Annotated in this window: 40 protein-coding genes, 2 pseudogenes and 1 riboswitch (2 of these 43 running past the window's edge); of the genes and pseudogenes, 32 read left to right on the forward strand and 10 right to left on the reverse strand. The window is 67.4% G+C overall.

What is annotated here, in order from left to right:
- From ACR65J_RS01695 to ACR65J_RS01715, 5 genes are all read right to left on the reverse strand, one after another.
- Positions 1-765, reverse strand: partial view of a dicarboxylate/amino acid:cation symporter gene (locus tag ACR65J_RS01695; RefSeq protein WP_440165497.1) — the 5' portion only. It extends 687 nt beyond the left edge of the window; 765 of the gene's 1,452 nt are visible here — the first part of the coding sequence; it begins with the start codon at positions 763-765; the stop codon falls past the left edge of the window.
- Between the two features lie 118 nt (positions 766-883).
- Positions 884-1,753, reverse strand: coding sequence for a phosphatase PAP2 family protein (locus ACR65J_RS01700; protein ID WP_440165499.1), 870 nt, complete (start codon positions 1,751-1,753; stop codon positions 884-886).
- 117 nt (positions 1,754-1,870) lie between these two features.
- The gene (locus tag ACR65J_RS01705; RefSeq protein WP_440165501.1) at positions 1,871-3,556 is read right to left on the reverse strand and encodes a DUF885 domain-containing protein; all 1,686 of its coding nucleotides are present in this window, start codon (positions 3,554-3,556) and stop codon (positions 1,871-1,873) included.
- A 42-nt stretch (positions 3,557-3,598) separates the two neighbouring features.
- Positions 3,599-3,856, reverse strand: coding sequence for an acyl-CoA carboxylase subunit epsilon (locus ACR65J_RS01710; protein ID WP_440165503.1), 258 nt, complete (start codon positions 3,854-3,856; stop codon positions 3,599-3,601).
- On the reverse strand, positions 3,853-5,436 hold the full coding sequence (locus ACR65J_RS01715; RefSeq protein ID WP_440165505.1) for an acyl-CoA carboxylase subunit beta: 1,584 nt from the start codon (positions 5,434-5,436) through the stop codon (positions 3,853-3,855). Before ACR65J_RS01715 ends, ACR65J_RS01710 begins: the two co-directional genes overlap by 4 nt.
- A gap of 215 nt (positions 5,437-5,651) precedes the next feature.
- Between ACR65J_RS01715 and ACR65J_RS01720 the strand changes: the two genes are divergently transcribed.
- From ACR65J_RS01720 to ACR65J_RS01815, 20 genes and pseudogenes are all read left to right on the forward strand, one after another.
- Positions 5,652-6,539 (forward strand): SDR family oxidoreductase, encoded by an 888-nt coding sequence (locus ACR65J_RS01720; RefSeq protein ID WP_440165507.1) that lies wholly within the window; start codon positions 5,652-5,654, stop codon positions 6,537-6,539.
- 86 nt (positions 6,540-6,625) lie between these two features.
- Complete coding sequence (locus ACR65J_RS01725; protein ID WP_440165509.1) at positions 6,626-7,534, forward strand: biotin--[acetyl-CoA-carboxylase] ligase; 909 nt, start codon at positions 6,626-6,628, stop codon at positions 7,532-7,534.
- Complete coding sequence (locus ACR65J_RS01730; RefSeq protein ID WP_440165510.1) at positions 7,527-8,126, forward strand: PH domain-containing protein; 600 nt, start codon at positions 7,527-7,529, stop codon at positions 8,124-8,126. Before ACR65J_RS01725 ends, ACR65J_RS01730 begins: the two co-directional genes overlap by 8 nt.
- The gene (locus ACR65J_RS01735; protein ID WP_440165512.1) at positions 8,116-9,318 is read left to right on the forward strand and encodes an adenylate/guanylate cyclase domain-containing protein; all 1,203 of its coding nucleotides are present in this window, start codon (positions 8,116-8,118) and stop codon (positions 9,316-9,318) included. The genes ACR65J_RS01730 and ACR65J_RS01735 overlap by 11 nt, the downstream gene beginning before the upstream one ends.
- Positions 9,319-9,634: 316 nt before the next feature.
- Positions 9,635-15,757: an Ig-like domain-containing protein gene (locus ACR65J_RS01740; protein ID WP_440165514.1), complete on the forward strand. Its 6,123-nt coding sequence runs from the start codon at positions 9,635-9,637 to the stop codon at positions 15,755-15,757.
- A gap of 54 nt (positions 15,758-15,811) precedes the next feature.
- Positions 15,812-16,783: an AAA family ATPase gene (locus ACR65J_RS01745; protein ID WP_440165516.1), complete on the forward strand. Its 972-nt coding sequence runs from the start codon at positions 15,812-15,814 to the stop codon at positions 16,781-16,783.
- A gap of 71 nt (positions 16,784-16,854) precedes the next feature.
- Entirely contained in the window at positions 16,855-18,198 is a 1,344-nt protein-coding gene (locus tag ACR65J_RS01750) for a DUF58 domain-containing protein (RefSeq protein WP_440165517.1), read from the forward strand.
- Complete coding sequence (locus tag ACR65J_RS01755) at positions 18,195-20,822, forward strand: transglutaminase-like domain-containing protein (RefSeq protein ID WP_440165518.1); 2,628 nt, start codon at positions 18,195-18,197, stop codon at positions 20,820-20,822. Before ACR65J_RS01750 ends, ACR65J_RS01755 begins: the two co-directional genes overlap by 4 nt.
- Positions 20,822-20,899, forward strand: a pseudogene (locus ACR65J_RS01760) (zinc-ribbon domain-containing protein); the annotation flags it as partial. The gene ACR65J_RS01755 and the pseudogene ACR65J_RS01760, both read left to right, overlap by 1 nt.
- A gap of 264 nt (positions 20,900-21,163) precedes the next feature.
- Positions 21,164-22,390, forward strand: a complete 1,227-nt coding sequence (locus ACR65J_RS01765; protein ID WP_440165844.1) for an RDD family protein — start codon at positions 21,164-21,166, stop codon at positions 22,388-22,390.
- A complete protein-coding gene (locus ACR65J_RS01770; RefSeq protein WP_440165520.1) occupies positions 22,387-23,313 on the forward strand; it encodes a PP2C family protein-serine/threonine phosphatase in 927 nt (308 codons plus the stop codon). Before ACR65J_RS01765 ends, ACR65J_RS01770 begins: the two co-directional genes overlap by 4 nt.
- On the forward strand, positions 23,310-25,295 hold the full coding sequence (locus tag ACR65J_RS01775; RefSeq protein WP_440165522.1) for an FHA domain-containing protein: 1,986 nt from the start codon (positions 23,310-23,312) through the stop codon (positions 25,293-25,295). The genes ACR65J_RS01770 and ACR65J_RS01775 overlap by 4 nt, the downstream gene beginning before the upstream one ends.
- Positions 25,292-27,058 carry a serine/threonine-protein kinase gene (locus tag ACR65J_RS01780; RefSeq protein WP_440165524.1) on the forward strand — a complete coding sequence of 589 codons (1,767 nt, stop codon included), beginning with the start codon at positions 25,292-25,294 and terminating at the stop codon, positions 27,056-27,058. The genes ACR65J_RS01775 and ACR65J_RS01780 overlap by 4 nt, the downstream gene beginning before the upstream one ends.
- Positions 27,059-27,103: 45 nt before the next feature.
- Positions 27,104-27,808 carry a hypothetical protein gene (locus ACR65J_RS01785; RefSeq protein ID WP_440165526.1) on the forward strand — a complete coding sequence of 235 codons (705 nt, stop codon included), beginning with the start codon at positions 27,104-27,106 and terminating at the stop codon, positions 27,806-27,808.
- A complete protein-coding gene (locus ACR65J_RS01790) occupies positions 27,805-32,250 on the forward strand; it encodes a type VII secretion EssC family protein (RefSeq protein ID WP_440165527.1) in 4,446 nt (1,481 codons plus the stop codon). Before ACR65J_RS01785 ends, ACR65J_RS01790 begins: the two co-directional genes overlap by 4 nt.
- A gap of 121 nt (positions 32,251-32,371) precedes the next feature.
- On the forward strand, positions 32,372-33,010 hold the full coding sequence (locus ACR65J_RS01795; RefSeq protein WP_440165529.1) for a hypothetical protein: 639 nt from the start codon (positions 32,372-32,374) through the stop codon (positions 33,008-33,010).
- A gap of 63 nt (positions 33,011-33,073) precedes the next feature.
- Positions 33,074-35,297: pseudogene (gene ligA / locus ACR65J_RS01800) on the forward strand (NAD-dependent DNA ligase LigA); the annotation flags it as partial.
- A gap of 178 nt (positions 35,298-35,475) precedes the next feature.
- Positions 35,476-36,285 (forward strand): inositol monophosphatase family protein, encoded by an 810-nt coding sequence (locus ACR65J_RS01805; protein ID WP_440165531.1) that lies wholly within the window; start codon positions 35,476-35,478, stop codon positions 36,283-36,285.
- Positions 36,286-36,445: 160 nt separating this feature from the next.
- Complete coding sequence (locus ACR65J_RS01810) at positions 36,446-36,949, forward strand: GNAT family N-acetyltransferase (protein ID WP_387560042.1); 504 nt, start codon at positions 36,446-36,448, stop codon at positions 36,947-36,949.
- 47 nt (positions 36,950-36,996) lie between these two features.
- Entirely contained in the window at positions 36,997-37,377 is a 381-nt protein-coding gene (locus ACR65J_RS01815) for a RidA family protein (protein WP_440165532.1), read from the forward strand.
- Positions 37,378-37,387: 10 nt separating this feature from the next.
- On the opposite strand, the gene ACR65J_RS01820 is transcribed toward ACR65J_RS01815, so the two are convergent.
- Both ACR65J_RS01820 and ACR65J_RS01825 read right to left on the reverse strand, forming a co-directional pair.
- Complete coding sequence (locus ACR65J_RS01820; protein WP_440165533.1) at positions 37,388-38,050, reverse strand: response regulator; 663 nt, start codon at positions 38,048-38,050, stop codon at positions 37,388-37,390.
- Positions 38,043-39,797, reverse strand: a complete 1,755-nt coding sequence (locus ACR65J_RS01825; protein WP_440165535.1) for a sensor histidine kinase — start codon at positions 39,795-39,797, stop codon at positions 38,043-38,045. The genes ACR65J_RS01820 and ACR65J_RS01825 overlap by 8 nt, the downstream gene beginning before the upstream one ends.
- A gap of 189 nt (positions 39,798-39,986) precedes the next feature.
- Between ACR65J_RS01825 and ACR65J_RS01830 the strand changes: the two genes are divergently transcribed.
- From ACR65J_RS01830 to ACR65J_RS01850, 5 genes are all read left to right on the forward strand, one after another.
- On the forward strand, positions 39,987-41,456 hold the full coding sequence (locus tag ACR65J_RS01830) for a CitMHS family transporter (protein ID WP_440165537.1): 1,470 nt from the start codon (positions 39,987-39,989) through the stop codon (positions 41,454-41,456).
- Between the two features lie 145 nt (positions 41,457-41,601).
- Complete coding sequence (gatC, locus tag ACR65J_RS01835) at positions 41,602-41,898, forward strand: Asp-tRNA(Asn)/Glu-tRNA(Gln) amidotransferase subunit GatC (RefSeq protein ID WP_043455998.1); 297 nt, start codon at positions 41,602-41,604, stop codon at positions 41,896-41,898.
- Between the two features lie 2 nt (positions 41,899-41,900).
- The gene (gene gatA, locus ACR65J_RS01840) at positions 41,901-43,466 is read left to right on the forward strand and encodes an Asp-tRNA(Asn)/Glu-tRNA(Gln) amidotransferase subunit GatA (protein WP_440165539.1); all 1,566 of its coding nucleotides are present in this window, start codon (positions 41,901-41,903) and stop codon (positions 43,464-43,466) included.
- The gene (gene gatB, locus ACR65J_RS01845) at positions 43,466-44,974 is read left to right on the forward strand and encodes an Asp-tRNA(Asn)/Glu-tRNA(Gln) amidotransferase subunit GatB (RefSeq protein WP_255174957.1); all 1,509 of its coding nucleotides are present in this window, start codon (positions 43,466-43,468) and stop codon (positions 44,972-44,974) included. The genes gatA and gatB overlap by 1 nt, the downstream gene beginning before the upstream one ends.
- Positions 44,975-45,161: 187 nt before the next feature.
- Positions 45,162-45,857 carry a hypothetical protein gene (locus ACR65J_RS01850; RefSeq protein WP_440165540.1) on the forward strand — a complete coding sequence of 232 codons (696 nt, stop codon included), beginning with the start codon at positions 45,162-45,164 and terminating at the stop codon, positions 45,855-45,857.
- Positions 45,858-45,878: 21 nt separating this feature from the next.
- Here ACR65J_RS01850 and ACR65J_RS01855 read toward each other — a convergent pair whose 3' ends face one another.
- A complete protein-coding gene (locus ACR65J_RS01855) occupies positions 45,879-46,790 on the reverse strand; it encodes a LysR family transcriptional regulator (RefSeq protein ID WP_440165542.1) in 912 nt (303 codons plus the stop codon).
- Positions 46,791-46,916: 126 nt separating this feature from the next.
- On the opposite strand from ACR65J_RS01855, the gene tdh reads away from it, so the two are divergent.
- The 6 genes from tdh to ACR65J_RS01885 all read left to right on the forward strand — a co-directional run bounded on the left by tdh (position 46,917) and on the right by ACR65J_RS01885 (position 53,321).
- Positions 46,917-47,963: an L-threonine 3-dehydrogenase gene (gene tdh / locus ACR65J_RS01860; protein ID WP_440165544.1), complete on the forward strand. Its 1,047-nt coding sequence runs from the start codon at positions 46,917-46,919 to the stop codon at positions 47,961-47,963.
- An 8-nt stretch (positions 47,964-47,971) separates the two neighbouring features.
- On the forward strand, positions 47,972-49,168 hold the full coding sequence (locus ACR65J_RS01865) for a glycine C-acetyltransferase (protein ID WP_440165546.1): 1,197 nt from the start codon (positions 47,972-47,974) through the stop codon (positions 49,166-49,168).
- A gap of 55 nt (positions 49,169-49,223) precedes the next feature.
- Positions 49,224-50,336, forward strand: coding sequence for an NAD(P)/FAD-dependent oxidoreductase (locus ACR65J_RS01870; RefSeq protein WP_440165548.1), 1,113 nt, complete (start codon positions 49,224-49,226; stop codon positions 50,334-50,336).
- A gap of 11 nt (positions 50,337-50,347) precedes the next feature.
- On the forward strand, positions 50,348-51,559 hold the full coding sequence (hutI, locus tag ACR65J_RS01875) for an imidazolonepropionase (protein WP_440165550.1): 1,212 nt from the start codon (positions 50,348-50,350) through the stop codon (positions 51,557-51,559).
- Between the two features lie 99 nt (positions 51,560-51,658).
- A complete protein-coding gene (locus tag ACR65J_RS01880) occupies positions 51,659-52,447 on the forward strand; it encodes a DeoR/GlpR family DNA-binding transcription regulator (RefSeq protein ID WP_440165552.1) in 789 nt (262 codons plus the stop codon).
- Between the two features lie 94 nt (positions 52,448-52,541).
- Positions 52,542-53,321 carry a CPBP family intramembrane glutamic endopeptidase gene (locus tag ACR65J_RS01885; RefSeq protein WP_440165554.1) on the forward strand — a complete coding sequence of 260 codons (780 nt, stop codon included), beginning with the start codon at positions 52,542-52,544 and terminating at the stop codon, positions 53,319-53,321.
- Positions 53,322-53,395: 74 nt separating this feature from the next.
- Here the strand turns inward: ACR65J_RS01885 and ACR65J_RS01890 are convergent, their stop codons facing one another.
- Positions 53,396-55,234, reverse strand: a complete 1,839-nt coding sequence (locus tag ACR65J_RS01890; RefSeq protein WP_440165556.1) for an HNH endonuclease signature motif containing protein — start codon at positions 55,232-55,234, stop codon at positions 53,396-53,398.
- Between the two features lie 326 nt (positions 55,235-55,560).
- The gene (locus ACR65J_RS01895; RefSeq protein ID WP_175318149.1) at positions 55,561-56,199 is read right to left on the reverse strand and encodes a VOC family protein; all 639 of its coding nucleotides are present in this window, start codon (positions 56,197-56,199) and stop codon (positions 55,561-55,563) included.
- Positions 56,200-56,360: 161 nt separating this feature from the next.
- Positions 56,361-56,475: riboswitch (SAM riboswitch) on the forward strand.
- Positions 56,476-56,519: 44 nt separating this feature from the next.
- Between ACR65J_RS01895 and ACR65J_RS01900 the strand changes: the two genes are divergently transcribed.
- Positions 56,520-57,671 carry the 5' portion of a bifunctional o-acetylhomoserine/o-acetylserine sulfhydrylase gene (locus ACR65J_RS01900; protein WP_440165558.1) on the forward strand. Its footprint extends 171 nt past the window's final position, so 1,152 of the gene's 1,323 nt are visible here — the first part of the coding sequence; the start codon lies at positions 56,520-56,522; its stop codon lies off the right edge, out of view.

Consider the following 57,671-nt stretch of genomic DNA (forward strand, 5'->3'; position numbering starts at 1 on the left):
TACGGTGAACTTGCCCAGCGAGCCGATGGTGTCCCAGCCGTAGACGGCAACTGCGTTTCCGATCAGGCCGATGGTGCCCAGCGGCGCGATGCGGATGATCCACCACAGCACCTTCTGGATGACGGCGAGGGCTGAGGCGTTGAGGCTGAGGAACGGTTCGGCGGCTTTGCCCACCTTGAGTGCGGCGACGCCCACGGCGATGGCGATGACCAGGATCTGCAGGACGTTGAAGCTGACCGAGGTGGTGACGGCGCCGGACTCGGCAACGGTGGAGCTGGCGCCCAGGCCCAGGAAGTTCTTGGGGAAGAGGCCCACCAGGAAGGCCCACCAGTCACCGGACTTGCCGGTGTACTTGGCGTCCCCGGTGATGCCGGTGTTGGCGCCGGGCTGCAGCAGCACGCCCAGGCCCATGCCGATCAGCACGGCGATCAGGGACGTGATGGCGAACCACAGGAGGGTGTTCCATGCCAGCCTGGCGGCGTTGGATACCTGGCGCAGGTTGGAGATGGAGCTGACGACGGCGGTGAAGATCAGCGGAACAACGGCCGTCTGCAACAGGGACACATAGCTCGAGCCGATGGTCTGCAGGGTGGCGCCGAGCGCATTGGGGTTGGCCTTGGTGCTGCCGGTGTACTTTGCCAGCAGGCCGAGGCCAAGACCCACAATGAGGGCGGCGATGATCTGGAAGCCGAACGAACCCGCCCATTTGGGGAGCTGGAATCCGGTCTTCCCTGCGGGGGAGGGGGTGCTTGTCTGAGTGCTCACCAGAACAAGCTAGACCTCCGCCAATATCACGTCGAACCAACATTGAGAAATATTACGCGGCCATAATGCACTCCGGAGCGTGAAAAGCCCGGAGAATCAGGGCCCATGACGGCATTTGTTACTTATTCCCGGCAGGGGTGTGCTTAACATCTCGTGTTTCATGGTGCTTCCGGACCGTTAGGTAGAGCCGGTGCGCGGTGATCACCAGTGCCAGCCAGGCCGCGCCAAGCGCCCATGCGGCCAGGACGTCCGTGAGCCAGTGGTGTCCCAGGAAGATCCTGCTCAGGCCAATCGCCACAGCGAAGAGGGCTGCTGCCGCCGCCGTGAGGATGCGGGCGCGGTTCGAGTGGAGCCGCAGGATGATGAGGTAAGCCACGATGCCGGCGATCACCACGGCGTTAAGCGAGTGTCCACTCGGAAACGATGCCGAGTGCTCGTAGGGCGGCACCGCATCGCTGAGGTCCGGCCGGGTGCGTCCCACGAGGCGCTTGCCGGCGATGGTCATCAGCAGCGAACCCAGACCGGCGGTGACGATCAGGATGACCGGGGTCCAGGAGCGGCGCCGGAGAGCCAGGCCCGCCATGATGGCAACGGCCAGGACCGGCATGCCGATGGTCCCGCCAACGTCCGTGAAGGCCGTGACGACCACGTCAAGCGTGGGGGTGCGGAGGTCCTTGCTGGCCGCCAGGACCGGATGGTCGAGTCCCGCCACCCCATCGGCGGCCACTACCGCTTCATAGACTTCGCTGAAGGCAGCGGTCAATACCGCGGAAATGACGGCCCCCACCAGCAGGGTGAGGATCAACGCGCCGTGCGGGCCCAGTACCTGGCTGATGCGGTGGACCACTCCCACCAGGCGCCGGCCTGTCCGGGTGTCCCATCTGGTGAGGTCCTTGGCACCCACGGACGTGTCCTGGCGCAGTTCGCCACGCACCCCTGTCTCGGCCGGCGTCCCTTGGAGGTTCGTCAACATCGTCTCCCTGCTCATTCGGCAATGCGCACCACAGCAATTTAGTAAGCAAGCTTATTGATTGCTGTGCGCGCTGTCCACCAACTGCCGTGGGCACGGTCCACCCGCCAGGGATCCGCCAGGAGGATGGGCCGGCTAGGTGAGGAGTGCCCGGCGCAGGGTATCGAGTCCGACAGAGCCGATGTTGAGGGCCTTGGTGTGGAACTCCCTGAGGTTGAACCCGGGCCGTGCTTCGAGTTCCGCACGGATTTGTTCCCAGAGGCGCTGGCCCACCTTGTAGGAGGGAGCCTGGCCCGGCCAGCCAAGGTAGCGGGTGAACTCGAAGTTGAGCTGGCCTTCGCTGATGGGGAGGTTCTCCTTGAGGAAGCTGTATCCCTTGTCGGCGGTCCAGGTGCCGGTTCCCCAGCGTTCGGGCATCTCGAGTTCCAGGTGCACGCCGATATCGAAGACCACCCGGGCCGCCCGCATGCGCTGCATGTCCAGCATGCCCATGTGGTCGCCGGGATCGTTCAGGTAGCCCAGTTCCTGCATGAGTTTTTCGGCGTAGAGGGCCCAGCCTTCGCCGTGGCCGGAGGTCCAGCAGACGTTCCGGCGCCACTTGTTGAGCAGCTCGCGCCGGTAGGTTGCGGTGGCCACCTGGAGGTGGTGGCCCGGAACGCCCTCGTGGTACACAGTGGTGGTTTCCGCCCAGGTGGTGAAGGTATCCTCGCCGGCGGGGACGGACCACCACATGCGGCCGGGGCGGCTGAAATCGTCGGACGGGCCGGTGTAGTAGATGCCGCCCTCGTCGGTGGGGGCGATCCGGCACTCCAGTTTCTTCATTACATCGGGGATGTCGAAGTGGATCCCGGCGAGTTCGGCCACGGCCTTGTCGGAGAGGCGCTGCATCCATTCCCGGAGCGCATCGGTGCCCTTCAACTGCCGTGCCGGATCGTTGTTGAGGATGTCCTTCGCTTCGGCAATGGTGGCGCCCGCCTTGATGGTGGCCGCCACCTGTTCCTGCTCCGCGATGAGGCGGTCCAGCTCCCGGACGCCCCACGCGTAGGTTTCCTCCAGGTCCACCTCTGCACCCAGGAAGGAGCGGGAGGCCAGTGCGTAGCGGGCCCTGCCCACCGCGTCCTTTTCGGGTGCCGCGGGGAGCAGCTCGGTGCGCAGGAATTCCGCCAGGCCGGTGTAGGCGCGGCGGGCGGCGTCAGCGCCGGCGTCGAGCTTTTCCTGCAGCGCCGCCGGCAATGGCCCGGCGGAGGTGGAGGCATCCGCCGCCAGGTTGGCGAAGAAACCGTCCGCGGCGGCGTACTTGGCCACCTGTTCGATGACGATCCGCACCTGGCGGGCAGCGGCCACTTTGCCGGCGTCCTTGGCCAGGCGCAGTGACTCGGTGTAGCCGCTGATGGCAGCCGGCACATTGTGGGCGCGCCCGGCGATGTGCTCCCAGTCCTGTTCGGTGTCGGTGGGCATGAGGTCGAAGATGGCGCGGATGTCCTGGGCCGGGGAGGCGATGTTGTTCAGCTCCGCGTATTCCCAGCCGGAGGCGTGGATCAGCAGCTGCAGGCCCAGCCGCTCCTGCATGGCGTCCAGGGTGACGGCGTCCACGTCGTCCTCAGGCTCCAGGCCCTCCAGTGCCATGAGGGCTTCCCGGGCTGCCTCGGCGAAACCGGCGATGCCGGCAGGGGAGAAGTCCTGGTATTCCGTCTCGTGTCCCGGCAGGCCAAGGGTGGTGGCGAAGGTCGGGTTGAGCCTGATCAGGGTGTCAGTGTAGGTGTCCGCGACGGCGTCGATCCGGGTGTGCGGGCGCGCGGCGGGGGAGGTGTCTGTAGTCACACCCCGAGACTACCCGGCCACGCGACGGGGCAGTGAGCGGCGTCAGCCGTGGCTGCGTTTCCACGCTCCCGGGCCGGGCGTGGGGGCGAGCCGCAGTTGCTGCCTGCGGACCCAGTGCCGCACGCTGGCGGTCCTGGCGGGTGCCGGGCTTTCCCCGCTGAGGGAAAGCACGACGGCGGTCAGTGCGGCCAGCTCCTCGGCGCTCGGCTGTCCTTTGACAACAGAGAGCAGGGGAGCAGCGGATGCTTGCGCGCTGTCCGGGGTTTCGTCGGGCTCAGGCGCCCCTGGGGTGGAGGTCACAGCGGGATGTTCCCATGCTTCTTGGCGGGGAGGCTGGCGCGCTTGTCACGCAGCGCGCGCAGGCCCTTGATGATCTGGATGCGGGTGTCCGAGGGGGCGATGACGGCGTCCACGTAGCCCAGTTCGGCGGCCTGGTAGGGGTTGAGGAGTTCTTCCTCGTACTGCTGGATCACCTGGGCGCGGCGGGCCTCGACGTTGCCGCCGTCCTCGGCGACGGCTGCGAGGTCGCGGCGGTAGAGGATGTTGACAGCACCCTGGGCACCCATCACGCCGATCTGCGCCGTGGGCCAGGCCAGGTTCAGGTCGGCGCCGAGCTTCTTGGAGCCCATGACGATGTAGGCGCCGCCGTAGGCCTTGCGGGTGATGACGGTGAGTTTGGGGACGGTGGCCTCGGCGTAGGCGTACAGAAGCTTGGCGCCGCGGCGGATGATGCCCTGGAACTCCTGGTCCTTGCCGGGAAGGAAGCCGGGAACATCCACCAGGGTGATGATGGGGATGTTGAAGGCGTCGCAGTGGCGCACGAAGCGGGCTGCCTTTTCTGATGCGGCGATATCCAGGGTGCCGGCGAACTGGAGGGGCTGGTTGGCCACGATGCCGACAGTGTGGCCCTCCACCCGGCCGTAGCCGATCATCACGTTGGGGGCGTACAGGGCCTGCATTTCCAGGAAGTGCCCGTCGTCCACGATTTGCTCCACCACGGCGCGCATGTCGTAGGGCTGGTTGGCTGAGTCCGGAACCAGCGCGTCCAGGGCGAGGTCGTCGTCGTCGATCTCCAGCTCCTGCTGGTGTCCCAGGACGGGTGCCTCGGACAGGTTGTTGGACGGCAGGAAATCCAGCAGTTCGCGCACGAACTCGATGGCATCGGTTTCGTCCGAGGCCAGGTAGGTGGACGTCCCGGTGGTGGCGTTGTGCTGCCGCGCGCCGCCGAGGGTTTCCATGTCCACGTCCTCGCCGGTGACGGTCTTGATGACGTCCGGGCCGGTGATGAACATGTGCGAGGTCTTGTCCACCATCACCACGTAGTCGGTGAGCGCGGGGGAGTAGGCGGCGCCGCCTGCGGACGGGCCCATGATGAGCGAGATCTGCGGCACCACGCCGCTGGCGTGGACGTTGTTGCGGAAGATGTCAGCGAACATGGCCAGGGAGGCCACGCCTTCCTGGATGCGGGCGCCGCCGCCGTCCAGGATGCCGACGACGGGGCAGCCGTTGCGGAGCGCGAACTCCTGGACCTTGACGATCTTTTCGCCGTTGACCTGGCTCAGCGATCCGCCGTAGACGGTGAAGTCCTGGCTGTAGACCGCCACCAAGCGGCCGTCCACGGTGCCGTAGCCGGAGACCAGGCCGTCGCCCAGCGGCTTCTTCTTTTCCATGCCGAACGCGGTGGAGCGGTGGACGGCCAGGGCGTCGAACTCAACAAATGAGTCCTCGTCCAGCAGCAGGGCGATGCGCTCGCGGGCCGTGTTCTTGCCGCGGGCATGCTGCTTTTCGATGGCTTCGGGGCCGGATGGCTGTTCGGCGCGCGCCTGGCGGTCGCGGAAATCGGCAATCTTTCCCGCTGTCGTTGTCAGATCGTGGCTCATCAAGTGTCTCCGGCTCTGTAGCAGGTCAGTTCTGTCGGCTGGCGGCCCGTGTTGTCCGGAGCGTTAAGTAGCATCCACACAAAAGACCAACCCTGCTGGCAAGTCTAGTGACGGTTTGGGCGCCAACAGCTGTAGGGAACCTACAATTTTCTGCGTTTCCTGCACCCCCTTCGCAATGTTACTCGCGAGTAACTTAGTTGGGTTACAGTGTTCCCATGACTTCAAGCAACGATGCTTTGCATGCCTCCGAAAGCCCCTACCGGGCAGCAGGTTCCTTGGCGGGCCGGACCATCCTGCTGTCCGGCGGAAGCCGCGGGATCGGCCTGGCCATCGCGCTGAGGGCGGCCCGGGACGGCGCCAACATCGTGCTCCTTGCCAAGACGGGGGAGCCGCACCCCAAGCTGGCGGGCACCGTGTTCACCGCGGCGGAGGAACTCGTGAAGGCAGGCGGCCAGGCGCTGCCCCTGGTGGGCGACGTGCGCCGGGATGAAGACGTGGCCGGTGCCGTGGCCGCAGCCGTGGAACGGTTCGGCGGCATCGACGTCGTCATCAACAACGCCTCCGCCATCGACCTCTCCACCACGGATGCCGTGGACATGAAGAAGTACGACCTCATGCAGGACATCAACGTTCGAGGCACCTTCCTGCTTTCCAAGTTGGCGCTGCCGGCGCTCCGCTCTTCTGGACAGGGGCAGATCCTGACGCTTTCGCCGCCGCTGAACCTCGACCCCTCCTGGGCGGGAAAGCACCTTGCCTACACCATGGCCAAGTACGGGATGAGCCTGACCACCCTGGGCCTGGCAGAGGAACTGGAGGCGGACGGGATCAGGGTCAACTCGCTGTGGCCGTGCACGCTGATCGACACGGCGGCCATCCGCAACATGCCCCACGGCGAAACCATGGTGCTGGCCGCCCGCGGCCCGCAGATCATGGCCGACGCCGCCCACGCCGTCCTGACCGGAAGCAACCTCGGGGCGGGCGCGCCGCCGTCGGGCAACTTCTACACGGATGAGCAAGTCCTCGCCGCCGCGGGCGTGACGGACTTCCGCCCCTACAGCCTGGGGGCGCCCGAAGACCGGCTGGTCCCGGACATCTTCCTCTAGCGGGCCTTCTCGCCGCCCCCCGGACGGTCGGTTCCAGGACTGCAGTTGGCTGGGTGGGACCCCGCCCGGCTCGGTAGGATCTAGCTATGGATGACGCACACGCACCGGGTATCCCCCTGAACCGATCGGACCTGGCCGACCAGCGTTTCCTCTCAGCCACGGGGATACCCCGGATCGATGTCGTGGACTCCACCGGCTCCACCAACGCCGACCTCCTGCGGGGCGTCACCGTGGAACCTGCGGCCTGGCCGGATCTCTCCGTCCTGACCGCGGAGTACCAGACCGCTGCAAGGGGACGGCTGGACAGGCACTGGGAGGCGCCGCCGCTGAGCTCGGTGTCTGTCTCCGTGGTACTGCGTCCGGTCAACGCGGACGGCAGGCCCCTTCCTACCCAGAGCTACTCCTGGCTGTCCCTCATCGCAGCCCTGGCCCTGCGCCAAACCCTCCTGGACACGGCGGGCCTCCCGGCCGAACTCAAATGGCCCAACGACGTCCTGGTGCGCGGCAGGAAGATCGCCGGCATCCTCGCCCAGCTCGGGCCCATGGTGGATGGCAACGTTCCCCCGGTCATCCTGGGCACCGGGCTGAACGTCACCCTGCGCGAAGATGAACTTCCAGTTCCCACCGCCACCTCCGTGGCCATCGAAGGTGCCACCACCACGGACCGCACCGCCCTGCTGAAAAGCTACCTGTCCCACTTCGCCGTCCTGTACCGCAGTTTCTGCAATGCCGACGGCGACCCCACGGCAGGGATGGCCGGCGGACCATCGCTGCACAAAAGGGTTGAGGCCGTGATGGTCACCTTGGGAAAGCAGGTGCGCGCCCAGTTGCCCGGCGACCACGAAATCATTGGCCATGCGTCCCGGCTGGATGACTACGGCTCCCTGCTGGTGGTGGACCGCGACTCGCGCGAGCACGTGGTGACTGCCGGTGACGTGGTGCACCTGCGGCCCTGGACATCGCCGGACGCACCAAACCAGGGTGGTTATGCGTAGAACCCTCGTTCCAGGGGAGCAGGTGATCGTCACTACCCGTCCGCAGCCGCGGAAGCTCGCCGGGGCCGCCGTGGCCTTTGTCCTGGCGCCGGCGTTTGCCGCCTTCGCCAGTGCCTGGATCCTCCGGGGCGGCGCGGCCCGCGTGGCGCCTGCCCTTGGCCGCCAATGGACGCCCTGGCTCGTGACCGCGTGCGTCCTCGCGGCCGCAGCTGTCTGGCTGGGCTACTGCCTGCCCCGCCTGCTGCGCTGGCAGGGCACCCGCTACACCCTGACCAGCCAGCGGATGGTGGCCCGGTATGGTCTGTTGAACCGGCGGGACCAGCAGGTCAACCTGGTGTCAGTGCGTAACCTCACGGTCCACGAATCGCTGCTGCAGCGACTGGTGCGCTCAGGGAATATATCCTTGGAAACCGGGCACCAAGGCATGGTGACCTTTCGCGACGTGCCCGAGGTTGCCAGGTTCCGCGACTTTATCCTCGACGCCATCGGGGAACTGCCGGACGAGAGCGGGGCCCAGCCGGGTGGCGCGACGCATTACCCCGCCGGTGCTTTTCCGGAGGACATGAGAGAAGGTGGACGGGATGACCGATGAGGCCCAGCAGGAACGCGTCGAGCGCATCCCAACCGGAACCACCGCCTTCGAGCCTTCTTCCGGCGACTACGACGCCGCCCAGCCGGAAGCCGAAACCGGCCCTCCCGCGGAGAAGCCCGCCGTCGAGCGGCATCCGCCAACAGGCGCCATGTCCGCGGAACGCCTTGCCATGAAGGCGCTTGAAGCCCGCCTGCTGGGTGGGGAACGCAAGCTCCGCCGTCGTGAAGTTGCCGCCGGTGCCGGCCTCTCACTGCTTTCAGCCCGCAAACTATGGCGCGCCCTGGGTTTCCCCAACTTCGGCGACGAGGATGTCGCCTTCACCGAACGCGACCAGGCGGCCCTGTCCACCGTGGTGGACCTGGTCCGTGCCGGGAAGCTCACGGAAGAAGCAGCCATCTCGGTCACGCGTTCCATCGGGCAAATGACCGACCGCATGGTGGTCTGGCAGATCGAAGCGCTGGTGGAGGACATGGTCCACGAGCAGGGCGTTACGGATGCCGTGGCCCGCAAGCGCCTGGTCAACGAACTTCCCGCGCTGGTGGATGCGCTCGAAGAAGTGCTGGTCTACTCCTGGCGCCGCCAGCTCAACGCCGGTGTCCAGCGGCTCGCGGTCCGCGCCGAAGCCGGGCTGCAGGCCAGTGAGGAGGGCCGCGAAGGCGACGAGGATGACGCGCCCCTGCCCCTTGCCCGCGCAGTGGGTTTCGCGGACCTGGTCTCCTACACCAGCCTGTCCCGCCGGATGAACGAAAAGACGCTCGCCCGGCTGGTCCAGCGCTTTGAAAACAAGTGCGCCGAGATCATCTCCGTGGGCGGCGGCAGGCTGGTCAAGACGGTCGGCGATGAAGTCCTTTACATCGCCGAAACTCCGGCCGCCGGGGCCGAGATCTCCCTGGCGCTCGCCGAAGCCTTCACCGAAGACGAGATCCTTCCCGAAGCCCGGGTGGCCATGGTGTGGGGGAGGATCCTCTCCCGACTCGGCGACATCTACGGGCCCACGGTCAACCTCGCGGCACGCCTGACCACCCTCGCGGACCCGGGCACGGTGCTGGTGGACTCCATGACCGCCTCCGCCCTGGAACACGACGAGCGGTTCGTCCTGATCCCCCAGGAACCGGAAAACGTGCGCGGCTTTGGCGAGATCAACCCCGTCCGCCTCACCCGCGGCCGGGGCAAGGGCCTGGTCCTGGACTGACGGGCACTTTTGCTTCCCTGCAGCGGGTGAGCAAAAGAGTTTGTCCATTCGGTGGTTAATCGCGCTATAGTCGGTTCGTTCACTGATGCCGAAGCCCTGGGCGGGGAGGCCTCCCCATCGCGGCCATTGAGGGGCATGGGTAAAGTGGCCGGCAGGGAAACGGCGGCATTGTTCCCTCAGGGCCCGTCCATTGCGGCCCTCCGCCAGGTCTCGGTCACCCCTGCATCACGGGTGCCATCAAAGTAAAAGGGTGGGGCAGTTTTGCTCCGCCTGCGATGCTGCCACGCGGCAGCGCTATAACAGGGGAAACATCGCTGTGACATCACTGCTGGGGAAGCTTGGGCTGAAAAGGCGACATAGGAAACTGGTCTCCGGCACTCCGTTTGGTGCTGTGGTGGCGGTTCTGGTGACAGGTGCAGTGTTGTATCCGGGGTTCAAGACCACTGAGGTGGAGTTGAACGATGGCGGCGTGTGGGTGGTGTCCAAGACCAAGAACGCCGTGGGCCGGCTCAACTACCCTTCCCGCGTGCTCGATGGCGCTGTGACGCCGGCGTCGACGACCTTTGATGTGTTGCAGCATGCCGGTGAGGTGTTTGTTGATGATGAGACTGGTTCGACGTTGAACCAGGTGTCGCCGGCGAATATGCGCTTGGGTGGGGATAAGCAGTTGCCGGGGGCGGCTGATGTCAGTTTTGGGGCGCGGACGATTTCGGTGACGGATGCTGCGTCGGGGAAGGTGTGGGCGGTGTCGCCGTCCACCGTGAACAGCTTTGATAAGGAAGCCTCGGAACCTGTCATGGTCGGCTCTGAGGGCACCGTCTCGACGGTTGGTTCTGATGACCGGATCTATTCCGCCGATCCCAAGACCGGAACGGTGACAGTGACGGGGGTGGATGCCAACGGTGAGGTGACGTCGTCGGAGTCCACTGCCTGGGATGGCCTTAAGGGCGCCGGGAATTTGCAGATGACGGTGGTGGGGGACCAGCCGGTGGTGCTGGACGCTGCTGCCGGGAACCTGTTTTTGCCCGGTGGTAAGCGGCTGGCGCTGGAGAACGCGCGGGATGCGAAGCTGCAGCAGGCCGGGCCGGGCAGTGATGTTGTGGCAGTGGCCACCAGGAAGGCGTTGGTGAAGCAGCCGCTGGACGGGGGTACGGCGAAGACGGTGTCGTTCGACGGCGAGGGCGTCCCGGCTGCACCGGTGCAGTTGGGTGGGTGCGTGCATGCGGCGTGGTCGGGTGCGAACAAGTACGTCCGCGATTGCACCAATGATGGTGACGATAAGAAGGTGGACGTGCCCAAGGCGAGTGCGTCGCCGTCGTATGTTTTCCGTGTGAACCGGGAGCTGGTGGTCCTCAATGATGTGAACTCGGGCAATGTGTGGTTGGTGAACCAGAACATGCAGCTGGTGAACAACTGGGACGACGTGATCCCACCCAAGAACCAGTCCGACGACCAGGACCAGGAATCGGCAGACAACAACACCATCAACATCCTGCCGGACCGCACTAAACCGAACCGTCCGCCGGAAACCAAGCCCGACGCCGTCGGAGTCCGGCCGGGCCGTACCACCGTCCTCAGCGTCCTGGACAACGACAGCGACCCCGACGGCGACGTGCTCACCGCAGCGGTGGGGGACGCCGGACCCAAAGCGGGCACGCTGGAAAGCATCTACGGCGGCACCGCCTTCCAGATCACCGTCCCCGCAGACGCCAAGCCGGGCACGGAAACCTTCAACTACAGTGCCTCGGACGGCCGCGGCCTGTCCGCCACCGGCCAGGTCATGCTCAGCGTGGTGGGACCCGACGAAAACAAACCGCCCAAGTTCAAGCGCGGAGAAGACACCACCATGCTGGTGGAACAGGGCAAGACCGTCAGCCAGAACATCCTCACCGACTGGATCGACCCCGACGGCGACGACATGGTCCTGCTGGACGCCAAGGCCGACAACGACCAGGACCAGGTCAAAGTCCGGCGCGACGGGCTGCTCACCTTCCAGGATTCCGGCGCCACCGCCGGCAAGAAAAACGTCCAGGTCACCATCTGGGACGGCCGCGCCACCGTCACGGGCAAGGTGGTGGTCAACGTCCAGCCGCCCGGGGCACTGGCACCCGTGGTCAACGCCGACCACGTCACCGCCGTAGTGGGCCAGGACCTGGTCATCTCCCCGTTGAAGAACGACGTCGACCCCAACGGTGGTGCCCTCCGCCTGGCCCAGGTGGAAGCCAGCGGCCCTGCCGAACTTGGCCCCGTCACCGACGGCGGCACGTTCACTTTCCGCAGCAGCACCCCCGGCCCGGTCTACCTGACCTACATCGCCAGCAACGGCCCGCAAAGCAGCCAGGGCCTCATCCGGGTGGACGTGGAATCAGGCAACGACGGGGGCGACCCCGTGGCCGTCCATGACGTAGCCCTGATGCCCGCCGGCGGAAGCGTGCTGCTGGACCCCCTGGCCAACGACTCCGACCCCTCCGGCGGTGTCCTGGTGCTGCAGTCCGTGAAACTCCCGGACAATGCGACAGTATCCGTCAGCGTGATCAACCACAGCGTCCTGCGGATCACGGACATCCTGGGGACCAAGGACCCCATCCTGTTCGAATACACCATGTCAAACGGGAAGAAGTCGGCCACGGGCAGTGTTTCCGTGGTGCCCGTCCCCGCACCCGCCGTGGTGGAAGCCCCGCAGCCCAAGCCGGACGAAGTGAATGTCCGCGCCAATGATGTGGTCACCATCCCCGTCCTGGACAACGACACCCACCCGCAGGGGCAGGAACTGACCGTGGACCCCGTCCTGCCGCAGTCGGTTGACCCGGCCGACGGCAAGAGCTTCGTCTCCGAAAACACGCTCCGTTTCATCGCGGGCAGCCAGCCCAAGACAGTGCGCGCCATCTACAACGCGATGGATCCGCAGGGCCAGAAGAGCGCCGCCGCCGTGACCATCCACATCCTTCCGCTCGAAGGCGCGGAGAACTCCCGGCCGCAGCCGCGGAACCTCACTGCCCGCGTGGTGGCTGCGGGCACCGTCCGGATCCCGGTTTCCCTGGACGGCATCGATCCCGATGGCGACTCCGTGCAGCTGACCGGCATCGACAGCACCCCTGCCATGGGAACTGCCACCGTGGGCAGCAACTTCATCGACTTCACGGCTGCAGGGGACGGTGCCGGTACCGATACGTTCCGCTACAAGGTGGTGGACCGCCAGGGCGCCGTGAATACGGGAACCGTGACCGTCGGCATCGCGCCCCGCGGTGACATGAACCAAAAGCCCACCCCGGTGGACGACGAGGTCCGGGTGCGCCCGGGCCGGCAGATCGCCGTCGACGCCACCGCCAACGACACCGATCCCGACGGCGACCGCATCCGCATCCTGACCGACGGCATCGAGGCCGACCCGGCCCTGCAGGCCACCGTCAGCAAGAACAGCGGACGCATCATCCTCCTGGCCCCCAACGAGGCCGGAACCGTCAATGTGCGCTACACCATCGCCGACGACCGGGACGCTGCCGCCCAGGCCACCATCCGCCTGGTGGTCGATAACGACGTGCCGCTGAAGGCACCGATTGCCCGTGATGACCGGGTGACGTCCGCCCAGGCCATGGGGAAGACCGCCGTCGACGTTCCTGTCCTCAAAAATGACGAGGACCCCGACGGTGTGGGCGAGAACCTGAAGATCAGCACGGAAGCCACCACGGCGCGGCCCGGCGGCAGCGGCAATGTCCTGGTGGACCTCACCGAGCAGCCCCAGCTCATTCCGTACACCGTGGAAGACGTGGACGGCCAGCAGTCCACGGCCATCATCTGGGTGCCCGGCCTGGGCCAGCAGGTGCCCACCCTGGCCAAGGACGAGGTCATTGAGGTGGTGGCCGGGCAGTCCGTCGACGTTGATCTGAAGGAATGGGTCAAGGTACGGGACGGACGGTCGCCCAGGCTGACCCAGGCGGACCGGATCAAGCTTATTGGGGCCGACGGCGGCGATCCGGTGACGCGCGACGGCGCCGGCCTGAAATACGCTGCAGGTGCGGACTATGTGGGTCCCGGCTCGCTGACCTTCGAGGTGACCGATGGCACCGGACCGGATGATCCTGCCGGCCTGAAGTCCACCCTCAGTATCCGCACCAAGGTCCTGCCGGACCCGAACAAGAACAACCCGCCGGAACTGCTTGGCGCCAACGTGGATGTTCCCAAGGGTGATTCCGCGGGCACGGACCTGGGCAAGCTCACCTCCGATCCTGACCAGGACGACGTCGAGAAGATGAAGTACGAACTGGTGGGCGGTTCTCCCGGCGGGTTCAATGCACGCATCGAAGGCAAGACGCTGAAGGTTTCAGCGGCCGATTCGACGGCAACCGGAACCCGCGCGGCCGTGCAGGTCACGGCAACCGATCCCCGCGGGCTCGAGGCGACGGCCACCTACCAGCTCGCGGTGACCGCCTCCAACCGGCCCAAGCCGGTGGCCAACGACGACGTGCAGGACAATGCCGCCGCCGGCAAGCCGGTGACCATCAATGTGCTGGCCAACGACGGGAACCCCTTCCCGGAAACACCGCTGAAGATCATCGCCGCCAATACCGAAACGGGCAGCGGCAACGTGGGCGTCAATGGTGACTCGGTGACCGTCACGCCGGCGCCCGGCTTCACCGGAACCATGGTGGTGGCCTACACCGTGGAGGACAAGACGGCGGATGCGTCCCGGCACGCCACCGCGCGTGTCCGGCTCACCGTCAAGGACAAGCCGGCAGCACCCACCACACCCCAGGCACAGAGCGTGGGCGACCAGACGGCGCTGCTCACCTGGTCCGCGCCGGCCGACCGGGGTTCGCCCATCACCAGGTACACGGTGTTCGGCGAGGGCGGGTTCCGGCAGGAATGCCCGGCCAACACGTGCACCCTGAACGGCCTGACCAACAACACCACCTACCACTTCCAGGTGACGGCCACCAACGAATTCGGCGATTCCGACCGGTCCCCGGCGTCCGCCGATGTCCGGCCGGACGTCAAGCCGGATACTCCGCTGGCGCCCTCGCTGAAGTTCGGCGATAAGCAGTTGGCGGTCAACTGGGCCGCGCCGGCGAGCAAGGGTTCCCCGGTGAAGTCCTACGACCTGGAAATCTCACCGGCACCTGCAGGCCAGAATGCCCAGATCCAGGGGCTGACGTCCGTCAGCTACGTGTGGAAGGGCCTCCAGAATGGTGTGTCCTACAAGGTCCGGGTCCTGGCCCGCAACGACGCCAAGGACCCGTCCGAGTGGAGTCCGTACTCGGCAGCTGAAGTCCCGGCCGGTGTACCCGCAACTCCGGCGGCGCCGAGCGTGGCACAGGCAACTCCCGTTGGATCGCAGAGCCAGCTGAGGGTCGTGTGGTCGGCCCCGAACAACAACGGTGATCCAGTTTCGGCCTACACCCTGACCACCCTTCGTGGCGGTGCCGCCATCGCAACCCAGCAGGTTGCCGCCACTTCGCAGAACGTAACAGTGGACAACTCCGAGTCCAGCTACACCTTCACCGTGTCGGCAACAAACAAGGCCGGCACCAGCGCCACCAGCGCGCCGTCAGCAGCCACGCGCGCAGTGGGTAAGCCCGGAACAGTGGGAGCGCCCACGGCCACCCTTGTGGATACCAATGCCAACGGCGGCAAGATCGATGTTCGGTTCACGCAATTGACCGATGCCCAGCGCAACGGCTCATCACAGACTGAGATCGCCTACCGTTACAGCCTGACGTCGGGAGGTGGCTCAGGCAGCATCCCCGCCGGTGGCGGTGTGGTCGCGGCTCCCAACGGCACGCAAACTTCGGTGGTGGTGTGGGCCGTGTCGTCCCGCAGCACCACAGCCGGCGACGCAAGCGCACCCTCCAACGCAGTCAACCCTTATGGCCTTGCTTTTGCCCCGACGGTAAACGGCAGCAACAGCAGCGGCGTCGGCGACAAGACGGTGTCCTGGACCTGGAACCAGCCAAGCGGCAACGGCCGGGCCGTGACCGGGTACCAGTACAGCCTGGACAACGGCCCTTGGCAGGACACCCAACAACGGAGCTTCTCGAAGAGTGTTGGCTACAGCGAGACCCACAAGCTTGAGGTACGTGCCATCAGTGCGGGACAGCCAGGCCGGATTGGCAGCGACACATCCCGCAGCGGCTCGGAACCACCGCCTCCGGTACCCACGTCCTGGAGCATTACCGCGACCCCGGTTCGGAGCTGTACGGAGCCCGGCTATGGTACGGACAGTTTCCGTGCCGGCAACCCGTCCGACTGCGTGGGCGGTGGCAAGTGGATGCCGGCCAACCAGCCCGCCAATTCGGACTTCTATGTGGTCTGGTACAAGACGAGCGAGAACCCGTCGGGCATTTGGTATCACCTCACGAGTGGTGCCGCCTCCGGGAACTACGTCCGCAGCGACACGACCAACCACCCCGGGAACCCGCCTGCCGGGATGCCCAAGCACTGAACCGCCCGGGCACTGTCCGGACATGTCTCTACCATCTTCGAAAAAGGACCCTTCATGACCATGACCATTGAGCAGGCCGAGTGGTTTGCCGACACATTCGAAAAGCTGGTTGCCAACGTAGGGCAGGCGGTGCTGGGCAAGGAACACGTCATCAGGCTGACCTTCACCGCCATGCTGGCCGAGGGCCACGTCCTGTTCGAGGACGCCCCGGGCACGGGCAAGACCTCCCTTGCCCGGGCATTGGCCGCCACCGTGCAGGGCTCCAACAACCGCATCCAGTTCACGCCGGACCTGCTGCCGTCCGACGTCACCGGCGTGACCATCTACGACCAGAAGACCCAGAAGTTCGAGTTCCACAAGGGGCCGATCTTCAACAACATCGTCCTGGCCGACGAAATCAACCGGGCCTCGCCCAAGACCCAGTCAGCGCTGCTGGAGGTCATGGAGGAATCCCGCGTCACCGTGGACGGCGTCACGTATTCCGCAGGCCGGCCGTTCATGGTGATGGCCACCCAGAACCCGATCGAGCAGGCCGGTACCTACCGCCTTCCCGAGGCCCAGCTGGACCGCTTCCTGATCAAGACCTCCATCGGCTACCCGGACCATGCCTCCACCGTCAGGCTCCTGGGCGGCAGCAACCTGAAGGACCGCTCCCAGGAACTGTCCGCCGTCATCACCACGCAAGCAGTGGCGGACATGGCAGACCTCGCCGCAACGGCACACGTGGACACCGCGGTGCTGGAGTACATTTCCAGGCTGTGCGAGGAAACCCGCAGCGCCCCGGAAACCCGGCTGGGGGTTTCCGTCCGTGGTGCCCTGGCCATGGTGCGGGCCGCGAAGGTCTGGGCTGCCTCGCAGGGCCGGAACTTTGTCCTGCCGGACGACATCAAGGAACTGGCGCCGGTGGTGTGGACCCACCGGTTCGTGATGGACCCCGAGGCAGAGTTCTCCGGCGCCACCGCCGAGGCCGTGCTCACCCGGATCCTGGCCGACGTCGCCGCCCCGCAGCAGCGCACCAACGCCTGAGCCGCCTGGCGGCAGCCGAAAGCTGCTGCACCCGCCATTCCATTCCAGCGCAACAACGAAGGCACACCCCTATGTCCGACGGCACGTCCAGCGGAACCCCGTTGACCCGGCTCGCGGAGCGTCTCCAGCAACTTTTTCACCGCAACGGCCGCCCCACCCGGCTGCACCCTGCAACGGTGTGGTCGGAAGCCAGCAGCACCGCCCTCCAAGCCCTGACACCCGCGTGGCGTGCTGTCCGCCGCAACTGGCTGAAGTATGCGTGGCCGGTGCTGTCCGTGGTCAGCATTTTGGGCTGGTCAGTCCTTGCCGCCGCCATCCTGCTGTGGATCACCGGCCAGGCGTTCGGCTGGCAGGAAGCCACGGCAGCGGCCATTGCCGCCTTCACCATGTTCGTGATCGCCGTTGCCTTCATCCTGGGCAGGTCCTCCTATGGGGTGGTCCTGGACCTGGCCCGCACGAGGGTCGCGGTGGGGGACAGCGCCGTCGGCAGCATTGCCGTCTCCAACAGCTCCGCACGTCCGCTCCTGCCGGCCGCGCTGGAACTCCCGGTGGGCAGCACCACGGCCGTGTTCCACCTGCCCCGGATGAAGCCCGGCCAGGTCCACGAAGACCTGTTCACCATCCCCACCGCCCGGCGCGCCGTCATCGTGGTGGGACCCGTCCGCTCCGTGCGGGCGGACCCGCTGCACCTGCTGCGGCGCCAGGTCCTCTGGACCGAACCGGAGGACCTCTTCGTCCACCCGCGGACCGTGGCCTTGGCCGGCTCCGCTGCAGGCTTCATCCGCGACCTCGAGGGCATGCCCACCACCGAACTCTCCAGCGCCGATGTCTCCTTCCATGCGCTGCGCGACTACGTGCCGGGCGATGACCGCAGGCACATCCACTGGAAAACCACGGCCCGTACCAACAAACTCATGGTCCGCCAGTTCGAGGAAACCCGCCGTGCCCACCTGGCCATCTCGTTGTCCATCAACACCGAGGAATACGCCTCCGAAACCGAGTTCGAGATGGCCATCTCCGTGGCTGCCTCCATCGGCCGGCAGGCCATCCGCGAACAGCGGGAACTGGATGTCCTGACCCAAAAGGGGCCCCTGCGCTGCGAAACCGGCCGGAACATGCTCGATGACATGACCCGGATCGTGGGCACCCCGATGCGCCGCACCGCCGTCGACCTCGCCCGGACCCTGGCTGACACCGTCCCCAACGCCTCCGTGGTCTTCTTCGTGGTGGGCAGCAACGTGACGGCAACCCAGCTGCGCTCTGCCGCCGCCTCCGTCCCGCCCGGCGTCCGCAGCCTGGCCGTCAGGGTGGAAGCCGGCGCGGCCCCCACCCGCGCCAACATCGCAGACCTTACTGTCCTCACGCTCGGCGACCTGGCCGACCTCGCCATCGTGCTCCGAAAGGCGGCCGCATGAGCACCACGCCGGGCCGCTCCCCGCAGACGCAAATTCCCCCAACCCGCACCCGCCGCAAGGCTGCCAATCAAGAGTCGGCGTTCGCGGACGGCCAGCCGCTGTGGCACTTCCTGCTCGACGCCGGAGCCCTGGTGGTCCTGCTGGGCCTGGGCCTGCTCGGCTTCGGCCTGAGCTTCGGCGGAGACCCGTACTACCTTCTCTCGGGTTTCGGCGGCATCATCCTGGGCCTGGCCATCGGGGCGGCCAATGCGCACCTGCGCCTGGGCCTGCTGATCACCACCGCACTGGCCCTCGCCGCGTACCTGGTCTTCGGGACCCTGCTGGCAGTGCCGGACGCCGCCATCGCCGGGTTCGTCCCCACCCTTGACTCGCTGCGGACCCTGCTGCTGGGCGTTGTCTTCGCCTGGAAGGACATGCTCACCGTGGGCGTGCCGGTGGGAACTGCCGGCGGCGTACTCATTGTTCCCTTCCTCAGCGCACTGATCACGGCGCTCGTGGCCGCGCTGCTGACGTGGCGCGCCAAAAGCCCGTACCTGCCCCTCCTCCCGGTGCTGGTCCTGTTCGTCAGCGGCATCGCCTTCAGTACCAACGCAGCGTTCCTGACCCTGGAACGCGGCATCGGCCTGACCGTCCTCGGCATCGCCTGGGCCACCTTCCGCCGGGATGCCCTGCGGCGGAACAACACCCGCCGGGTGGCGGTCAACAACCCGCAGACGGACACTGCAGCCGCACGGCGGGCCAGGATCCGCCGGCTGGGCATGGCGGCGGGAGTCATCGCCGCCAGCGTGGGGGTCACCGCGGTGGCAGCACCGCTGGTCAGCGCAGGGGAGGACCGGAAGGTCCTCCGCAACGTGGTGGTACCCCCGTTCGACCCCAAGGACTACATCACGCCCCTGGCAAGTTTCCGGACCTACGTGAAGGACAAAAAGGACGACACCCTGTTCGTGGTCAAGGGCCTCCCGCGGGACGGCCGGGTCCGGCTCGGCGCCCTGGATGCCTTCAACGGGACCAACTACAACATGGACCCCAATGGCTCCGGCAACTTCAGCAAGGTGGGCGATGCGAAATCCATCAACACCCTCGCCGACGCATCCGGGGTGGTGCCCACCAACGACTACTCGATCAGCATCAACATCGAGGACTACCAGGGCTACTTTGTCCCCGGCGGACGAAAGACCACCGGCATCAGTTTTGACCAGTCCGGCTCCGCCGCCGCTGCGGGCCTCTACTTCAACCCCGGCTCCGACACCGCAGTGACCACCAACGGGTTGTCCCGCGGCGACTCCTACAGCGTCCAGGTCTCCGACCCCGTTAAGCTCGAACACGGGCAGCTGACGCAGTACGACTTCGCCAAGGTGTCGCTCCCGGACGCGCTGGAGGTGCCTCCGGTGGTGGGCTCCCAGGCCAACGACCTCTCCGCCGATGCGCCCACCGCCATCGACCGGGTGCGCCAGATCGAAGCCCACTTCCAAAAGACGGGGGCGTTCAGCAACGGCCTGGTCAGTGAGGGCCAACTGCCCAGTGTCTCCGGCCACGGCTCAGCCCGCATCCGCAGCCTGCTCACGGCCAAGCAGATGCTTGGCGACGACGAGCAGTACGCGGTGGCCATGTCCCTGATGCTCCGCCACCTGGGGATTCCGTCCAGGGTGGTGATGGGTTTCTACCCCGAACCGACCAGCCCCGAGAACGGCGCGGGCGAAGTTAAGATCACCGGCAAGGATGTCCACGCCTGGGTTGAGGTCGCCTTTGAACGGGTGGGCTGGGTCAGCTTCGATCCCACCCCGCCCAAGGACAACATCCCCATCCCGCCCGACCCGGAGAACAAGTCGAAGCCCAAGCCGCAGGTGCTGCAGCCGCCGCCCCCGCCGCAGGAACCGGCAGACCTGCCACCGGACTCCTCACCGGACGCCCTGGATGCCGACCAGAAGAAGAACAACCCGTGGCTGTTCTGGGGTGCCCTCCTGGGTGCCCTGGGCGTCGTCGCCATCCCGCTGGTGGTCCTGGCCCTGCCGCTGTTGCTGATCGCCTTGTTGAAGGCACGACGGCGGAAGTCGCGTTTCCGCGACGGGCACCCCGCCCAGCGTGTGGGCGGAGGATGGAACGAGGTGGTGAGCCTGGCGACAGACCTGGGCGCCGCCGTCGACACCCGCTCGACGCGCCGGGAGAGTGCTGCCGTCCTGGCTGAAGCGTTCCCCGCCACCCAGGGAACCACCATCATGCTGGCGCGCCGGGCGGACGCCTCGATCTTCGGAGCGGGGGAGCCCACGGAGGAGGACGTCCGCGAGTACTGGACCATTGTTGACGGTTCACTGAAGGAAATGACCTCGGGCATGGGATTCTGGCGGCGCCAGCAGGCACGGTTCTCGCCGCGGTCGCTCCTTGCCGACGCCCGGACCGCCATGAACTCCGGCAAAGGCCTCAAGCTGCGCGGCGGCCGCGTGGCCCTGCCGGCGGTGGGTGGGATCCTTGCCGCACGCCGCCGTCGGGTTGCTGGCGGGGCGGCTGCCGGCGGGGCCGCTGCAGGTGACCGGGCCGGAACGCCCGGCGCACCTTCAGCGCCCCGAACGGAAGCCCCGCCCAGAGGCACGCACGAATCACACCAGCAAGGACCCAACCAGCAGTGATGCCCGACGCCGAACGCTGCCCGCGCTGCCAACAGCAGATCCGCGCGGGAGCCACCTTCTGCACTGCCTGCGGCGCGCCGCTGCCCAACCGGGCCGCGCGCCGCACCCGCACCCCGGACCCGCTGGCGCACCACGACAGGAGTGACGCCGGGGAAGCGCGCCCCGCGCAAGCGCCCGGGATTCCCGGTACTATCCCGGTAGTAGAAAGGCCCCCGGCAGGTCAGCCGGCGGGTACCGAATTTACGGGCACCGCGCACAGGAGCACCCTGCACGCGGGCACCGGGCCGGGCAGCACCGGCGGTTCCACCAGGGTGGAAGCCGCTCCAGGGGGAGGAACGGGAATGGCAGTGAACCTTCAGCTTGTTCCGGCTGCGGCGGGCAAGCGGCTTGGGGCTGCCGTCATCGACTGGCTGCCCGGGGTGGCAGTGCTGGTGGTGACCTTCGCCATCGGATTTGCCGGGATCACCCGGACCAGGAGCGGCGGCTTCATCGTGTACGACACCTCCTCCCTGGTGCTGTTCGGCGGCATAGGCCTGGGCCTCACCCTGGCCTACCTGTTCGTGGTGCTCGGCCTGGAAGCCCGCAGCGGCAAGACGCCCGGCAACCTGGCCATGGGCATCCGCAGCGCGGACCAGGACGGCTACGCACCCGGCGCCGGTGCAGTCTTCCTGCGCGGCCTCATCACCGGGGCAGGCATCCTCCTGGCCCTGCTGGCGGCAGTACTGATAGTGGTCTTCAAATGGTTTGACGCCGCCCTGTTCATCCTCGCCCCGCTGCTCCTGGTGGGTGCCGCCTGGGCCGTGCTGGTGGTGGTTTCCAACCGGTGGGACAGGAATGGCGGCCTGCGGGGCTGGAATGACACCGCTGCCAAGACCCTGGTGTTCGACGTCAAGGCCGGCAGGGACCCCATCACCACCGGCGGCATCCAGGGACCCTACAGCTTCGCGCCCCTGGACCTTCCGCCCGTCCAGCAGGTGCTCTCCCCGGTGGCCGGCGCCAAAGCGCCGCAAACCCCGGCACCCCAACCCCCGGCAACCCGGACTGCGGCACCCCCAGTACCTGCGCCGTCGGCCGCCATGCCGTCCCAGCCCATGCCCTACACGTCGCCCGCCTCCTTCGCGCCGCCCGGCAGCAATTCCCCGGGTGTGCCCACCGGACACCGCGTGCCGCCGCCGCACGTGGACGACGACGTCGAACGCACCCAGGTGCGCCCCGGCGCCGTCGGCCCCGCGCCGGTGGCCGTCCTCCGCATCCGCCTGGACGACGGCCGCGACTTCCAACTGGACCGCAGCGTCCTGGTGGGCCGCAACCCCATGGGACAAACGGGCGAACAGCACGCGCAGCTGCTGGCCGTGGACGACCCCGGACGTTCGATCTCAAAGACGCACCTGCACCTGCTCACCGACGGCACGGGAATCTGGGTGACGGACCGGCAGTCAACCAACGGAAGCGCCGTCACCACCCCGGACGGCCTGCGCACCCCCCTGGTGCCGGGCGTCCCCACGTTTGTTACCCCCGGCTCCAGCGTGCACTTTGGAGACCGTACCTTTTACCTAGGACAGGCATGAACCAGCACCCCGCCAGTGTTTCCCCCACCATCCAGCCGGGGCCAGGCCTCGTCCTCACCTACGGCTACGGGACGGACAGGGGCCTCCGCCGGGAGCTGAACGAGGATTCCTACATCGCCGCCGACCCCGTCTTCGCCGTGGCTGACGGCATGGGCGGGCACGAGGCCGGGGAAATCGCCAGCGGCCTGTGCGTGCGTGCCTTGGCTGAAATACCCCAGGTCACCACCGGGGAGCGGAACATCACTGCCCCCCTTCTCCAGCAGTACCTGGTCCGTGCCGACGCTTCCATCCGCGAAGCCACGGGGGCCCGTGCCGGCACCACCCTTACGGGCGCCGTGGTGGTGGAACAGATGAGCATGCCCTACTGGCTGGTCCTGAACATCGGCGATTCGCGCACCTACCGGCTCAGCCAGGGGCGGTTCGAGCAGATCAGCGTGGACCATTCCGAGGTCCAGGAGCTCGTGGACGCCGGCGAGATCACCGCCCAGGAAGCCACCGTCCACCCCCGCCGGCACGTAGTTACCCGGGCTTTGGGCACGGGGGATGAGACGGAGGCGGACTACTGGCTCCTCCCCATCGAGGAAGGCGACCGCGTGCTGGTCTGCTCCGACGGCCTCACCGGGGAATTGTCGGACGAGGACATCCTTCGCATCCTCAGCACCGTGGCGGCGCCGCAGGACGCAGTGGACGCCCTGATCCAGGCTGCCCTTCGCAGCGGCGGCCGGGACAACGTGACGGCCATCGTGGTGGACGCCAGGAATGTCGCGAACGACGACGGCGCGGGCACCACCGCGCCCCGCCACACCCCGGCGGACGGGGACGAAGTGACGCTGCCGCGGCCGCCGGCCTCCGAAGCCGTAACGCAGCCCCTGCCGGCACCCGTTGATGCCCGCGCGGACCAGGACGGAGAGCCTGGACGATGACCGGCGCCAGCTACATTCCCGGCAGCTGGCTGGGCATTGTCCGGCGTGGAACCGCAGTCCTCCTGGGTCCGGAGTCGCCCGGGGCGCTGGCGGGGGCCGTTTGGGAGCTTTTGGGTTCAGACCCGGAGCCGCACGAGGTCCTGGCCGCCGTGACCAGCAGTTCTGGTGGGTCACTGACCCGCATACCGTCCTTCGGGATCCTGAATTTCAACGGGTCCCTGCGGGTCTTCCTGCGCGGCGAGCTCGACCTCGCCGTCGAGCAGCCCGGCGGACCCGTGGACCTCGACGGCCGTGACGTAACCACCTGGAACGAGCGCAGGTTCCTCGTACCCGGGAAGTGCCGGTTGGTTATCGCAGGCGGTGGCACGGGCACCCCAGGGCAGGCTGCGGGACGGCCCGGCCTTCCGCTGGTTGAACTTCCACTGGGGGAGGGCGTGGTGCTGCTGCAGTCCCTGACCTTGGGCGCACCGGCCGGTCCTGCCGCCGTCGCTGCTCCGGCTCCGGCGGACCGTGAAGAACCCACGCGGACTCCGGCCGGTGTTGACGGCCCGTTCGCCGTCAATTCTTCCGGCGAGGTGGATGGTCCCGCCGACAACGAGCAGGCCCTTGCCCCGGAAGCGCCAACGGGCGGGGGCGAAACAGCCGACGATTCCTCCAGGTGGACCGCCACTGCCATGCCAGCCGCCCCTGCCGTTGCCGTGCAGCAGCCTGACGCCATACCCCGTCCGGTACCCGCCGTGCAGCACCTCGATCCGGAAGCCACAATTGCCCCTGGCTCGATCATCGACGCCGACGGAGAGCTTCTTGAGGAAACCGGTGCCGCGGAATCGGCCGGCCTTGGCGAGCAAGAATCGGAGCTGCCCGGTTCCGGGACAACCGGCGCGACACCAACCGCCGCTGCAGCAGGTCGTGGTGAGGCAGCTCCCGCCGTAGACACGACCACGTCCTACGACCATCTGTGGGACCGGACCGTGATGCGGAACATCGAAGATGCGGCCGTGCGCGAGGACCCCGACGCCGACTCCGGACATGTCGTGCCGCAGCAACAGCCGGCACTGGCAGCTGCCGAACCACTGCCTGCCCTGGGCACGAGGGAGGATGCGCCGGGTGGCTCCTCCGCAGAATCGGGTGCAACGGAATCCGGAGCACCAGAAGTCGGCCCCGCGCCTGCAAGTCCAGACGACGCGGCGGGACCCGGGACCGGCCCGGACGATGCCGCTGCCACCCCGCTCCGTCCTGCATCTGCTGGAGTCCTCATTGACTCCGTACCCTGGCGCACCGGGGGTGCAACGCCCAACCCGATGCCTGCACCTCGCCTGGGCAGCCATGCCCCCGTCCACGAACCTGCACCCTTCGAGGCACCTGAAGTAGCCCAGGACCCGCTGGCGCACCCGCCTGCCCCGGGGCAGGAACCAAGCTTCGACCCCGACCACGACGGCCAGACGGTCATGAAGAGCAGCCTCGCGGGAACAGCGGCCGGGCCGGCAGCGAACCCACCTGCCGCCCGGCAGGATGCCGGCGGTGGCCCGCTGGTGCTGGCCCGCGTCTGCGCCCAGGGCCACGCCAACCCGCCCACCCGCGCCCAGTGCAGCGTCTGCGGGGCCGCCCTGTTGCCCGATGCGGTGCAGGTGGCGCGTCCCCGGCTGGGACGGATGCGGCTGTCCACCGGAGACCTGCTGGACCTCGACCAGTCCATGGTGATCGGCCGCCAGCCGTCAGTATCCCGGGTCCAGGGCGGTGTGATGCCGCGCCTGGTGCAGGTGGCAAGCCCTGGCGGCGACATCTCCCGGTCCCACGTGGAGGTGCGGCTTGAGGGCTGGCACGTGATGCTCTGCGACCTCAAGGCCACCAACGGCACCGTCCTGGTCCGCGAAGGCCAACCGCCGCGCCGTCTCGCCCAGAACGAGATGGCCATCCTGCTCGACGGCGATATCGCTGAACTGGGCGACAACATCTCATTGCGTTTTGAGGAGATTCCTTGAGTTCCAAACGGCCTGTTGCGCCGCCGCCCCGCATTCCGGGGTTCACCTACATCAGCCTGCTCGGCTCGGGCGGCTTTTCGGACGTCTACCTCTACGAACAGGACAGGCCGCGCCGGAAGGTCGCCGTCAAGGTACTCCTGTCCGACCTGAAGACTGAGGGCGCCCGCCGGCGTTTCGAGTCCGAGGCCAATCTCATGGCCCAGCTGTCCTCGCACCCCTACATCGTCACCATTTTCGAAGCGGAAGTAACCGACGACGGGCACTCCTACCTGGCCATGGAGTACTGCTCCCGGCCCAGCCTGGACGTGCGGTACCGGCGCCAGCGCTTCAGCGTTGATGAAGTCCTGGCCGTCGGCATCCAGGTGGCCTCCGCCGTCGAAACCGCGCACCGCGCCGGCATCGCCCACCGCGACATCAAGCCCGCGAACATCCTGGTGACGGACTATAACCGTCCCGCGCTGACCGACTTTGGGATCTCCGGCACCCTTGCCGGGGACTCCGACGACAACTCGGGCATGTCCATTCCCTGGTCGCCGCCGGAGCAGTTCCGCGACGGCAGTGTTGACGGCGTCATGGTGGACGTGTGGGCCCTCGGCGCCACCCTGTACACCCTGCTGGCCGGACGCTCGCCCTTCGTCATGCCCGGGGCGGACAACTCGCAGCGGGAACTGATCAACCGGATCAGCAACTCGCCGCTGCCCCGGCTGGGCCGTCCGGATGTGCCGGAGTCGCTGGAACTGGCCCTGGCCACAGCCATGGCCAAGTCGCCGCAGTCACGGTATTCCTCCGCGCACGCCTTCGCGCTGGCCCTCCAGCGGATCCAGGCTGAGCTCAACCTCTCCGTGACGCCCTTCGAAGTCCTTGAGGAACCCCAGCAGGAGGAGAGCCACCCGGACGACGGCACGGAGGAAACCCGCGTCCGCAGCATTGCTGCCATCGATCCCGAGCGCACCGGCAGCGCCCCCACCTTCCCGGCCCGCACCCGTCCCAACGCCCCCGGCGCCGGGACCGAGGCCACGGGACGCCGGGGTGGCGCCGTCCCGCCGTCGTCCTTCACTCCCGCCGGCCCCGGCCAATGGCGGCCGGCCCTCGCCGTGCCCTCCATCCCGGCGGGTCCCGCCGGAACGGATGGGCCCGGAGCAGGCGCGGCCGACGGCGGCGGCCAGGGGGAGTGGGCCCAGTCCACCGTCCTGCGCGGCAGCCCAGGCGCGGCGAACTATGGTGCCCCGGTCAGGGACGACGCGGGGCCTGACGCCTACACCGCCGACGCCACCGTGCACCGGCCCGTGAGCGTCGACCAGCCCCAGCCGGAGCCGGCGGCAGACCACAGAAAGCGGAACCTGTGGCTGGCGGTTTCCGGCGGCACCCTGCTGGCGCTGGCAGCGGTGGTGGGCATCGTGGTGGCCAACGCTGCCCCCGGCACGCCCAAGGTGGCGGAAACCCAGCAGGTCAGCAAGCCGCCGGCCGACGCCGTGGACAGCGGCACCGTCCCCAGTGTTGAAGGCCTCACGGCATCACGAAAGCCCGAAGATCCAAACACCATCATCTTCTCCTGGACCAACCCGCAGCCCAGGGAGGGCGACTCCTACAAGTACCGCACCAAATCGGCCAAGGCGGACGGGCCCTTCGAAACCACGAAGGTACCAAAGACCTTTGTTTCCGGGTTCGGCCCCACTCCCATCTGCCTGGAAGTGATCCTGGTGCGGGCCGACGGCAGCGCATCGCCGGAAGGCCCGGACTCCGTCGCCTGCCTGCAGGACTAGCCAGTTGATGACGCAAACACATTGCCCACTGAGGAGGCACAGATCATGGGGGATCTAGCAATAGATTTCTGTGGCGAATGGTACGAGCCATCGGACGAGGACATCTTCAACATTGGCCGCGAGGGCGATCTTGAAGTGGACGACAACCCGTACCTGCACCGGCAGTTCCTGCAGGTGGCCCGCTACGACGGCATCTGGTGGCTCAGCAACGTGGGCAGCATGCTCTCGGCCACCGTGGCTGACGGCTCCGGCGGCATGCAGGCCTGGCTGTCGCCCGGCGCCCGGATTCCGCTGGTGTTCAGCCACACCAACGTCATCTTCACGGCCGGACCCACCACCTACGAGTTCGCCGTGCACGTGAAGACGCCATCCTTCCGGCAGGAAGCCCGCGAAGGCGCCAGCGGCGGGGACACCACCATCGGGCCCGTGGTCTTCACCGACGCCCAGAAGGCACTGATCGTGGCGCTCGCCGAGCCGGTGCTCCGGCGCGAAGGCACCGGCTTCAGCACCATCCCCTCCTCGGCAGCCGCCGCCAAGACCCTGGGCTGGGCGCTGACACGCTTCAACCGCAAACTCGACAACGTCTGCGACAAGCTGGACCGCGTCGGTGTCGTGGGACTGCGCGGAGGGGGCGGCAAGCTGGCCACCAACCGCCGTGCCCGCCTGGTGGAGCACGCCGTCACCACCCACCTGGTGACATCCGATGACCTGTACCTGCTCGAAAAGATGAGGGGCGTGGACGAAGGATGAGGATCCGGCTGACACTCCGCCGCGAACCCGCCGACGCCAAGGACCTGGCCGTCACGGTGGACGGCCTGGCCACCGTGGCCGACATCGCCACCGTGCTCTGGGCGGCCGACCCGGACCGGAAGGGCACCCCTGCCCCGGACAACCTGTCCCTGCGCATCGACGAAGCCTTCGTGGGCGCCGGGATCACCGGAAACATCCTGGCCCGGGAGGACAACCTCCTTGAATCGGGCCTGCGCCCGGGCTCCGTGGTCTCGCTGGCGCAGGTGAGCGGGCAGTTCCACGAACCCGGAGCCAGCCGTGGACCTGCTGCCGCCACGTTGCGCGTGCTGTCCGGGCCCGACGTCGGCCGTGAATTTTCGCTGCCCACCGGCACCAGCTACATCGGCCGGGACCGGGACGTGGACATCCGCCTGACGGACCCGCTCACGTCCAAGCGGCACGCCCGGATCACGGTGGGCGAGAGCATCGAGATCGTGGACACCAATTCCGCCAACGGCCTCCTGATGGACGGCCTGCCCGTCACCCGCGCCACCCTGAACTCATCCGACACGGTGACCCTGGGGGACACCACCATCACCGTGGTGCCGCTGGGGCACAACCACGCGGCAGCGCCGACGTCGCCCCTGGTTGACTTCAACCGCTCCCCGCGGGTGGTGCCCCGCTTCGACGTGCCCAAGCGTGTCCTCCCGGCCGGACCCAAGCGTCCCGAAGACCAGCCGTTCCCGTACATCATGCTGGTGGCGCCCCTGATGATGGGGGCGGTCATCTTCGCGGTCACCCAGAACGTGCTCTCCGTGGTGTTCATGCTGATGATGCCCCTGTTCATCGTGGGCCATTACGTGGACCAGCGGATGCGGACCCGGAAGCAACAGAAGGAACAGCTCAAGCAGTTCCGCGCCTCCATGGCCGACTTCCGGCAGGACCTCACCGAGCTGCAGCAAGTGGAACGGGCGGTCCGGCTCCAGGAAGCGCCGTCCGTCAGCGACACCGTGGACGCCATCTACAAGCTCGGACCGCTGCTGTGGACCCACCGGCCGGAGCACTCCTCCTTCCTGGGCCTGCGCTTTGGGCTGGGGACAGCACCCTCCCGCATCCCTTTGGAAGAGCCGTCCAACAATGACACCGAGGTCCAGTATGCCCGCGAGATCCAGGACTGCATCAAGCAGTTCAGCGAGATCGAAGGCGTCCCCGTGGTCTCCCAGCTGCGCACCTCCGGCGCCCTGGGCATCGCCGGCGCCCGCGGCCTGGTGGACGACGTGGCCCGCGGCATGGTGCTGCAGTTGGTGGGCCTGCACTCCCCGGCAGAGGTGATCCTGACGGCTATCACGTCCGCCCAGTCCCGCGAACGCTGGAACTGGCTGCAGTGGCTCCCGCACGTTGGCTCCGGCCACAGCCCGCTGGGCGGGGACCACCTGGCAGCCGGGTCTGCCGGCGGCTCCTCCCTGCTGGCACGGCTTGAGGACCTGGTGGATGCCCGGGAAACAGCGGCCAAACGGAGCGCCCCGGACCTGCGGCCGGGCATCGACCCCGTCAAGCATGAACTCGAAGAGCCCGTCCTCCCGTCGGTGCTGGTCATCGTGGAGGACGACGCGCCCGTGGACCGCGGCAGGCTCACCCGGCTGGCCGAGCGGGGTCCCGACTGCGGCGTCCACGTCCTGTGGGTGGCCACCGACATCCAGGCGCTGCCCGCAGCCTGCCGCGATTTCATGGTGGTGGACGGCCACCACGGCACCACTACCGGCCAGGTGCGCCTGGGCCGTCACACCTACCCGGTCAGCTGCGAAAGCGTGGATGCCGAACTTGCCGCGCAGCTGGCACGGATGCTGGCCCCCGTGGTGGATGTGGGCAAGCCCGTCAACGACGACTCCGACCTGCCGCGTGCCGTGTCGTATGCAACCCTGATCGGCAAGGACTTCCTGGACAACCCCGACGCCGTGGCAGAGCGCTGGACGGAGAACAACTCCGTCCAGGCCACCGCGGTGGCCAACCGCAAAGACAACGGCACGCTCCGGGCGCTGGTGGGGTCCAAGGGCATCGAGCCGCTGTACCTGGACCTGAAGAACGAGGGGCCGCACGCGCTGGTGGGCGGCACCACCGGTGCAGGTAAATCCGAATTCCTGCAGTCCTGGGTCATGGGCATGGCCGCGGCGTACAGCCCGGACCGCGTCAGCTTCCTGTTTGTGGATTACAAGGGCGGCGCCGCGTTCGCGGACTGCATCAACCTGCCGCACACCGTCGGGCTTGTCACCGACCTGTCCCCGCACCTGGTGCGCCGCGCCCTGACGTCCCTGCGTGCGGAGCTGCATTACCGTGAGCAGCTGCTGAACCGGAAGAAGGCCAAGGACCTGCTGGCCCTGCAGCGCGAGGCTGATCCCGACGCACCGCCGTACCTGATCATCATCGTGGACGAATTCGCCGCCCTGGCCAGCGACGTTCCCGAGTTCGTCGACGGCGTGGTGGACGTGGCCGCGCGCGGCCGCTCCCTGGGCCTGCACCTGATCCTGGCCACCCAGCGTCCGGCCGGCGTCATCAAGGACAACCTGCGCGCCAACACCAACCTCCGGGTGGCACTGCGCATGGCGGATGAGGACGACGCCACGGACATCCTGGGCGTCCCGGATGCCGCCTACTTCGATCCTGGCATTCCGGGCCGCGGCGCCGCCAAGACCGGGCCGGGCCGCATCCAGGGATTCCAGACCGGCTACGCCGGCGGCTGGACCACTGACAAGCCGCAGCGGCCGCAGATCGACATCGTGGAGATGGCCTTCGGTTCCGGTCCCAGCTGGGAAGCGCCCGCCCCTGCTAAGCCCGTTGCCCAGGAACCGGCCGGGCCCAATGACATCGCCAGGATGACTTCCACCATCGTGCACGCCGCGGACACCCTGGCCATCCGGCCGCCGCGCAAGCCGTGGCTGGATGAGCTGGCCAAGACCTACGATTTCTCCAAGCTGCCCAACCCCCGCACCGACGAACAGCTGCTCCTGGGCGTTGCCGACGATCCAGTGCACCAGGACCAGCCCACCGTGTTCTACGAACCTGACCGGGACGGCAACATGGCCATCTACGGCACCGGCGGTTCCGGCAAATCTGCAGCCCTGCGCGGCATTGCCATTGCTGCTGCGGTCACCCCGCGCGGTGGCCCGGTCCACGTCTATGGCATCGATTGTGGCTCTTCGGGGCTGCGGATGCTGGAGGAGCTTCCGCACGTGGGCGAGATCATCAACGGCGACGACGTGGAACGCGTGGGGCGGCTGCTGCGCCTCTTACGGGATATTGCCGAGCTGCGGTCCGCGCAGTTCGCAGAGGTGCGTGCGTCCACCATCGTGGAGTACCGGAAGTTGGCCAACCGGCCGGATGAGAAGCGGATCTTCGTGCTGGTGGACGGCATGTCCGCGTTCCGGGAAGCATACGAGCACAGCAAGCTTTCCGGGCTCTGGGACATCTTCCTGCAGCTGGCCACTGACGGCCGCACCCTGGGCATCCACCTGGTGGTGACGGGGGACCGGCCCAACGCCGTCCCCGCGTCGCTGCTTGCTTCCATCCAGCGCCGCCTGGTGCTGCGGCTGTCCAATGAGGACGACTACATCTCCATGGACGTGCCCAGGGATGTCCTCACTGCGACGTCGCCGCCGGGCCGCGGGCTGCTGGACGGACTTGAGGTCCAGCTTGCCGTCCTGGGCGGCAACTCCAACCTGGCCCTGCAGGCCCGGGAAGTCCATAAGCTCAGCGAAGCCATGCTGCGCCAAGGCCTCGATACCGCGCCCGGCATCGAACGGCTGCCCGAGCAGGTGGACCTGGATGTCCTCGCCGCCGGCAGCCCGGACCTGCCGGTGGTCGGTGTGGACGACGAGTCCCTGCAGCCCGCGGAGATCATGGCCCGCGGCCCGCTGCTGCTGGCCGGCCCGCCCGGTGCCGGACGGACCGTAGCCCTCGTGACCCTTGCCTATGCACTGCGCCGGTCCAACCCTGCCACTGAGCTGATCTACCTCGGGTCGCGCCGGTCCGCCGTCGCCTCCCTTCCCATCTGGAACCGCTCGGTGGTGGGGCCGGACGACCTGGCCGAGGTGGTGGAGGACCTGGTGGAACACTCCACCGGGAATCCGGGAGCGGTGGCCTTCTTCATCGAAGGCCTGACGGAGTTCACCGACACTATCGCCGAATCGGGCATGGCACAGCTGGTCACGGCCTCGCTGAAAGCAGACCAGTGGGTCATCGGCGAGTCCGAGTCTTCCACCTGGTCCAGCGCCTGGCAGCTTGCCCAGCCCTTCAAATCCGGGCGCCGCGGCCTGCTGCTCAACCCCGGGGACATCGAGGGCGACAGCCTGCTCAACACCTCCCTGGGCCGGGTGAGCCCGGAGTTCATCCCCGGCCGCGGCTACGTGGTGGGACGCGGCAAGGCCCGCAAGATCCAGGTGGCGCTGCCGCCGGAAAACCGGGACTGAGCAGGACCAACGACGACGGGGCCGCCGCTGCGGCGGATTTGCGGCCCCGCCGGGCGCTGTAGAAGACTACCGGGGACACCAGAAAGCCGCGGTGGGGGGCTGCGCGCATCGAAAGGTAGCAATGACCCCGTCCGCTCTGATCCTCCATGCCGTCTCGACGACGGCTTCAGCAGCTGCCTTGGCCTTCGCTCTTGGCTTCTTCCCGGCCGGGCCCGCGCTCGCCGCCGCCACCGCACCCTCTCCAACTCCGGCGTCGGAAACCCAGGCCCCATCAGACTGCGGGTTGGTCTGCCTGCCCATCCTCGCCAGCAGCCCCGACGCCGGCCAAACCGGGCGGCCGCGGAAATCAAGGGAGCTGGCGCCGCCGCCGGCCCAGCCGGCACCTCCGACGGATGTGCCCGCGCAACCGGCCCAGCCCCAACCACCACAGGGCGATACCCAGTCGCAGCCCGATGCCCCGGCACCGGATCCGGCGCAGCAGCCTGCGACGGCGCCGGCAGCCCCGGATGAACCTGCCGTTGGTTCTTCTCCCTCCGCCGGTTACCGGCCGCCCACCGGCCCCTCCAGCGGACAGGACTGGAACAGCCCTGTTAACCGGACCAGCGCGCCCACCCAGTTGGCTGCCGTTGCCCCTACCGGTGGCGGGGGTCCTGGCGGGCCGGCCCTCGGGCCCATCGCCCTGGGCACGCTGCTGGTGGGCACCTCCGCCGGAGCCTTCGCCTGGTGGAACCGGAACCGGAACGGGCTCCGGGCGCACTGAGCCGGGGTGCGTGCCACGCCGTCCTGCCCCATGGCTGTCGGAGGTGTAAGGCAAGATAGGTCTGTGAGCACAGGACCAGGACCCGCAGAACAAACCGCTACCCGGACCACGGCACCGCACGAGCCCGAGGCGACCCCCACCGAAGCCATCCGCGAGGAATACGACAACCTCGCGGACCTGGTCCGGAAGTACCGGTTCGCGTACTACCAGGAGGATGCGCCGCTGGTGTCGGACGCCGAGTTCGATGCGCTGTTCCGCCGCCTCGAGGAGATCGAGGCACTGCACCCCGAGCTTGTCGCCAACGATTCACCAACCCAGGAGGTGGGCGGCGAGGTGTCCGCCGCCTTCGCGCCGGTGGAACACCTGCAGCGCATGTACAGCCTAGAGGACGTCTTCTCGCTGGAGGAGCTCGAGGCCTGGCTCAACCGCGCCGAGGCCAGCATCGAAAAAATCGGCGACGGCGGTGCCAAAGCCGCCTGGCTGACCGAACTGAAGATCGACGGCCTGGCAGTCAACCTCCTGTACCGCGACGGCAAGCTGGTGCGGGCTGCCACCCGCGGCGACGGCACCACAGGCGAGGACATCACCCACAACCTGCTCACCATCAAGGAAATCCCGCAGGAGCTGCGCGGCAGCGGCTTCCCGGCCGAAATGGAAGTGCGCGGTGAAGTCTTCATCCCGTCCAAGGCGTTCGCCGAGTTCAATGAGGCCCTGATCGAAGCCGGCAAGGCGCCGCTGGCCAATCCCCGCAACGCCGCGGCCGGTTCGCTGCGGCAAAAGGATCCGGCGGAGACGGCCAAGCGGCCGTTGAAGATGTTCGTCCACGGCATTGGTGCCCGGGAGGGGCTTGCCGCCGGCAGCCAGTCCGAAACGTACGGGCTGCTGAAGGAATGGGGCCTGCCGGTCAGCCCGTACTTCGAGGTGTTGGAGACCCGCGACGACGTCCTGGCGTTCATCAAGCGGTACGGGGACCAGCGCCACAAGCTGCTCCATGAAATCGACGGCATCGTCATCAAGGTGGATGACTTCGCCACCCAGCGTGCCCTGGGCAACACCACCCGCGTTCCCCGCTGGGCCGTAGCCTACAAGTACCCGCCGGAGGAAGTGCACACCAAGCTGCTGGATATCCAGGTCAACGTGGGCCGCACCGGACGCGTGACGCCCTACGGTGTCATGGAGCCGGTCAAAGTTGCGGGGTCCACGGTGGAAATGGCCACCCTGCACAACCAGGACGTGGTCAAGGCCAAGGGCGTCAAGATCGGCGACATCGTCATCCTGAGGAAGGCCGGGGACGTCATCCCCGAGATCGTCGGCCCGGTCCTGAACCTCCGCGACCAGCAGGACCCGCCGGTGCGCGACTTCGTGATGCCCACCGAGTGCCCCTCCTGCGGAACGCCGCTGGCACCTGCGAAGGAGGGGGACGTTGATGTGCGCTGCCCCAACGCCAGGTCCTGTCCGTCGCAGCTGCGCGAGCGGGTATTCCACGTCGCCGGCCGTGGTGCCTTCGATATCGAGGCCCTGGGCTGGGAGGCCGCCATCGCACTGACCCAGCCCGCTGAACCGGATACCCCGCCGCTGACTTCCGAAGCCCGCCTGTTCGACCTCACCCCCGAGGACCTGGCCGGCGTTCGGATCCGGCGCGAGAAAAAGGCCAAAGGCGTCCCCACCGGTGAATATGAACTGGTGCCGTACTTCTTCAGCAAGGGCACGGCAAAGTCCCCGTCCAAGCCCACCGCCACCACCCAGAAGCTGTTCACGGAACTTGAAAAAGCCAAGACCCAGCCCCTCTGGAGGGTCCTGGTCGCCCTGTCCATCCGGCACGTCGGCCCACGCGCATCACGGGCTCTGGCGCAGGCATTCGGCTCCATGGACCGCATCCGCGCAGCGTCCGAGGAGGAACTCGCGCACGTGGACGGTGTTGGCCCCACCATCGCCGCAGCTCTGAAGGAGTGGTTCGCCGAGGACTGGCACGTGGAGATCATCGACCGCTGGGCCGCCGCCGGGGTACGCATGGAGGACGAACAGGACGAGTCGATGCCGCGCACCCTTGAGGGATTGACGGTGGTGGTCACGGGCTCCCTGCCCAACTTCAGCCGCGACGAGGCCAAGGAAGCCATCCTGCTCCGGGGCGGCAAGGCGTCAGGTTCCGTTTCCAAGAACACCAGTTATGTGGTGGCCGGCGAAAGCGCCGGCAGCAAGCTGGACAAGGCAGAGCAATTGGGGATCCGGGTCCTGGACGAGGACGGGTTCCGGCAACTGCTCGACGGCGGTCCGGCAGCTTTGGGGGACGGGCCGGCAGGCGGAACAGCTTCGGGGGACGCGGCACGACAAGAAGTGGGCGACGACGGCAACGAAGAGGCGACCGTACCAACCACTGCCGGGGACAGCACTGTCGGGGACAACACTGCCGGGGAAAACACCGTCGGGGAGAACACTGTCGAGGACCACACCGTGGAGGAGAACGCATGACGTCCGCAACGGAGCTGCTGGAGGTAGCCAAACAGGCGGCCGCGGCAGGCGCAAAGGTCTTGTCCGGCCGCGACGGCAACGCCCTGGACGCGAGCAACAAGGGGGCGGCCGGGGACTGGGTCACGGCCTTCGACCTGGCCGCGGAAAACGCCGTGCGCCGCGTCATCGCCGCTGCCCGCCCCGGCGACAGCATCACGGGCGAGGAGCAAGGAACCACCCGGGCCACCGAACCCACCGGTTACCGCTGGTCCATCGACCCCCTGGACGGCACCACCAACTTCATCCGCAATATCGTTTACTACGCCACCTCCGTGGCTGTTGCCGATGCCGACGGCGTCTGGCTGGCCGGCGTCGTCAACGCCCCCGCCCTTGGCAGGGTGTACTACGCTGCCCGCGGCCAGGGTGCGTGGCTGGAGGAACGCGGCACTGTCACCAGGCTCGACGGCCCGGTACCGGGCCGCGCCGGGCAGATCCTGGCCACCGGGTTCAGCTATGAGCCCGACATCCGCATCCAGCAGGCCGGCGCGTTCGGTGCGTTGATGGACGGCTTTGCCGATGTCCGCCGGCTTGGTTCCGCTGCCCTGGACCTGTGCATGGTGGCGGACGGAACCCACGATGCCTACGGCGAGCGGGGCCTGAACGAGCACGACTTTTCAGCCGGCGCGCTGATAGCGGAGGAGGCCGGATGCTGGGTGCGCAGGCCGCGCCTCACCAGCCCGCTCGACGGTGGCCCGACCGATGGTGAGCGCCTGGACGCCTGGACCTGTGCCGCCAGCCTGGAGTTGTCCGGGAAGTTTCCGCTCTAACCCGGCACGGGCCTGTGCCGGCTTGGATCCTTGGCGGTCCAGAGCGGCCCGGATCCATCGCGCTTCGTGTCAAAGCGGGACGGCAGCCCGTTCTGATAGTTCTGTCACGGAAAGTGCCTTCCTGACGTGCCGCGGGTGGGCCCGCTACTAGCATTGACTGGTGCAGCCGCAGATAACCATCCGTCCCGCCGTCGAGGCCGACTTCGCCGCCATTGCCCGCATCACCGGAGATTCGTATCTTTCGGCAGGCTACTTCGACGACGCAGCCCACCCCTACATGGTCAAGATCATGGATGTGGCAGAGCGCGCGGAGCAGGCCACCATCTGGGTTGCGGAGCGGGACGGCGCTGTGGTCGGTTCGGTGACCCTGGCACTGGCGGGGGAGCCGTACGCGGACATCGCCCTGCAGGATGAGCTGGAATTCCGGATGCTGGTGGTGGACCCTGCCGTCCAGCGCAGTGGCGCCGGCAAAGCCATGGTCGAGGCCATCATCGGCCATGCCAGGACGCTCCCCGGCATCCGCGCAGTGGCCCTTACCACCGGCCAAACCTGGGAAAGCGCGCACGGGCTGTACCGCAAGACCGGCTTCCAGCGCGTGCCGGAACGGGACTGGCTGGTCCCCGGAACCGACATAAAACTGCTGGTTTACCGGCGCGACCTGTAGCAGCCCTACAGTGGTGCCGACCCATTCCAGCTTTGAAAGGCCCACCCATGCGCAAAACCTTCGGCAGCGGATCCGTCTGGGAACAGACCCTCGGCTATTCCCGCGCCGTCCAGGTGGACAACACCCTGTACATCTCCGCCACCGCGGCCAGCGGTGACGACGGAGTGGTGGGGGATGACTTCTACACCCAGACCCAGTACGTCCTGCAGAAGCTCGGCAAGGTCCTGGCCGACGCCGGCTTCGCCTACGAAGACGTGGTGCAGTCCAAGCTGTACCTGACGGACATCAGCAAATGGGAAGAGGCCGGCCGGGCCCACGGCGAGGTGTTCGGTGAGATCCGACCCACCCTCTCCCTGGTCCACGTGCTCCCGTTCCTGGACCCGAAGATGCTCGTCGAGATTGAACTGGTCGCGCAGAAGAGCGAGTAAGTTTCCGGCCCTACCTCCCAGGCAGGCCGTAGCGGTGCTCCGGCCTGCCGGTGGTGCCGTAGCGGAGCTGGATGTCCACTGCGCCGTCGTCCGCCAGCGAGGACAGGTACCGCTGGGCGGTGGCGCGGGAGACGCCCACGCGGGCGGCCACCTCGGCGGCAGAGTACTGCTCGCCGGGGGCCAGCGATTCCAGTACCGCCGCCTCCGTTGCGGAACGGGGTTTCGACGACGGCGCGACGTCCCCCGGAATCAGGGCACGTTTGGCGCGTTCCACGGCCTCCTGGTCCAGTGCCCCCGGCTGGGCCAGGAGGCGCCGGTACCGGGCATAGGAGCGCAGCTGCTGCGACAGTGACTCAGCTGTGAACGGCTTGAGCAGGTACCCCAGCGCACCGCGGCGGAAGGCCACCCGGACCGACGCGGGATCGGATGCGGCGCTGAGGATGATCGTGTCCACATCCAGCTGTTGCAGCAGGTCCAGCCCGGAGGCGTCCGGAAGGTACACATCCAGGAGCACCAGGTCTGGCCGCAGGCTGTGGATGGCCTGCAGGGCCAGCGACGCAGTACCAACGGGCGCCAGCGCCAGGAACCCGGCCACCGAATCGACGTAAGCGGCGTGCAGTTTGGCCACGTGGAAGTCGTCGTCCACGATCAGGACCCGAAAATCATCAGCCATTGTCATCCTTTCCGGCCGTCCCCGTGATCTTTGCGGCAGGGTTCCCCGCCGTCGTGTGCGGAAGGCTGGCCATGAACACGGCACCCGGCCCGCCCCGGGTGCCCCGCTCCAGCACCTTCACGTCGCCGCCCCGCCGCCGTGCCAGCTGGCGCGCCAGCGCCAGCCCAAAGCCCTGCCCGCCGCCGGCACGCACCGGACCCGCGGCAGTAGTGAAACCTTCGGCAAACACGCCCTCCGTGTCTGCCCCTTCTGCCAGCCCGTCACCTGAGTCCGCCACGACGACGTGCAGGGTGCCGCCGTCGTCGCCCGGCTCGTCCAGCACCTCAAGCTCAACCCAGCGGTCCGTCGAGGACCCTGCCACGGCGGCGTTGACCGCGTTGTCGATCAGGTTCCCCAGTACCGTAGTCACGTCCTGGGCCTCCGTGACCTGCCCGCGGACCAGCGTCTCCGGCCCGATGCGCAGCGCGACGCCGCGCTCGTCCGCCTCCACGCCCTTCGCCCCCACGAAAGCCTGCAGGTAGGGGTCCTGGAGCAGCTCGGCCTGGTCCACCGGAAACTTCAGCGGGCCGGTGGCCGCCAGCCCGGCAAGGTAGTCGCGGGCCTCCTGATGCTGCCCGATGCCCAGGAAACCGGCAAGGGTGTGCAGCTGGTTGGCGAACTCGTGCCGCTGGGCGCGCAGCGCGGTGGACATGGTGCCGACGGCGTCGAGTTGCCGGGTAAGCTCCTGCAGTTCCGTGCGGTCGCGGAGCATGATGACCCAGCCCAGGTCCTCCCGCCGGTGCAGCGCCTTCCGGGCGTTCGCCACCAGCACCCGGCCGCCGGCCACGAGCTCGAGGGCGTCCTGGTTTGATCCGCCAGTGCCCGCGGCTGGACCCGAAGCACCGTTTCCCGGGCGGGTAACGGACTTCAGCTGTTCCGGGACGGGCGCGTCCTCCCAGCGGGATCCCGACAGGTCCGGCAGACCAAGCAGCCGCTGCGCGGCGGCGTTGAAGACGCTGACCCGGCCGTCGGCACTGACGCCGATGACGCCGTCGTCCACGCCCTGCAGCACCGCCACCTGGTCGTGCACCAGGGTGCTGATTTCCTCCGGTTCCAGGCCCAGCGTGAGGCGCTGCAGGCGGCGGCGCAGCAGGAAGGAGCCCAGGACCCCGGCCAGGAGGGCGCCCGCGGCGGTCAGTGCCACGGGTCCGATATCGCGGGCCACGCTCTGGGCCACGGTTTCCATGGAGTAGCCCACGCTCACCTCGCCCACCACCGTGCTGGTGCCGGGCGCGTACACCGGAACCTTCGCGCCGGCGGAGGGGCCCAGCGTTCCGGTGTTCCGGGTGGTGACCTCCTGCCCGGACAACGCCTCGGACGGATCGGTGCTCACCTTCTCGCCGAGCCGCTGGGGATCGGGATGGGCCAGCCGGATTCCGGTTTCATCGGTGATCACCACGAACAAGGCGCCGGTCCTGGTCCGCGCCGCTTCCGCCGACACCTGCAGCGGGCCGGCCAGAAGGTCCTCCGCCGGGGGAGTGCCGGGCTGGTCGCTGATGGCCAGCACCTCGGCGCGGACCTCCGGATCAGAGGCAACGGTCCGGGCGAGCGTCAGCGCCTGGTTCTCCGCATCGCTGCCCACCCGGTCGTACGTCAGCCAGGCGTGCACGGCGGCGCTCAGCAGTACCACCAGCAGCACCACGGCCAGCTGGAGCAGCAGCGTCTGGGTGGAAAACCGCAGCGGCTGCCGGGGCACGGATCGCTGCATTCATCCTCCTTGACGGGTGTGGCGGGGCCCGGTTCCAGCGCGACGGCGCTGTGAGCACAATGAGCAAAATGCTCCCAATAAGCAGTATGCCAATCAATTGAGCCAAAGGCACTGCCGTGACGGCCGCCACCCTACAGTCTGTAGCACGCGTCACACCGCTGTGCCGCTGTTCACAAGAAGGAGCCGGCTGTGCTGGTAATACTTGGATTCGCCATGATCGCGGTATTCATGGTGCTGATCATGACGAAGAAGTTGACGCCAGTGCTGGCGTTGATCATTGTCCCTACTGTTTTTGGCCTGTTCGCAGGTGCCGGCCTTGGCATCGGCGACATGGTGATGGACTCCATGAAGTCCATGACCTCCACCGCGGCCCTGCTGATGTTCGCCATCATCTACTTCGGCCTGATGATCGACGTCGGGCTCTTTGACCCGCTGGTGAAGTTCATCCTCCGCAAGCTGGGCAACGACCCCGCCAAGGTGGTCCTGGGCACCGCCATCCTGGCCGCCGCCGTGTCCCTGGACGGCGACGGGTCCACCACCTTCATCCTCACCACCGCAGCCATGCTGCCGGTCTACCTGCGCCTCAAGATGAGCCCCGTGGTCCTCACCTGCGTGGCCGGCCTGGCCAACGGCACCATGAACATCCTGCCGTGGGGCGGCCCTACGGCCCGCGCCGCCACCGCCCTGAAGATCGACGTCAACGATGTCTTCGTCCCCATGATCCCGTCCCTCGTGGCCGGCCTGGTGGTCGTCTTCGCCTTCTCCTGGCTGCTCGGCCTGCAGGAACGCAACCGCCTCCGCGCCACCGCTCCCGAGATCTGGGGCGTGCCGGACACTGCGGAAGAGTTCGACGGCGGCACCTCCGCAGGTGCCTCCGGCACCGGCGCTTCCGGAACCGGCCGCGGCCGCAAGGGCGGCAACCCCGGCGGAGCAGCCCCCGCCGGTGGTTCGGTGGCAATCCTGGAACGCACCGAAACCCTGGTGGATGAGCACGACTCCGCCATGGCGGACACCGCTCTCGACCCCAACCGCAGCACCCTGCGCCCCAAGCTGTTCTGGTTCAACCTGGCCCTGACCGTCGCCGTCATGGTGGTGCTCGTCGCCAACGTCATCCCGCTGCCGTTCGTGTTCATGGTGGGCGCCGCAATCGCCCTGCTGGTCAACTTCCCCAAGGTCAAGGACCAGGGCGCCCAGCTGATTGCGCACGCACCGTCCATCGTCGCCGTGGTCAGCATGGTCATGGCCGCCGCCGTCCTCACCGGCGTCCTCAAGGGCACCGGCATGGTGGAAGCAATGTCCGCGTGGCTGGTCCAGATCATCCCCACCTCCATGGGTCCGTTCATGGCGGTCATCACCGGTGTGCTCAGCATCCCCATGACGTTCTTCATGAGCAACGACGCGTTCTACTTCGGCGTCCTGCCCGTCCTCAGCGAAACCGCTGCCCACTACGGTGTCGGCGCCGCTGACATGGCCCGTGCCTCCATCACCGGCCAGCCGTTCCACCTGCAGAGCCCGCTGGTTCCGGCCATCCTGCTGCTGGTCTCGCTGGCCAAGGTGGACCTGGGCGACCACCACAAAAAGGTCCTGTGGCGCACCGCCGTCATCTCCCTGGTAATGCTCGGAGTCGGCATGCTTACCGGAGCCATCGGAATCGGCTAGTCTGTACCTGCCCGTGATCCTGTCCCCGAGGCAGGCCGGGTATCGAAGGTGCCCGTCTGACGCCCGCTGGGGGATGTCAGACGGGCATCTGCGTTTCCGCACTAGACTGGATCGGAAAACAATTCGAACTTTGCAGGGGAGATCCATGGCTGCGATCAACCGTGACGACGTCGCGCATCTCGCGCGGCTCGCTCACATCGAGATGAGTGCCGAAGAGCTGGACAGGATGGCCGGCGAGCTCGCCGTCATCGTGGATTCGGTCAAGTCCGTCAGCGAGGCCGCGGGGGACGACGTCCCGGCCACCTCGCACCCCATCCCGCTCACCAACGTGTTCCGTGAGGACGTTGTGGGACACACCTTCACCGCGGAACAGGCTCTCTCCGGCGCACCGGACTCCGATGACAACCGTTTCAAGGTTCCGGCCATCCTGGATGAGGCATAGACATGACTGAAAAGAACACCAGCGCCGGCACCCTGATCCGGCTGTCCGCCGCACAGCTTGCCGAGAAACTGCGCGCCGGCGAGGTCACCGCCGTCGAAGCCACCCAGGCCCACCTGGACCGCATTGCCGCCGTCGACGGGAAGGTCAACGCCTTCCTGCACGTCAACGCGGAGGAAGCGCTCGCCGTCGCCGCGGAGGTGGACGCCATCCGCGCCGCCGGCGGAGCGGAAGCCGAAGCTCTGCACTACCTGGCCGGCGTCCCCATCGCCGTCAAGGACCTGATCGTCACCGTTGGCCAGCCCACCACCGCCGGCTCGAAGATCCTCGAAGGCTGGCACAGCCCGTACGACGCCACCGTGGTGGAACGCCTTCGCGCCGCAAAGATGCCCATCCTGGGCAAGACCAACCTGGACGAGTTCGCCATGGGCTCATCCACGGAGCACTCCGCCTACGGCCCCACCCGCAACCCCTGGGACCTGGACCGGATCCCCGGCGGCTCGGGTGGTGGCTCTGCTGCCGCCGTCGCCGCTTTCGAGGCGCCCCTGGCCCTGGGTACGGACACCGGCGGCTCCATCCGCCAGCCCGGCGCCGTCACCGGAACCGTTGGCGTGAAGCCCACCTACGGCAGCGTCTCCCGCTACGGCGCCATCGCCATGGCGTCCTCCCTGGACCAGATCGGCCCCGTCACCCGCACCGTGCTGGACTCCGCGCTCCTGCACCAGGTCATCGGCGGCCACGATCCCCGCGACTCCACCTCGCTGCCCGAACCCCTGGCGGACCTCGTTGCCGCCGCGAAGACCGGCAACGTCGAGGGCCTGCGGATCGGCATCATCAAGGAACTGCACGGCGAGGGCTACCAGGCCGGCGTCGAAAACCGCTTCAACGATGCCCTGGAGCTGCTCAAGGAAGCCGGCGCGGAGATCGTGGAGGTCTCCTGCCCCAACTTCCAGTACGCCCTGGGCGCCTACTACCTGATCATGCCGTCCGAGGCCTCTTCCAACCTGGCCAAGTTCGACGGCGTCCGGTACGGCCTGCGCGTCCTCCCCGAAGAGGGCCCCATGACCATCGAACGCGTGATGGGTGCCACCCGCGCCGCCGGCTTCGGCGACGAAGTCAAGCGCCGGATCATCCTGGGCACCTACGCCCTGTCCGCCGGTTACTACGACGCCTACTACGGCTCCGCGCAGAAGGTCCGCACGCTGGTGCAGCGTGACTTCGAGGCCGCCTTTGCGCAGGCTGACGTCCTGATCTCGCCCACCGCCCCCACCACGGCGTTCCCGCTCGGCGAAAAACTGGACGATCCGCTGGCCATGTACCTCAACGACGTCGCCACCATCCCCGCCAACCTTGCCGGCGTCCCCGGCCTGTCGCTGCCTGGCGGCCTGGCGGACGAGGACGGGCTGCCTGTCGGTATCCAGTTGCTGGCCCCGGCCCGCGAGGACGCCCGGCTGTACCGGGTGGGTGCGGTCCTTGAATCGCTGCTCGAAGCCAAGTGGGGCGGGCCGCTGCTGGCCCAGGCTCCCGACCTTGCCGTTGCCGGAACCCTCGAAACCCAGGAGGCAAAATAATGAGCACTGATGACATCCTGAGCTTCGACGAGGCCATGGAGAAGTACGATCCCGTTCTGGGGTTCGAGGTCCACGTGGAGCTGAACACCAAGACCAAGATGTTCTCCTCCGCCCCCAACGTCTTCGGCGACGAGCCCAACACCAACGTCAACGAGGTGGACCTGGGCATGCCCGGCGTCCTGCCCGTGGTGAACAAGACGGCCATCGAGTCCTCCATCAAGATCGGCCTGGCGCTGAACTGCAAGATCGCCGAATCCTGCCGCTTCGCCCGGAAGCAGTACTTCTACCCGGACACCCCCAAGAACTTCCAGACGTCCCAGTACGACGAGCCCATCGCCTACGACGGCTACCTGGACGTTGAGCTCGAGGACGGCACCGTGTTCCGCGTGGAGATCGAGCGCGCGCACATGGAGGAGGACGCCGGGAAGCTGACCCACATGGGCGGCGCCACCGGCCGGATCCAGGGCGCCGACTTCTCGCTGGTGGACTACAACCGTGCCGGTGTTCCGCTGGTGGAAATCGTCACCAAGCCCATCGAGGGTGCCGGGTCCCGCGCACCGGAACTGGCCAAGGCCTACGTGGCGGCCGTCCGGGAGATCGTGAAGAACCTGGGTGTGTCCGACGCGAAGATGGAACGGGGCAACGTCCGCTGCGATGCGAACGTTTCGCTCCGCCCGCACGGCCGTGAGCGGTTCGGCATCCGTTCCGAGACCAAGAACGTGAACTCGCTGCGCGCCGTGGAGCACGCCGTCCGCTACGAGATCCAGCGCCACGCCGCTGTCCTGGACTCGGGTGAGCCGGTGATCCAGGAGACCCGGCACTGGCACGAGGACACCCGGACCACCACGTCCGGCCGCGCCAAGTCCGACGCCGACGACTACCGCTACTTCCCGGAACCGGACCTGGTTCCCGTGGTGGCGTCCCGCGAGTGGGTGGAGGAACTGCGTGCCACCCTGCCCGAGCCGCCGGCCGAGCGCCGCAAGCGACTGAAGGCCGACTGGGGCTACTCCGACCTCGAATTCCGCGACGTGGTCAACGCCGGCGTCCTGGACGAGATCGAGGAGACCATCGCCGCCGGCGCCACCGCATCCGTGGCCCGCAAGTGGTGGATGGGTGAGATTGTGGGCCGCGCCAAGGCTGCCGACGTCGATCCCGGCCAGCTGGGCGTAGAGGCTGCCACGGTGGTGGAGCTGAGCCGCATGGTTGAGGCGGGCAAGATCAACAACAAGATGGCCTCCCAGGTGCTGGACGCCGTGCTCGCCGGTGAGGGCACCCCGGAGGAGATCGTGGAGAAGCGCGGCCTCGCCGTCGTATCCGACGACGGGCCCCTCCTGGAAGCCATCGACGCCGCACTCGCCGCGCAGCCCGACGTCGCGGACAAGATCCGTGGCGGCAAGGTCCAGGCCATCGGCGCGATCGTGGGCGGGGTCATGAAGGCTACCCGTGGACAGGCCGACGCCGGCCGCGTGAAGGAACTGATCCTGGAGAAGCTGGGCGTCACCGTCTAGCGCTCCCACCCAACTGGGTCGCAGTAGATGCCGTTTTGAGCCCTCATAACGGCATCAACTGCGACCCAGTTGCCTTTAAGTACTCGGGTGGCCGTCACTGAAAGTACCCGTGGTTGGCCGCCCGTGTCGGACTTACACTGGAGCCCACAGGGCGCCGGTGCCCTGGCAGCGTGCGGGAGGAACAACCATGGTGGTCCGGGAACCAAAGGGGATGCGCAAGGCAGTGCTCGCCGGGGCCGTGGCCCTGGCGCTGACCGGGACGGGCGCCGCGCTGGCATGGTCCGCCACAGGAGCGCCGACATCAACGCCCCCGCTCTCACAAACAGCGCCCGGCAACTCCGGCAACGCGCCAGGGCACAACAAGCCCGGCAAGACCCAGCACGGGCAGCCCCTGCACGGCGAAGCCGTGGTCAAGAAGGCCGACGGCACCTTCCAGACTGTCCTGGAACAGCGCGGCACCGTGGAATCGGTCAGCGACTCGGTCATCACCGTCAAGAGCGAGGACGGCTTCTCCCAGGCCTTCACCGTCAATGGCGATACGAAGATCGTCAGGCTTCCGGCAGCGCCGGCCAGCCCAGGGTCCGCAGGCAGCCCGGGAGCAACGGCCAGCCCGGAGGCAACGCCCAGCCCAGGAGCAACGGGCGACGACGGCAAGCGCCTTAAGCCGACGGATGGGACCATCGCGGACATCGCCGCCGGGGACACAGTGCGAATCGCCGGCGTCAAGGACGGGGACAAAGCCGCGGCCACGCGGATCGTGAAGGGCGCCGGCGACGGGCCCGGCCTTGGCTTGGGACGCGGGTTGGGACGTGGGCTGGGACACGGCCAAGGACTTGGGCACAAGATGGGCAAGGGCAACCACCTGGACGACCAGGACTCGTAGCTGTGGTTGGTGACGCTGGGCTCAGCCCTGTTTCACCAACCCCGCCATGATGTCTTCCAGGGCCTCGCACACCATCACCACGGACCGCCGTTTCAGGTTCTCCGGCCGGGCCAGCAGGTCAATCCTGCGGCGGGTGCTGATGCCCTCCAGCGGACGAAGTACGATGTCCGGGTTCAGGACCGGCCCCGCCGTGTATCTGGGCAGCAAACCCACCACGCCGCCGGCAGCCACCAGCGCCGCCACGGTGGAGTAGTCGTTGATGCGGTGGACGATGTTCGGCTCGCGGCTGGTGACGGCTGCGACGGCGGACAGGACATCGGCGGGGGAGTAGCCGGGGTGGCTGGTCACCCAGGCCTCTGCACCGACGTCGTCCGCCGTGACTGTTTCCTTTTGGGCCAAGGGGTGGTTTGCGGGCAGCGCCACGTCCAGGGGCTCATGGGCCAGGGGGATCACGGCAACCCGTTCCGCGGGCCAGCGGGGACTGTGGTCCATGCGGTGGGCCAGTACCAGGTCATACCGGGCGGTGAGGGCCGGGAAGTCCTGCTGGGCAACGTCCTCGTCGGACAGCTCGATCCGCGGGTGCTCCGGCCGGTCCAACATGCGGGCCAGCGGCGCGAACAGGGCCTGCCCCGCGCTGTGGAAGCCGCTGACGGTCACCCTTCCGGCGGGCGAGCCGTGGTAAGTACCGAGAGCGCCACGGGCATCGGCCATGGCGCTGACGACGGCGGCGCCCGCGTCAGCGAGAACCTGGCCGGCCTCCGTCAGCACCAGGTTCCGGCCCTCCTTGCGCGTCAGCGGCACCTCCACGGTGCGCTGCAGGTGCGCCAGTTGCTGCGACACTGCCGACGGGGTGACCATGAGCGTATCGGCCACGGCCTTCACACTGCCCAGGGCGCCCAGTTCCCGCAGGATCTCAAGCTGATGAACCTCCATACATCCACTCTAATCATTAGCAATAGCTACATCGTCGATTGAGAAAATCCCTGTTGTGCTAAAGCATCGTCAGGGCTTCAATGGGGACGTACCCCGCAGATTGAATGCCAAGCAGTAAGGATGCCAATGAAGGCCCTGTATAAAGCCGGCCCCCACGCCGGATTCGAGCTCGTCGAACGGCCCGAACCCGCAGCAGGCCCGGCTGACGTGAAGATCCGGGTCATGACCACCGGAATCTGCGGCACGGATCTGCACATCCAGTCCTGGGACGCCTGGGCGCAGGGGATCATCGAAGCCCCCCTGATTGCCGGCCACGAGTTCTACGGCGAAGTGGTGGAAGTGGGCGAGGACGTCCGGGAGGTCAAGGTCGGGGACAGGGTCTCCGGCGAAGGCCACGTGGTCTGCGGCATCTGCCGGAACTGCCGGGCCGGACGCCGCCAGATGTGCATCCACACGGTCAGCGTGGGAGTCCAGCGTGATGGCGCCTTCGCCGAGTACGTGGTCATCCCCGAAACCAACGTCTGGGTCCACCACGACCCCTCCGTTACGCCCGAGCTCGGCGCCATCTTCGACCCCTTCGGAAATGCCGTCCACACTGCCCTCAGCTTTCCGCTGGTGGGGGAGGACGTGCTCATCACGGGGGCGGGCCCCATCGGCCTCATGGCCATCGCCGTTGCCCGGCACGCCGGCGCGCGGAAGATCGCCATCACGGATGTTTCCCGGCCGCGGCTGGACCTGGCACGGCAGCTCGGAGCCGACCTGGCGATCGACGTCTCCACCACCCGGGTGCGCGACGCCCAACGTGAGCTGGGCATGCGCGAAGGCTTCGACGTCGGCATGGAAATGTCCGGCCACCCCTCCGCCCTGCCTGAAATGATCGACAACATGAACCACGGCGGCCGGATCGCCATGCTGGGCCTGCCCAGCCAGGCGATCACCATCGACTGGGGCAAGGTGGTCACCCACATGCTCACGCTCAAGGGCATCTACGGCCGCGAAATGTACGAAACCTGGTACGCCATGAGTGCCATGCTCTCCTCCAACGCGGTGCTGCACGCCGGCATCTCCGCCGTGGTGACGGACACGCTGCCCGCCACGGAATGGGAAAAAGGCCTCGAAATTGCCCGCAGCGGCGTGGGTGGCAAAGTTGTCCTCGACTGGACCCGACTGTAAGGAATCCCATGTACACCTCCATCAAGGACCAGCTGCGCGAAGAACTGGACGGGATCCGCAGCGCGGGACTGTACAAGACCGAACGCAGCATCAGCTCGCCCCAGTCCAGCCACATCACCGCCGGGCAAATCGGCGGCCCGGGAGCCGACGTGCTCAACTTCTGCGCCAACAACTACCTGGGCCTGGCCGACCATCCGGACATCATCAGCACCGCCAAGGCCGCCATGGATGAGCGCGGCTTCGGCATGGCCAGCGTCCGCTTCATCTGCGGCACCCAGGACCTGCACCTTGAGCTGGAAGCCAAGGTTTCCACGTTCCTGGGCACAGAAGACACCATCCTGTTCTCCAGCTGCTTCGACGCCAACGGCGGCGTGTTCGAGTCCCTGTTGGGCCCGGACGACGCCGTAATCTCCGACGCGCTCAACCACGCCTCCATCATCGACGGCATCCGCCTCTGCAAGGCCCGCCGCTACCGCTACGCCAACCAGGACATGGCCGAACTCGAGGCCCGCCTGCAGGAGGCACAGGACGCCCGCCGGAAACTCATCGTCACCGACGGCGTGTTCTCGATGGACGGGTTCCTGGCCCCGCTCGAGGCCATCTGCGACCTCGCCGAAAAGTACGGCGCCATGGTCATGGTGGACGACTCCCACGCAGTGGGCTTCATGGGCGGCACCGGCGCCGGCACCCCCGAGCACGCCGGCGTCTCTGACCGGGTTGACATCTACACCGGCACCTTCGGCAAGGCCTTGGGTGGAGCATCCGGCGGCTACGTCTCGGGGCGGGGCGAGATCGTCGCCATGCTGCGCCAAAAAGCGCGGCCCTACCTGTTCTCCAACTCCTTGGCACCGGCCATCGTTGCCGCCACCCTCAAGGCGCTGGACCTGGTGCAGAACTCGGCCGACCTGCGCCGCCGCCTGTTCGAAAACGCCGAACTGTTCCGCCGCCGCATGACCGAGGAAGGCTTCGACCTGCTCCCCGGCGAGCACGCCATCGTGCCGGTCATGTTCGGCGACGCCGTCATGGCCGCCAAAGTGGCGGACCGGATGCTGCAGCACGGCGTCTTCGTCACCGCCTTCAGTTTCCCCGTGGTCCCGCGCGGTGCCGCCAGGATCCGGGTGCAGCTCTCCGCTGCGCACTCAGCGGACGACGTCGAAGCGTGCGTAGGTGCGTTCGTCGCCAGCCGGGCCGAGGCAGCAGCCTGACAGGAGTCCCCGAAGGCGGGGTTCCAGTTCGCAGGAACTCTGTCAGGATGGACGGATGGCAGCACACTACGATGTCCTAATTGTGGGCGGCGGCATCGCCGGCCTGTCCCTGGCGTCCGCGCTTGCCGGCCGCTGCAGCGTTGCGCTGGTGGAGGCGGAGCAGGAGCTGGCGTACCACACGTCCTCCCGCTCCGCCCGCCAGCTGATTCCCAGCTACGGGCCTCCCGTGGTGCAGGAGCTCACCGTCCGGACCCTTGAGCTGCTCGCGGCACGCGACGCGGAATCGGCGGAGCCCGTCCTGACGCCGCGCAGTTTCATGCTGGTGGGCTCTGCGGAGGATGTCGCCGCGGAAGCCAGCGGACACATGCAGCCCATTCCGGTGGACCGTGCCCTTGGGCTCTGTCCAGCGCTGCTCCCGGGAACCTTTGCAGCCGCCGGACTGGATACCGGCTCCTTTGGCTGCAATGCGCCCCTTCTGCTGGAGGAGCACCGCAAGCGCGCGCTCTCCGCTGGCGCAGACATCATCACCGGCGCCCGCGTGCATTCCGCGCAACGGCTCGGTTCCGGGTGGCAAGTGGGCGCCGGTGCCGAGGGTTTTGAGGCCGCGGTGCTGGTCAATGCTGCAGGCGCCTGGGCAGACGAGCTGGCGGTGCTCAGCGGCGTGGAAAAGCTGGGCCTCCAGCCGTACCGGCGCACCGCGGCGATTGCCGCCGTTGACCATCCCTTGCCGGCTGCCACCCCCATGGTGGCCGGGGCGGACAACACGTTTTATTTCCGTCCTGACGGCCAGGACGTCCTGATTTCTCCCTCGGAAACCGTACCCAGCGGCCCTGAGGATGCGCGCCCCCGCCCGGGGGACGTGGAGCGCCTGGTGGAAAAGCTCAATGCGATCACCAGCTTGGGGATTACCGGAATCCGCCGGGCCTGGACGGGCCTGCGCACCGAGGCGGCGGACGGGGTGCCGGTGGCAGGGTTCGACGCCGAAGCTGCCGGGTTTTACTGGCTTGCCGGGCAGGGTGGCTACGGCTTCCAGACCTCTGCGGCCCTGGCGGAGCTTGCAGCGGATCAGATTCTTTCCGGTCCGGCGGCGTCCGGCGGGGCTGCGGACCGTCCGGAATCCCGGACAGCTCTGGCACTGGCGGCGACCCGCTGGTCCATCCGACGCTGAAGAATGATTCCATGAGCACCTTGATCACCAACATCGCCGAGCTGATGACGCAGGACCTGGAGCACCGGGTTTTGAAGGATGCGGCGGTGGTGGTCGAGGGTGAACGGATCTCCTGGATCGGGGCGGCGGCCGATGCTCCGGCGGCGGATGACGCCGTTGACGCCGGCGGGCGCGCCATGCTGCCGGGGTGGGTGGACTCGCACAGCCACCTGCTGTTCGCCGGGGACCGCACTGCCGAATTCGAAGCCCGGATGGCAGGGGAGTCCTATGCCGCCGGTGGCATCGCCGTCACCATGAACGCCACGCGTGCCACGTCCGATTTCGACCTCACCCGGCTGGCGATGGGCAGGGTGGCCGAGGCCGTCTCGCAGGGAACCACGTACCTCGAAACCAAGACCGGCTATGGGCTGGACGTTGAGAACGAGGCCCGGAGTGCGCGCATTGCCTCCACCATCGCGGACCAGGTGACCTACCTCGGCGCCCACCTGGTGCCCGCCGGGCAGGACCCGGAGGCCTACACGGACCTGGTCTGCGGGCCGATGCTCGACGCGGTCCTCCCTTACGTCCAGTGGGCTGATGTCTTCTGCGAAGAGGGCGCATTCAACGCCGAGCAGTCCCGCCGCGTGCTGGTGGCATGCCGCGACGCCGGGCTGGGGCTGCGCGTGCACGGCAACCAGCTCGGTGAAGGCCCTGGCGTGCAGCTTGCCCTGGAGCTTGGAGCCGCGAGCGTGGACCACGTTAACTACCTTGCTGCACAGGACGTCAAAGCCCTGGCTGCCTCCTGGTCGGGCTGGGATCCAGCCGCAGGAGCCGGCGAGCGGGGCACCGTTGCAACCTGCCTGCCTGCCTGCGACCTCTCCACCCGCCAGCCGCTGGCCCCCGCCCGCGAACTTCTCGACGCCGGGGTACAGGTGGCGCTGGCTTCCAACTGCAATCCGGGCACGTCATACACCAGTTCCATGGCCTTTTGCGTGACAACTGCCGTCCTCCAGCTGCGCTTGAGCGTGCACGAGGCCGTCCGTGCCGCGACCTACGGCGGGGCGTTGGCGTTGCGCAGGGAAACCGGCCGGGATACCGACGGCGAACGCGCCGTGGGGTCGATCGCCGTCGGACACCGGGCCGACCTGCACCTGCTGAACGCGCCGTCCGCCACGCATCTCGCCTACCGGCCGGGAATGCCGCTGACGTACGCTGTGTGGCGGGCAGGAGTGCGGGAGCGTTAGTTCCCATCCCCTGTATGATTGTTCCTGATCTTTTCCTTCTGCTTATAATCAGGAAACGTCATCCAAAGCGGTGGCTGATGTATCGAAAGGCCCGCTTGCATGACTCGTACCGACCGGTTGACGGCGATTCTTGACCTGCTGGCCAGGACCGGCCAGGTGGAGGTCGACGAGATCGTCAGCACCCTCAACGTTTCCCCCGCCACCGCCCGGCGCGACCTGGACAGCCTTGCCAAGCGCCGCCTGCTGACGCGGACCCGTGGGGGCGCCACCACCGGTGCCCTGGCGTACGACCTGCCGGGGCGTTACAACCGCGACGACCATGCCGAAGCCAAGGAACAAATCGCGCAGTGCGCCTCTGCCTTGATTCGGCCGGGTGCGGTCATCGGTCTCTGCGGGGGCACCACCAGCACCGCGCTTGCGCAGATCCTGGCCACCCGTGAGGACCTGAACGCACCCTCCAACCAGCCGACGCTCACCGTGGTGACGAATGCCATTAACATCGCCGGCCAGTTGGCGGTGCGGCCGAACATCAAGGTGATGGTTACCGGCGGCATCCTCAACCCGCGCTCGTATGAACTCGTGGGACCCTACACGGACATCATCATGCAGAAAGTGGTGCTGGATATCGCCTTCATCGGCGTCAACGGCATCGATCCTGAGGTGGGGCCCACCAACACGGGGGAGGGGGAGGCCTCCGTCAATGCCTTGCTCGCCTCCCGCGCCAGGGTCTCCTACGTCCTGGCTGATTCCTCCAAAGTCGGCGTGCGGGCTTTTGCCACCATGGACGGCTACAACTTCACCCGGCTGATCACCGACTCCGGTATCTCTGCCCGCGACAAGGCAGCCTTTGAAGCCAATGGCACGGAAGTGATTGTGGCGCCGGCCTAAATCCGAGCCGCTGCGCGGGGCCCTGGCCTATCGGGCTGCTGGACACCTGCCGCTCCATCAGGCCGGATCCAGAATCTGAAGGCAAGATGGAAACATGCTGGTTCCCTCCCGCCGTCGACTGCGGCTCGAAGTCTGGATCGTCCTGGGCCTTTCCCTGGGCCAGTCGGCTGTGTACTCCGTGGTGCAGCTGCTCGACAAGGTGACCCGCGCCCCGCTGGCCGAGGGCACGTCCACCCTGAACCGGTCGCAGAGCACCCGCGAGTACTTCGATCTGACATACCAGCTGCTCGACATTATCTTTGCGCTGGTTCCGGTGCTGCTGGTTCTCTACTTCCTCACTGACCAGCGCCAGGCTTCCCCCGGCGACGCGCGCAACTCCGGTTCAGCCTTCCGGAAGCTTGGGTTCAACTTCGCCCGGCCCGGAAAGGACCTGCTGCAGGGCCTGGGGCTGGCCGCGCTGATCGGGATACCGTCCTTGGGGCTCTATGCGGCCGGCCGGGCGCTCGGCATCACCACTGCCATCATCCCCAGTGCCCTGGACGCATACTGGTGGACAGTTCCTGTCCTGATCCTCTCGGCGATGCGCCACGCGGTGCTCGAGGAAGTCATCGTGGTGGGGTACCTTTTGGACCGCTTCGGCAAGTTTGGCTGGAGCACGCCACTGGCCATCGCCGTAAGCTCGCTGCTGCGGGGCAGCTACCACCTGTACCAGGGCTTCGGCCCTTTCATTGGCAACGCCGTGATGGGGGTCGTCTTCGCTTGGCTCTACACCCGCACCAAGCGCGTCATGCCGCTCGTTATTGCCCACGCCCTGCTGGACATTGTGGCTTTCGTGGGCTTCAGCCTTTTCGGTAAGGCGGTCGGGCTGGGATAGCAACGCCCGCAGGCCACGGGCCCGGTCATAATCCCTGCGCGGAATAAGCGGTGGAGTCCTGAACATCACCCCCATCACATTTGCGACAGCAGCAACTGCCAGTCCGCTTGCGGGTCGGGTGGCAGTACGTAGGGCTTTGCATAGAACTCATCCCACAGAGGATCGGCAGGGCACAGCTGGTCTGAATCCAGCACGTTGTCGCCCGGTGGTTCTTCGACAGGCGGATCTGGCCACACCGGCATCTCTGCGAGGAATTCTTGCCACTGCGGATCTTCCGACAGGTGCGGCCCGATCCATGGTGGCGCTAGGTCCAGCGGAGAAGTGGCTTCTTGTGGTGCTGCCACCTCGATGGCGCGCGCAGGAGCATCCGTCGGCAGGAATCCTGGTGGCAAGTGTGTTGGTTCGGGGTGGGGGTGTTCAGGTTTGTAGTGGCGGCCGGTGGGTGAGGTCCAGCCGGGTGGTTCATTGTTGGTTGCCGGGTTTGGTGTCCACTGGCTGTGGTGTTTGAGCCGGTGGTGTTTGGGACAGAGTTGTCCCAGGTTGCTGGTGCCGGTGGTGCCGCCGTGTTCCCAGGCTTTGAGGTGGTCGGTGTCGTTGTCGGGGGTGTGGTTGGTGCAGCCGGGGAAGGTGCACTTTCCGTCGCGCATCCTGATCCAGCGTTTGATGGTCTCGGGAAGCCGGTAGTTCTTCCGGCCGATCTCCAAGGGCGCGCCGTCCCTGGGGTCGACGAGGACCCGGTAGAAGGACTCCGCACCGTCGGCGACGAGTTTGCGGGCCATGGATGCCGGGATGGGTCCGAGTCCGTCCAGCACCGCCGGCTCCTCGGTCGCCCCGAGCAGCGAGAGCACCGGCACCATGACGAGTACATCGGCCCGCGGGGTGGGGACTTCGCCGATTTTTGTGACGGCCGTTGAAGTGGCGGCACTCCCGGAAGCGTTGTCGCTGCCCTGCCCCGTTGCATCATGGGGAGCAGAAAGGACCATCGCACCCCGAAGCGCGTCACCGCTGGCCGCGCCCTGTGTCGGGTCAGCGGGCCCGCCCCCATCGGTGGTGGTGTTGCCGGTGCCGGTCAGGGTGTTGCCGGTGCTGAGGAGTCGTGCTGCTGCGATGTCGGGGCGGAGTTGGGTGAGGGTGCGTGGTTCGTTGGGGCCTTGGAGGCCGCGGGCGATCGCGGTGGTGCGGTTCCAGATGGCGCACGCGGCGTCGCCGGGCAGGTAGAGCGTGACCCGGGCCATGCCGTCGCGGTCCGGGGTGTACTCCATCCTTCGGTCGGCGCAGCCTTTGGCGTGGCGTTTTTCGATGGAGTCGGGGTGGTGGCGTTCGCGCCAGGCACGGACCTTGGCCCGGAACCGGAAGGGGATGAGTTCGCCTGGAGCGGCGCCGCGGGCGGGGTGGGGTACGTTGGGGTCGAAGAAGTGCGCCACGAGTGACGCCGCACCCTCAGGGGTGAGGCCTTCGGTTTCGTCTGCGATGATCTTCGCGTGCTGCCACGACATCACGCCCGCGGCCAGTGCCTCAAACACGTGTGGCAGGGAGCAGATCCGGCGGGACTGGTCCACCAACGCGCCTGCTGCGGCGGAACTGATGGTCAGGACCCCGGCGATCTCCTCCACAACGGACATTTCGGCGTAAGTGCGGTCCTGAACGGAGGCGTCCGGCGGAGTCATCGCCTCCTGGAACCCCGCGGCGTCGGCGGCGTCCTGTGCCTGTCCGGCCGCGAGTTGCGCCGTGAGCCGGGACCGAAGTTCCAGACGCTCCAGCCGGATCTCATACCGCCGCTGCAGAACATCTACATCGGAACCAGCACCCACTCCGGCAGCTATAAATGCGTCTTCACGGTGCAGCGCATCAAGGGCAGCAATGCAGGCGTGAACACCTTCCGGTGCCCTTGCCGCCTCAACTCCTATACCCATAGAAGAATCATCCAACAGGGGTCTGACATTATGAGCTGCGCCTGTGCCGCTGACCGCCCGGGCGGGCCGAGCACCGAAGCCGCCTGCCGTCGTCGTACGTTTTCCATGCGGAGGTTCCTTTTCGCGGCCCAAGTTTCCGGCACGAAAGGAGCACGTGTGGCGCAGAAGAATATGCGGCACCGCACTTTGCAACAGCAGATAGCACTTAAATGAATTCCGCCGCCATTGGGTGGTGACGCCGTTGTCACCACCTAATGGCGGCCGAAGCTTGCCCGGGAGCAACCCGGGATCCTCCCGGAAAAGCCGGAAGGGAAGGGGCTGGAGGGTCAGATAGTGACGGCTCCGTTGGCGGTTTCAAAGGTGACCGAGAGGATGCCCGGTGTTCCGTGCGGGGCCACCCACTCGACCGCAACGTCCTCAAGCGGTTTCTCCACCGGCTCGCCCAGCCACTCGGTTACGCGGGAGGCGGAACCGGCGATGGTCAGGCAGCTCATCTTGAGGTTGCTCTCGTACGCGTTGGACGGGTGGAGTGAGGGATCGCCCTCCCACTTGAGCATGTACGGCACCTGGGGATCGGCGATGAGGCCCAGGATGCCAATCTGCTTCCAGACCAGCTCGCGGCCGTCCGGGAACTTGCGGTTGCCGTTCACGGCGGCGCGGCCAAGGCGTTCCTCGAAGGGGGCGAGGTCGTCCACTTCGACGCACCAGCCCATCCAGCCGCCACCAGCAGCGGAGCGGGCCCGCACGGCCTGGCCGAACGGTGCCTTGTCCGACGCCGGGTGGTCCAGGACCTCGACGACTTCCAGGTACTTGTGGCCGGCGAGCGGGATGATCATATTTCGGGTTCCGAACCGGGGGTGTACGCCACCCTTCACTGCCTCAACGCCGAGGGCAGTTGCAATACGTTCGGTAGTGGCCGCGAGGCCATCGTGTTCACAGGCGTAAGAGACGTGATCCATGCGCATGCGATCATCTTGGCACTTTGTGATCCGGCTCTCAGCTAAGGGTACCCTTACTAGCATTTGACGGGCGGGGCGCCCCCGTCCCGAGGCAGAAGGACCGGCATGAAGACCATGTTCGTCACAATGCTGTCCAGGGCAACCATCCGGTTCCTAGACTGGGCCCAGGTCATGAGTGCCAGCGCCAAGCCCCGGCCCGCTGGCCGGCAACCCTCCATCCGCGGTGGGGTGCCCCGGGTGAAGACCTGGCTCTCCGGCAACAGCCGGGAGCAAGCGCGGCCCGTACTGCCGGTGAGCATGCCGGGCCCATGTCAAAGGAGATTTGGATGTCCAACGGATGGTCCTTCGAAACCCGCCAGATCCACGCAGGGCAGGAGGTGGACAGCGCCACGGGTGCCCGGGCCCTGCCCATCTACCAGACCACGTCATTCGTGTTCCCCAGCGCCGAAAGCGCCGCCAACCGCTTTGCCCTGGCCGAACTTGCACCCATCTACACCCGCATCGGCAACCCTACCCAGGACGCCGTCGAGCAGCGGATTGCCAGCCTCGAAGGAGGCCTGGCAGCGCTGCTGCTGAGCTCGGGGCAGGCCGCCGAAACCTTCGCCGTCCTGAACATTGCCGAGGCAGGGGACCACATCGTGGCCAGCCCCAGCCTCTACGGCGGAACCTACAACCTGTTCGCCCACACCCTGAAGAAGTTCGGCATTTCGGTCACCTTCGTGGACGACCCTGACAACCTGGACCAGTGGCGCGATGCCGTGCAGCCCAACACCAAGCTCTTCTTCGGTGAAGTGGTGTCCAACCCGCGCCAGGATGTCCTGGACATCGAAGGCATCTCGCAGGTGGCCCACCAGGCCGGGGTTCCCCTGATCGTGGACAACACCTTGTCAACCCCCTACCTGATCCGCCCGCTGGAGTGGGGCGCGGACATCGTGATCCACTCGGCCACCAAGTACCTGGGCGGCCACGGTTCAGCCATTGCCGGCGTCATCGTCGATTCCGGCAAGTTCGATTTCGGCAAGGACCCGGAACGGTTCCCGGGCTTCAACACCCCGGATCCCACCTACAACGGCCTTGTCTACGCACGCGACCTGGGTGAAGGCGGCGCACTCGGGGCCAACCTGTCATACATCCTCAAGGCCCGTGTGCAGTTGCTGCGCGACCTGGGCTCGGCGGTGTCGCCCTTCAACGCCTTCCTGATTTCCCAGGGCCTGGAGACGTTGAGCCTGCGGGTGGAGCGCCACGTTGCGAATGCCACGGATGTGGCGCGCTGGCTGGAAGCAAGGGACGACGTCGAATCCGTCGCCTACGCGGGGCTGCCGTCCAGCCCTTGGTACGAGCGTGGCCGCAAGTACGGGCCCAAGGGAACGGGCGCCGTCGTGGCCTTCAACCTGGCCGGCGGCGCGGAAGCCGGCAAGCGCTTCGTTGATGCACTGGAGCTGCACTCCCACGTGGCCAACATCGGTGACGTCCGCTCC

Source organism: Arthrobacter sp. SAFR-044, assembly GCF_059414985.1.

What these genes read in the sequence shown, in the direction of transcription:
- ACR65J_RS01700 (WP_440165499.1), bottom strand. Translation starts at nt 1,753, where the DNA reads ATGAGCAGGGAGACGATGTTGACGAACCTCCAAGGGACGCCGGCCGAG.
- ACR65J_RS01715 (WP_440165505.1), bottom strand. Translation starts at nt 5,436, where the DNA reads ATGAGCCACGATCTGACAACGACAGCGGGAAAGATTGCCGATTTCCGC.
- ACR65J_RS01720 (WP_440165507.1), top strand. Translation starts at nt 5,652, where the DNA reads ATGACTTCAAGCAACGATGCTTTGCATGCCTCCGAAAGCCCCTACCGG.
- ACR65J_RS01725 (WP_440165509.1), top strand. Translation starts at nt 6,626, where the DNA reads ATGGATGACGCACACGCACCGGGTATCCCCCTGAACCGATCGGACCTG.
- ACR65J_RS01730 (WP_440165510.1), top strand. Translation starts at nt 7,527, where the DNA reads ATGCGTAGAACCCTCGTTCCAGGGGAGCAGGTGATCGTCACTACCCGT.
- ACR65J_RS01735 (WP_440165512.1), top strand. Translation starts at nt 8,116, where the DNA reads ATGACCGATGAGGCCCAGCAGGAACGCGTCGAGCGCATCCCAACCGGA.
- ACR65J_RS01745 (WP_440165516.1), top strand. Translation starts at nt 15,812, where the DNA reads ATGACCATGACCATTGAGCAGGCCGAGTGGTTTGCCGACACATTCGAA.
- ACR65J_RS01750 (WP_440165517.1), top strand. Translation starts at nt 16,855, where the DNA reads ATGTCCGACGGCACGTCCAGCGGAACCCCGTTGACCCGGCTCGCGGAG.
- ACR65J_RS01755 (WP_440165518.1), top strand. Translation starts at nt 18,195, where the DNA reads ATGAGCACCACGCCGGGCCGCTCCCCGCAGACGCAAATTCCCCCAACC.
- ACR65J_RS01765 (WP_440165844.1), top strand. Translation starts at nt 21,164, where the DNA reads ATGGCAGTGAACCTTCAGCTTGTTCCGGCTGCGGCGGGCAAGCGGCTT.
- ACR65J_RS01770 (WP_440165520.1), top strand. Translation starts at nt 22,387, where the DNA reads ATGAACCAGCACCCCGCCAGTGTTTCCCCCACCATCCAGCCGGGGCCA.
- ACR65J_RS01775 (WP_440165522.1), top strand. Translation starts at nt 23,310, where the DNA reads ATGACCGGCGCCAGCTACATTCCCGGCAGCTGGCTGGGCATTGTCCGG.
- ACR65J_RS01785 (WP_440165526.1), top strand. Translation starts at nt 27,104, where the DNA reads ATGGGGGATCTAGCAATAGATTTCTGTGGCGAATGGTACGAGCCATCG.
- ACR65J_RS01790 (WP_440165527.1), top strand. Translation starts at nt 27,805, where the DNA reads ATGAGGATCCGGCTGACACTCCGCCGCGAACCCGCCGACGCCAAGGAC.
- ACR65J_RS01795 (WP_440165529.1), top strand. Translation starts at nt 32,372, where the DNA reads ATGACCCCGTCCGCTCTGATCCTCCATGCCGTCTCGACGACGGCTTCA.
- ACR65J_RS01805 (WP_440165531.1), top strand. Translation starts at nt 35,476, where the DNA reads ATGACGTCCGCAACGGAGCTGCTGGAGGTAGCCAAACAGGCGGCCGCG.
- ACR65J_RS01815 (WP_440165532.1), top strand. Translation starts at nt 36,997, where the DNA reads ATGCGCAAAACCTTCGGCAGCGGATCCGTCTGGGAACAGACCCTCGGC.
- ACR65J_RS01820 (WP_440165533.1), bottom strand. Translation starts at nt 38,050, where the DNA reads ATGGCTGATGATTTTCGGGTCCTGATCGTGGACGACGACTTCCACGTG.
- ACR65J_RS01825 (WP_440165535.1), bottom strand. Translation starts at nt 39,797, where the DNA reads ATGCAGCGATCCGTGCCCCGGCAGCCGCTGCGGTTTTCCACCCAGACG.
- gatC (WP_043455998.1), top strand. Translation starts at nt 41,602, where the DNA reads ATGGCTGCGATCAACCGTGACGACGTCGCGCATCTCGCGCGGCTCGCT.
- gatA (WP_440165539.1), top strand. Translation starts at nt 41,901, where the DNA reads ATGACTGAAAAGAACACCAGCGCCGGCACCCTGATCCGGCTGTCCGCC.
- gatB (WP_255174957.1), top strand. Translation starts at nt 43,466, where the DNA reads ATGAGCACTGATGACATCCTGAGCTTCGACGAGGCCATGGAGAAGTAC.
- ACR65J_RS01850 (WP_440165540.1), top strand. Translation starts at nt 45,162, where the DNA reads ATGGTGGTCCGGGAACCAAAGGGGATGCGCAAGGCAGTGCTCGCCGGG.
- ACR65J_RS01855 (WP_440165542.1), bottom strand. Translation starts at nt 46,790, where the DNA reads ATGGAGGTTCATCAGCTTGAGATCCTGCGGGAACTGGGCGCCCTGGGC.
- tdh (WP_440165544.1), top strand. Translation starts at nt 46,917, where the DNA reads ATGAAGGCCCTGTATAAAGCCGGCCCCCACGCCGGATTCGAGCTCGTC.
- ACR65J_RS01865 (WP_440165546.1), top strand. Translation starts at nt 47,972, where the DNA reads ATGTACACCTCCATCAAGGACCAGCTGCGCGAAGAACTGGACGGGATC.
- ACR65J_RS01870 (WP_440165548.1), top strand. Translation starts at nt 49,224, where the DNA reads ATGGCAGCACACTACGATGTCCTAATTGTGGGCGGCGGCATCGCCGGC.
- hutI (WP_440165550.1), top strand. Translation starts at nt 50,348, where the DNA reads ATGAGCACCTTGATCACCAACATCGCCGAGCTGATGACGCAGGACCTG.
- ACR65J_RS01880 (WP_440165552.1), top strand. Translation starts at nt 51,659, where the DNA reads ATGACTCGTACCGACCGGTTGACGGCGATTCTTGACCTGCTGGCCAGG.
- ACR65J_RS01885 (WP_440165554.1), top strand. Translation starts at nt 52,542, where the DNA reads ATGCTGGTTCCCTCCCGCCGTCGACTGCGGCTCGAAGTCTGGATCGTC.
- ACR65J_RS01890 (WP_440165556.1), bottom strand. Translation starts at nt 55,234, where the DNA reads ATGGGTATAGGAGTTGAGGCGGCAAGGGCACCGGAAGGTGTTCACGCC.
- ACR65J_RS01895 (WP_175318149.1), bottom strand. Translation starts at nt 56,199, where the DNA reads ATGCGCATGGATCACGTCTCTTACGCCTGTGAACACGATGGCCTCGCG.